General features: G+C 52.0%; 52 protein-coding genes and 1 pseudogene (1 of these 53 running past the window's edge). 28 read left to right on the forward strand and 25 right to left on the reverse strand.

Annotated features, from left to right (window positions below):
- Positions 1-242 precede the first annotated feature (242 nt).
- The 4 genes from AB9F26_RS05285 to AB9F26_RS05300 all read right to left on the reverse strand — a co-directional run bounded on the left by AB9F26_RS05285 (position 243) and on the right by AB9F26_RS05300 (position 5,067).
- Positions 243-2,858: an amino acid adenylation domain-containing protein gene (locus AB9F26_RS05285; RefSeq protein ID WP_369767477.1), complete on the reverse strand. Its 2,616-nt coding sequence runs from the start codon at positions 2,856-2,858 to the stop codon at positions 243-245.
- Positions 2,851-3,789, reverse strand: coding sequence for a cytochrome P450 (locus AB9F26_RS05290; RefSeq protein ID WP_369767478.1), 939 nt, complete (start codon positions 3,787-3,789; stop codon positions 2,851-2,853). The genes AB9F26_RS05285 and AB9F26_RS05290 overlap by 8 nt, the downstream gene beginning before the upstream one ends.
- Positions 3,786-4,124 (reverse strand): hypothetical protein, encoded by a 339-nt coding sequence (locus AB9F26_RS05295; RefSeq protein ID WP_369767479.1) that lies wholly within the window; start codon positions 4,122-4,124, stop codon positions 3,786-3,788. Before AB9F26_RS05295 ends, AB9F26_RS05290 begins: the two co-directional genes overlap by 4 nt.
- A 523-nt stretch (positions 4,125-4,647) precedes the next feature.
- Positions 4,648-5,067: a helix-turn-helix domain-containing protein gene (locus tag AB9F26_RS05300; protein ID WP_369756114.1), complete on the reverse strand. Its 420-nt coding sequence runs from the start codon at positions 5,065-5,067 to the stop codon at positions 4,648-4,650.
- Between the two features lie 74 nt (positions 5,068-5,141).
- On the opposite strand from AB9F26_RS05300, the gene AB9F26_RS05305 reads away from it, so the two are divergent.
- The 7 genes from AB9F26_RS05305 to AB9F26_RS05335 all read left to right on the forward strand — a co-directional run bounded on the left by AB9F26_RS05305 (position 5,142) and on the right by AB9F26_RS05335 (position 9,714).
- Entirely contained in the window at positions 5,142-5,546 is a 405-nt protein-coding gene (locus tag AB9F26_RS05305) for a mercuric transporter MerT family protein (RefSeq protein ID WP_335586631.1), read from the forward strand.
- Between the two features lie 11 nt (positions 5,547-5,557).
- A complete protein-coding gene (locus AB9F26_RS05310) occupies positions 5,558-5,854 on the forward strand; it encodes a heavy-metal-associated domain-containing protein (protein ID WP_369767480.1) in 297 nt (98 codons plus the stop codon).
- A 27-nt stretch (positions 5,855-5,881) separates the two neighbouring features.
- The gene (gene merF, locus AB9F26_RS05315; RefSeq protein WP_369767482.1) at positions 5,882-6,100 is read left to right on the forward strand and encodes a mercury resistance system transport protein MerF; all 219 of its coding nucleotides are present in this window, start codon (positions 5,882-5,884) and stop codon (positions 6,098-6,100) included.
- Entirely contained in the window at positions 6,085-7,518 is a 1,434-nt protein-coding gene (merA, locus tag AB9F26_RS05320) for a mercury(II) reductase (RefSeq protein ID WP_369767483.1), read from the forward strand. Before merF ends, merA begins: the two co-directional genes overlap by 16 nt.
- Before the next feature lie 313 nt (positions 7,519-7,831).
- Positions 7,832-8,197 carry a cupin gene (locus tag AB9F26_RS05325; protein ID WP_335586628.1) on the forward strand — a complete coding sequence of 122 codons (366 nt, stop codon included), beginning with the start codon at positions 7,832-7,834 and terminating at the stop codon, positions 8,195-8,197.
- 262 nt (positions 8,198-8,459) lie between these two features.
- On the forward strand, positions 8,460-8,669 hold the full coding sequence (locus tag AB9F26_RS05330; RefSeq protein ID WP_335586627.1) for a hypothetical protein: 210 nt from the start codon (positions 8,460-8,462) through the stop codon (positions 8,667-8,669).
- Between the two features lie 70 nt (positions 8,670-8,739).
- On the forward strand, positions 8,740-9,714 hold the full coding sequence (locus AB9F26_RS05335) for a helix-turn-helix transcriptional regulator (protein ID WP_369767484.1): 975 nt from the start codon (positions 8,740-8,742) through the stop codon (positions 9,712-9,714).
- Positions 9,715-10,061: 347 nt separating this feature from the next.
- Here AB9F26_RS05335 and AB9F26_RS05340 read toward each other — a convergent pair whose 3' ends face one another.
- Positions 10,062-11,831, reverse strand: coding sequence for a 2Fe-2S iron-sulfur cluster-binding protein (locus AB9F26_RS05340; RefSeq protein ID WP_369767731.1), 1,770 nt, complete (start codon positions 11,829-11,831; stop codon positions 10,062-10,064).
- A 2-nt stretch (positions 11,832-11,833) separates the two neighbouring features.
- Positions 11,834-12,838 (reverse strand): pyridoxal-phosphate dependent enzyme, encoded by a 1,005-nt coding sequence (locus tag AB9F26_RS05345; RefSeq protein WP_369767485.1) that lies wholly within the window; start codon positions 12,836-12,838, stop codon positions 11,834-11,836.
- Positions 12,839-12,929: 91 nt separating this feature from the next.
- Here AB9F26_RS05345 and AB9F26_RS05350 point away from each other — a divergent pair, with 91 nt between their 5' ends.
- On the forward strand, positions 12,930-13,400 hold the full coding sequence (locus AB9F26_RS05350; protein ID WP_335586624.1) for an Lrp/AsnC family transcriptional regulator: 471 nt from the start codon (positions 12,930-12,932) through the stop codon (positions 13,398-13,400).
- 693 nt (positions 13,401-14,093) lie between these two features.
- Here AB9F26_RS05350 and AB9F26_RS05355 read toward each other — a convergent pair.
- On the reverse strand, positions 14,094-15,611 hold the full coding sequence (locus AB9F26_RS05355) for a winged helix-turn-helix domain-containing protein (protein ID WP_369767486.1): 1,518 nt from the start codon (positions 15,609-15,611) through the stop codon (positions 14,094-14,096).
- A gap of 79 nt (positions 15,612-15,690) precedes the next feature.
- Between AB9F26_RS05355 and AB9F26_RS05360 the strand changes: the two genes are divergently transcribed.
- From AB9F26_RS05360 to AB9F26_RS05435, 16 genes are all read left to right on the forward strand, one after another.
- On the forward strand, positions 15,691-16,086 hold the full coding sequence (locus AB9F26_RS05360) for a cupin domain-containing protein (RefSeq protein WP_335586621.1): 396 nt from the start codon (positions 15,691-15,693) through the stop codon (positions 16,084-16,086).
- A gap of 389 nt (positions 16,087-16,475) precedes the next feature.
- Positions 16,476-17,804, forward strand: coding sequence for an SDR family oxidoreductase (locus tag AB9F26_RS05365; protein ID WP_369767487.1), 1,329 nt, complete (start codon positions 16,476-16,478; stop codon positions 17,802-17,804).
- Positions 17,785-18,288 (forward strand): DUF2269 family protein, encoded by a 504-nt coding sequence (locus tag AB9F26_RS05370; protein ID WP_369767488.1) that lies wholly within the window; start codon positions 17,785-17,787, stop codon positions 18,286-18,288. The genes AB9F26_RS05365 and AB9F26_RS05370 overlap by 20 nt, the downstream gene beginning before the upstream one ends.
- An 81-nt stretch (positions 18,289-18,369) precedes the next feature.
- Positions 18,370-19,023: a DUF2461 domain-containing protein gene (locus tag AB9F26_RS05375; RefSeq protein WP_369756127.1), complete on the forward strand. Its 654-nt coding sequence runs from the start codon at positions 18,370-18,372 to the stop codon at positions 19,021-19,023.
- Between the two features lie 448 nt (positions 19,024-19,471).
- Positions 19,472-19,768, forward strand: a complete 297-nt coding sequence (locus tag AB9F26_RS05380) for a hypothetical protein (RefSeq protein ID WP_335586617.1) — start codon at positions 19,472-19,474, stop codon at positions 19,766-19,768.
- Positions 19,732-19,962 (forward strand): hypothetical protein, encoded by a 231-nt coding sequence (locus AB9F26_RS05385; RefSeq protein WP_335586616.1) that lies wholly within the window; start codon positions 19,732-19,734, stop codon positions 19,960-19,962. The genes AB9F26_RS05380 and AB9F26_RS05385 overlap by 37 nt, the downstream gene beginning before the upstream one ends.
- A 93-nt stretch (positions 19,963-20,055) precedes the next feature.
- Positions 20,056-20,697 carry a hypothetical protein gene (locus AB9F26_RS05390; protein WP_369767489.1) on the forward strand — a complete coding sequence of 214 codons (642 nt, stop codon included), beginning with the start codon at positions 20,056-20,058 and terminating at the stop codon, positions 20,695-20,697.
- 10 nt (positions 20,698-20,707) lie between these two features.
- A complete protein-coding gene (locus AB9F26_RS05395) occupies positions 20,708-21,079 on the forward strand; it encodes an Imm8 family immunity protein (RefSeq protein WP_335586614.1) in 372 nt (123 codons plus the stop codon).
- 782 nt (positions 21,080-21,861) lie between these two features.
- On the forward strand, positions 21,862-22,503 hold the full coding sequence (locus tag AB9F26_RS05400; RefSeq protein WP_369767490.1) for an SGNH hydrolase domain-containing protein: 642 nt from the start codon (positions 21,862-21,864) through the stop codon (positions 22,501-22,503).
- 268 nt (positions 22,504-22,771) lie between these two features.
- Positions 22,772-23,242: a GNAT family N-acetyltransferase gene (locus AB9F26_RS05405; RefSeq protein WP_335586515.1), complete on the forward strand. Its 471-nt coding sequence runs from the start codon at positions 22,772-22,774 to the stop codon at positions 23,240-23,242.
- Positions 23,243-23,348: 106 nt separating this feature from the next.
- Positions 23,349-24,080, forward strand: coding sequence for a hypothetical protein (locus AB9F26_RS05410; protein WP_335586516.1), 732 nt, complete (start codon positions 23,349-23,351; stop codon positions 24,078-24,080).
- Positions 24,081-24,246: 166 nt separating this feature from the next.
- A complete protein-coding gene (rfbC, locus tag AB9F26_RS05415) occupies positions 24,247-24,804 on the forward strand; it encodes a dTDP-4-dehydrorhamnose 3,5-epimerase (protein ID WP_369767491.1) in 558 nt (185 codons plus the stop codon).
- Between the two features lie 3 nt (positions 24,805-24,807).
- A complete protein-coding gene (gene rfbB / locus AB9F26_RS05420) occupies positions 24,808-25,848 on the forward strand; it encodes a dTDP-glucose 4,6-dehydratase (RefSeq protein ID WP_335586518.1) in 1,041 nt (346 codons plus the stop codon).
- Positions 25,845-26,684 (forward strand): dTDP-4-dehydrorhamnose reductase, encoded by an 840-nt coding sequence (gene rfbD, locus AB9F26_RS05425; protein ID WP_369767492.1) that lies wholly within the window; start codon positions 25,845-25,847, stop codon positions 26,682-26,684. The genes rfbB and rfbD overlap by 4 nt, the downstream gene beginning before the upstream one ends.
- Positions 26,685-26,686: 2 nt before the next feature.
- Positions 26,687-27,559, forward strand: a complete 873-nt coding sequence (gene rfbA, locus AB9F26_RS05430; protein WP_369767493.1) for a glucose-1-phosphate thymidylyltransferase RfbA — start codon at positions 26,687-26,689, stop codon at positions 27,557-27,559.
- A gap of 658 nt (positions 27,560-28,217) precedes the next feature.
- Positions 28,218-31,910 (forward strand): vitamin B12-dependent ribonucleotide reductase, encoded by a 3,693-nt coding sequence (locus AB9F26_RS05435; RefSeq protein WP_369767494.1) that lies wholly within the window; start codon positions 28,218-28,220, stop codon positions 31,908-31,910.
- A gap of 267 nt (positions 31,911-32,177) precedes the next feature.
- Here the strand turns inward: AB9F26_RS05435 and ilvN are convergent, their stop codons facing one another.
- The 5 genes from ilvN to AB9F26_RS05460 all read right to left on the reverse strand — a co-directional run bounded on the left by ilvN (position 32,178) and on the right by AB9F26_RS05460 (position 37,730).
- The gene (gene ilvN / locus AB9F26_RS05440) at positions 32,178-32,744 is read right to left on the reverse strand and encodes an acetolactate synthase small subunit (protein ID WP_039004343.1); all 567 of its coding nucleotides are present in this window, start codon (positions 32,742-32,744) and stop codon (positions 32,178-32,180) included.
- Positions 32,745-32,757: 13 nt separating this feature from the next.
- The gene (locus AB9F26_RS05445; protein ID WP_369756140.1) at positions 32,758-34,512 is read right to left on the reverse strand and encodes an acetolactate synthase 3 large subunit; all 1,755 of its coding nucleotides are present in this window, start codon (positions 34,510-34,512) and stop codon (positions 32,758-32,760) included.
- Positions 34,513-34,808: 296 nt separating this feature from the next.
- A complete protein-coding gene (locus AB9F26_RS05450; protein ID WP_335586523.1) occupies positions 34,809-35,558 on the reverse strand; it encodes a methyl-accepting chemotaxis protein in 750 nt (249 codons plus the stop codon).
- Between the two features lie 154 nt (positions 35,559-35,712).
- Entirely contained in the window at positions 35,713-36,372 is a 660-nt protein-coding gene (locus AB9F26_RS05455) for a response regulator transcription factor (protein WP_335586524.1), read from the reverse strand.
- 14 nt (positions 36,373-36,386) lie between these two features.
- Positions 36,387-37,730, reverse strand: a complete 1,344-nt coding sequence (locus AB9F26_RS05460) for a cache domain-containing protein (protein ID WP_335586525.1) — start codon at positions 37,728-37,730, stop codon at positions 36,387-36,389.
- 342 nt (positions 37,731-38,072) lie between these two features.
- Between AB9F26_RS05460 and AB9F26_RS05465 the strand changes: the two genes are divergently transcribed.
- From AB9F26_RS05465 to AB9F26_RS05475, 3 genes are all read left to right on the forward strand, one after another.
- Positions 38,073-39,161: a TRAP transporter substrate-binding protein gene (locus AB9F26_RS05465; RefSeq protein WP_335586526.1), complete on the forward strand. Its 1,089-nt coding sequence runs from the start codon at positions 38,073-38,075 to the stop codon at positions 39,159-39,161.
- A 115-nt stretch (positions 39,162-39,276) separates the two neighbouring features.
- The gene (locus AB9F26_RS05470) at positions 39,277-40,167 is read left to right on the forward strand and encodes a TRAP transporter small permease subunit (RefSeq protein WP_052275122.1); all 891 of its coding nucleotides are present in this window, start codon (positions 39,277-39,279) and stop codon (positions 40,165-40,167) included.
- An 18-nt stretch (positions 40,168-40,185) separates the two neighbouring features.
- Positions 40,186-42,564 carry a TRAP transporter large permease subunit gene (locus tag AB9F26_RS05475; RefSeq protein WP_335586527.1) on the forward strand — a complete coding sequence of 793 codons (2,379 nt, stop codon included), beginning with the start codon at positions 40,186-40,188 and terminating at the stop codon, positions 42,562-42,564.
- Between the two features lie 97 nt (positions 42,565-42,661).
- On the opposite strand, the gene AB9F26_RS05480 is transcribed toward AB9F26_RS05475, so the two are convergent.
- From AB9F26_RS05480 to AB9F26_RS05530, 11 genes are all read right to left on the reverse strand, one after another.
- On the reverse strand, positions 42,662-43,516 hold the full coding sequence (locus AB9F26_RS05480; protein ID WP_335586528.1) for an arginyltransferase: 855 nt from the start codon (positions 43,514-43,516) through the stop codon (positions 42,662-42,664).
- Positions 43,517-43,591: 75 nt separating this feature from the next.
- On the reverse strand, positions 43,592-44,110 hold the full coding sequence (locus tag AB9F26_RS05485) for an RDD family protein (protein ID WP_082802324.1): 519 nt from the start codon (positions 44,108-44,110) through the stop codon (positions 43,592-43,594).
- Positions 44,111-44,202: 92 nt separating this feature from the next.
- Positions 44,203-44,619: a DUF2852 domain-containing protein gene (locus tag AB9F26_RS05490; RefSeq protein ID WP_039004335.1), complete on the reverse strand. Its 417-nt coding sequence runs from the start codon at positions 44,617-44,619 to the stop codon at positions 44,203-44,205.
- Positions 44,620-45,038: 419 nt separating this feature from the next.
- Positions 45,039-46,118 (reverse strand): fibronectin type III domain-containing protein, encoded by a 1,080-nt coding sequence (locus tag AB9F26_RS05495; protein ID WP_369767495.1) that lies wholly within the window; start codon positions 46,116-46,118, stop codon positions 45,039-45,041.
- Entirely contained in the window at positions 46,099-46,227 is a 129-nt protein-coding gene (locus AB9F26_RS05500) for a hypothetical protein (protein ID WP_369767496.1), read from the reverse strand. Before AB9F26_RS05500 ends, AB9F26_RS05495 begins: the two co-directional genes overlap by 20 nt.
- A 112-nt stretch (positions 46,228-46,339) precedes the next feature.
- The gene (locus tag AB9F26_RS05505) at positions 46,340-46,732 is read right to left on the reverse strand and encodes a hypothetical protein (RefSeq protein ID WP_369767497.1); all 393 of its coding nucleotides are present in this window, start codon (positions 46,730-46,732) and stop codon (positions 46,340-46,342) included.
- Positions 46,733-46,870: 138 nt separating this feature from the next.
- Positions 46,871-47,032 carry a hypothetical protein gene (locus tag AB9F26_RS05510; protein ID WP_369767498.1) on the reverse strand — a complete coding sequence of 54 codons (162 nt, stop codon included), beginning with the start codon at positions 47,030-47,032 and terminating at the stop codon, positions 46,871-46,873.
- Positions 47,013-47,162, reverse strand: a complete 150-nt coding sequence (locus tag AB9F26_RS05515) for a hypothetical protein (RefSeq protein WP_369757920.1) — start codon at positions 47,160-47,162, stop codon at positions 47,013-47,015. The genes AB9F26_RS05510 and AB9F26_RS05515 overlap by 20 nt, the downstream gene beginning before the upstream one ends.
- A gap of 1,326 nt (positions 47,163-48,488) precedes the next feature.
- Positions 48,489-48,791 carry a hypothetical protein gene (locus tag AB9F26_RS05520; RefSeq protein ID WP_369767499.1) on the reverse strand — a complete coding sequence of 101 codons (303 nt, stop codon included), beginning with the start codon at positions 48,789-48,791 and terminating at the stop codon, positions 48,489-48,491.
- Positions 48,792-48,830: 39 nt separating this feature from the next.
- Positions 48,831-50,465, reverse strand: a complete 1,635-nt coding sequence (locus AB9F26_RS05525) for a glycosyltransferase (RefSeq protein ID WP_369767500.1) — start codon at positions 50,463-50,465, stop codon at positions 48,831-48,833.
- Positions 50,466-51,344 (reverse strand): HlyD family efflux transporter periplasmic adaptor subunit, encoded by an 879-nt coding sequence (locus AB9F26_RS05530; RefSeq protein WP_369767501.1) that lies wholly within the window; start codon positions 51,342-51,344, stop codon positions 50,466-50,468. It lies immediately after the preceding gene.
- A gap of 733 nt (positions 51,345-52,077) precedes the next feature.
- Between AB9F26_RS05530 and AB9F26_RS05535 the strand changes: the two are divergent.
- A pseudogene (locus AB9F26_RS05535) lies at positions 52,078-54,588 on the forward strand (arylsulfatase).
- 1,797 nt (positions 54,589-56,385) lie between these two features.
- Here AB9F26_RS05535 and AB9F26_RS05540 read toward each other — a convergent pair.
- Complete coding sequence (locus AB9F26_RS05540; protein ID WP_369767502.1) at positions 56,386-56,592, reverse strand: hypothetical protein; 207 nt, start codon at positions 56,590-56,592, stop codon at positions 56,386-56,388.
- Positions 56,593-57,333: 741 nt separating this feature from the next.
- Positions 57,334-57,671, reverse strand: the 3' portion of a protein-coding gene (locus tag AB9F26_RS05545; RefSeq protein ID WP_369767503.1) for a YbaK/EbsC family protein. Its footprint extends 43 nt past the window's final position; 338 of the gene's 381 nt are visible here — the last part of the coding sequence; the start codon falls outside the window, past its right edge; it ends in the stop codon at positions 57,334-57,336.

Raw genomic sequence — 57,671 nt, forward strand, 5'->3', positions numbered from 1 at the left:
TGTCGGCGCCAAACGTGATCTCACCCGCTCCGCGCGGCCCTCCACTGCCGACTGGCGATGCTTGCATGGCTGAGAGGGATCCCACATCTCCGACTTCTGCGTATCTGTATAAAACGTTCGTTGCCGATACTTCCTGATTTACACTCCACCTTTCCAAAAAGAGTAAAGTATTGCGTCGACCGATTGAAATCACCTGTCATTGAAGTCGTTGGTTCAAATTAGTATGACACTCGCTTCCCGTGTCAGGTGGACGTTTGCCTTTCCAGCATTTCTCGCAGTTCTGTCTCCCACTTTTCCGAAACGTCGGAATCGAAAATGGCTCCGTGATCAGCACTCAGTGCCATAAAGTTCGCCGTCTTCAGAACCTTCTTCCACGCATCTTCTCCACCCTGCTTTGGTGTGAATACCGCTAAAGTTTGCCCCGTGTATGGCTTCGCAATATACTCTCCAGCCTTCCTTCGTGCCGAATACCAGAAAACAGGCCAGAGTTTCTTTGGCAAAAGGCTTTCTTGAACAAGGTTGGGGTAGCGGCGATGAAGGTGGAATATTTGATACATCAACCAGTTCCCACCGCGGATCATTTGAATCGGTCTATATAAAGATGTGATCAATCCAGCGAGCCCGTGCCGACGAATACGGCCCATGCTGTTTCGGCCGTATTTGGACATTTGAGATGCTGCACTTTCGTGATGGGCGACCATTTCTGTCCCATCGCTAGATGTGCGTGAAAGCTTAAAGGGGTCAAGGATTAAAAGCTGTTCGACATCTCTCCCAAGCGCCTGCAACTGCTGTGCTATCTCAAATGCGACCAAGGCACCAAACGAGTATCCCGCAATCCTGTAGGGCCCCTGTGGTTGCAATTTTAGAATACTCTCTATGTATGTGGCGGCAAGTTGCTCGACGGTCTCCATCTCGACCATTCGCCCGCCAGTCGCCCAATAGGCAACCGCATAAAGCGAGCATGGAAGACGCCAACGGTGGGCCATTTTCAGATCAACGCCAACAAAGAATACCGGAGTGGTTTCTGGCCGTTCGACCAAAGGGAAAATGAAACTGCTGTCGGAGCGCACAAACTGCTTGGCCCGGATTTCATCAACCATGGCAGCAAAATCACGCAGAACCGGAGCCTCGAAAACCAGTTGAGACGGCAAGAACAATTCCAGTTTGTGCTCCAATCGCAAGCTGATGTTCACAGCGGCAAGGCTGTCACCGCCGATGGTAAAAAAATTCGATTCAGGGCCAACGTTAGGGTCGCGCATTGAGCGGCCCCAGATTTCGGCGACAATCGCTTCAGTTGTCGTCATATTGCTTTTGGCTTCCCTCGGCAGAGACGTTACATCTAGCTCGCCTTGAAGAGCACGGATCGCCGCACGGTCAACTTTAGCGTTTTTTGTTATCGGCAACCTATCCAGCACAAGATATTTTGCCGGTATCATCCCTTCTGGGATTTGAGCTTCGAGGTGTTTCCGGACTAAAGACAAATCTGGCTGTTCTTCGCCATCAAGGACGATGGCAGCCACAATAGCGCGCGTGCGGCTCTCGGTTTCAAACCAAGTCGCGGCGGCTTGGGCAATACCAGCTTCGTTCTCAAGCAGAACTTCGATCTCTCGCGGTTCAATGCGGCGGCCCTGTATGCTAATTTGATCGTCAAACCGCCCCTTGTACGACAAAAGTCCCGCAGGACCACGAGCGACCCTATCACCGGTTCTATAAAAACGCGTGTCTCCTCGCAAAACAAACCGCTCTTCTGTCAAATCAGGTCTATTTCGATAACCTCTCGCAACGCAGATATCTCCGAGCAACAACTCACCTTCGACGCCTTGATCCACTAGATTGCCGTTTGTGTCTTCGATGCGCACCGATACGCCATGAAATTCACGCCCAATTGGCGCTGAGATATCAATCAAATTTTCCGCCGCCGTATGCTCCAGTAAATGCCCCGTTGCCCAGACCGTCGCTTCGGTTGGCCCGTACATATTCCACGCTTGATCCGCATATCGCGCTATCGTTCTTGCCATCGACGGGGTGACCGCTTCTCCTGCGCTGACGGCAATCCTCAGTCTCGGAAAATCCGGAACGTGATCGAGGATAACGGACCAAACGGAAGGGCCCGTGTGGATTGCAGTTACACCTTCTTCGCGGACGAGACGCGCGATTTCCCTCGGTTTTAGGAGCGTTGACTTGTCACGCAACAAAATGTCGGCGCCGACGATCAACGGCAAGAAAAACTCGATAACCGAAATATCGAAGGCCAACGTGGTAACGCCCAGAAAGGTATCCTGAGAGGTGAACTCAAACAAATTGCGCGCCTCAACCAAAACATTGGTCAAACTTTGATGTTCGACTTCCACAGCTTTCGGCGCGCCCGTACTGCCTGAGGTGAATATCACGTAGGCCAGATCAGTAGAGGATGGTGGCGGTGGTAGGTTGTGGTTTACGCTCCCAATCGCATCCACATCGTAAAACTTGATCTCAGGGCCCCCGCTGGAACTTAGCTTTTCGAAGGTTTTTCGGTCGCCAATTGAGCGGCGACATCCGGCGATTTTCAACATCGCCGATACCCGTTCAGGCGGTTCTTGAAGGTCGATCGGCAGATAGGCTCCACCAGCGCGCATAATACCGAGCAGTACCGCCGGTAGATCAGCCGTTCGCTGCATGAAGACAGCTACAGGCTCTTCCCGTTCAAGGCCATCTGCGTGTAACGCGGTAGCGACCTTGAACGCAAATTCCTCGACTTGCGCGTAGCTGCGCGTGCCATCGCTTGCTCGGACGGCGAGAGCATTTGGGGTTTGTCTGACCTGAGCGGAAAAGAGATCGAAAACAGTTTTTTCCAGTGCAAACGGGCTGTCATCACGCATGATCGTCTCCGGAAATATGTTGCAGCTCTACGTAGAAATCTACTGGAGGTTCCCAATGGTAAGGCCCGCGAACCGATGGACCGTCATTCATTGGCAATACACGGTAACCTCCAACAAGGCATGTTAGAAAACGCGCCCCCAGAGCGACAGACACAGAGGCAAGCGGGCATTGATGATGGTCCAGTCCAAATGGGGAATAGACGTTGGGCGAGGGCGCGTTATTTATGAAACGAGAGGGTGCAAAATCGAACGGATTTTCAAACTTATCGGGCAGTTTATGGGATTCCCACATGCAAATGCGAACCCGCCAATCTTTGGGGAACTTAAAACCTTCGAAGGTGAAACCTTGCGTGATACGACGAATGAGCCGCTCGCTTTGATCAAGCCTTAGAGTTTCGAGCACAAAGGCACGCGCCAAGCCGCGAGCCGTTTTAACATCGGCCTCATTTCGGATTTGATCACTGTATTCTCCTGACACGCCTGCGTTTTTGCAGATCCACAGAAACAAGCCAGCCATATCGTATCGTCCAATCTCGACCATATAGATCAGGTTGCCGAGCATTGTGCTGTCAAGCTGGCCGTTATTATTTATCGTCGATATCACGCAGTCGTCAGTTTCCCCAACATCTGTCGCAAGCAGGGTGCCCAACTTGGCCACAAGCGCATCAAATGCAAGCTTCTGATTATCGCCCACATTCCATACAACTCCGTGGGGACCAAGTCTTTGGAAGAGCTGGCAAACTTCTGCAAATTCCACTGTTTCAGGGCGCAGGCCAAAGAACAAACGGATTAGAAATCCTGTGGAAATTTCGGAAAGCGTATCGTGGAGCATTGACGCCGCGTCGTCACCTTCAAGTTTGGCTTCCGAGTACTTTTGAAGCGCAGCTAAAGTGAGTGCTCTGTAATCTTCTTGCGTACCTTCCGCGCTCACAGCTCTCTTACGGCCTTGGTCAAGGCCGCTCGATAGTGAATGTGCTCGTTTCCGGTCATGTGGCGCATGAAGCCAGCGGCCACTACAGGCGTAATGTCGATATTCACCGGCTGCAAACTTTCTGCATGCGTTTTCAAGAGCGCACGACCAAGCTCTAGGCCCACAACACAGATCTGGGGTCGGTCTTCTTCTTTTATTTTAAATATAGGTCCATGCACTGCGGAGAGATCAGAAAGTATAAGCCTATTGGTTCGTTCGAGTTTTTCCAGATCTTCAAGTTCACCGGGCGGAATACGGTTTCGAAGGCGGTTTCCAAACCGCGAAAGAATGCTCACTTATTCCTGCCCCCAAGTTGCCAAAGTATGAAGGCGTAATTCTGTCAGAGTGTCGCCGATTCTGCTATTAAGTTGTTGGTCCTATGTCTCAGTGCTTAGCGATTGGGATGAGCCCTAAACACTCTTTTATCCAATCAACCAATTTAGCCGGCAATTCTATAGCCCGCGCGTCCCGCAGACAGAGTGATCAAAGTTAACGCACAATAGAAAACTTGAAAAGATTCAGGAGCATAGCTGAGCCTAAACTTAGGAAATAACGCAATTCAGTGAATTGTATAATTATCAAAACAGAAGGCATTTGTGCGTGGTGCAGCGAATGTCCGGTTCCCGTCCCTTAGGTCGAAATGTGCTCGGTGCGGAAATTGGCCAAATCACTCACCCATCAACGTCGTGAACGGCCTTAACCGGCGACTGGTGATTGGTGCAGCATTTTTGTCGGTTGAAACCTCGGCGTGCGGACAAACCGACGTTTGACCGAGAGTTATCTTATGTCCGCTTAGCCTCATGGTGGAACACCCTAGGGTCACCGTGTTTCGAACAGTGTGTCTAGGATGGGGCAATCAGGCACATCGCCTTGGCTGCACTCTGCGGCCATTCCAACAAGGGCTTTCTCTAATTTCCGCAGCCCTTTGATCTTTTCGCGCACTGACGCCAAGTGCCCAACGGTCAATCCATGCACTTCACCACATGTGAAATCTTGCCGGTCCACCATTTCCAGCAGTTGGCGGATTTCATCAATGCTGAACCCAAGTTCGCGGGACGTTTTGATAAAGGACAGCCGCTTGAGCTGGTCGTGGTTGTATTGGCGATTGCCACCTGCCGTGCGATCCGGCTTCGGCATGATGTCGATGCGTTCATAGTAGCGAATTGTTTCAATATTCACGCCGGTTCGCTTGGACATTTCGCCAATGGGATACCCTCGCGCATTCGTGAAGTCGGACATCGAAAAAACCCCTTGTTTCTGTAGTGGCTACAGACCGCATCTTACATGAAGAAACCTGAATTGCGAGGGCCTGCATGACTGACACCATAGACGCTGACCTAAACCAGAGCGACCCTGACAGCCGAAAGGCGCGTATGGTTGCTGCGGGCGGCATTCTTGGCGCTCTTGCCGCCTCTACGTGCTGCATTGTTCCGTTGATCCTATTCAGTCTTGGTATATCCGGTGCATGGATCGGCAATCTGACGGCCCTTGAACCGTACAAGCCAATCTTCATTGTGATTACGCTGGGGTTTCTCGGCTACGGCTACTGGATGGTTTACCGCACGCCCAAAGCCTGTGCCGAGGGTGACACTTGTGCCCGCCCACTTCCCAACCGGTTGGTTAAATCCGCGCTGTGGGCATCAACATTTCTTATCGTGATCGCGCTGTTCTGGAATTGGATTGCGCCGGTCGTTGCTCCCATTCTTCTTGGTCTTTGAAAGGACATATAATGAAACTCCACACTTCCGTTTTGGCCCTGCTTGGTTTTATGGCCGCCAGCCCTATCTTTGCGGCTGAGCAAACAGTGACATTCTCTGTTCCTAGTATGACCTGCGCAAGCTGCCCCTTTATCGTTGAATCTGCGATGGGCGCCGTACAGGGCGTTAATTCAGTGAGCGCAGATTCTGACACGCGCACAGCATTTGTCGTCTTTGATGATGCCATGACCAGTGCAGATGATATCGCACGCGCCTCTACGTCTGCGGGTTATGAGGCTGAGCTTGTACCCAACGACAGTAATTCGTGAGCGTAAATAAAAGATAGACCCCTTAAAATGGGCATCGTCGGCACGCTTATTGCAGCGCTGTGCTGCTTCACTCCCGTTCTGGTGGTGCTTTTCGGCGTCGTGGGCCTTTCGGCTTTCGTCGGCTACCTCGACTACGTTCTGTTGCCCGCCCTTGCCATATTCGTACTGATCACGATTTACGCGATCCTCCGCCGTGCGCAAAAAAACCTGAACCTGAAAGTCCAAACATCATGCCTGATTTACTGAACCCAAATGGGGTTGATTTCGATACATTTGACCTCGCTGTCATTGGTGCTGGCTCGGCTGGATTTTCCGCGGCGATCACCGCAGCGGAGGATGGAGCGCGGGTTGCTCTTATAGGCTACGGAACTATCGGTGGCACTTGCGTCAACGTCGGATGCGTCCCGTCCAAAGCGATGATACGTGCGGTCGAAACACTGCACTCAGCCAAAGGTGCCGCCCGCTTTGACGGCGTGGAGGCCACGGCAAGAGTGACGGATTGGGCGGCAATGGTGGCCCAAAAACAAGCCTTGGTGGATGATCTGCGCGTCGCAAAATACGTTGATGTTCTGCCAAACTATGAGGGCATTACGTACATCGAAGGTCAGGCAAGCTTCGCGAAAGATGGTTCTTTACAAGTTGGCGGTCGTACCATTTGCGCGCCAAAAGTCATCATCGCAACGGGTTCCTCCCCGCATGTTCCAGATATACTCGGACTGGACGGTATCGATTGGCTGGACAGCACTTCGGCACTTGAACAGGAGCAACTTCCAAAATCGCTGATGGTGATGGGCGGCGGGTATATTGGCGTTGAGCTTGCTCAGATCTTCGCCCGAGTTGGCGTCGCAGTGACTATTGTCACGCGTCGCGGTTTGCTGCCAGAGGCTGAACCCGAAGTCAGCGCGGCCCTGGCGAAAGCCTTCGCCGATGAAGGCATCAAAGTGCTGGACGGATTGTCATATGATAGATTTGAAAAGTCGGACGAAACTGTCATCCTTCACGCCAAACACAATGGCGTAGCCGTCGAGATCAAAGCCGAAAAGCTGATGCTGGCGACTGGCCGCGCCCCAAACACGGGTTCTTTGGCACTTGATGTCGCTGGCATTGATTCAAATGCACGTGGCGGAATTGTGATTGACCCTCAAATGCGCAGCACGCGGGACGGCGTTTATGCCACAGGCGATGTGACGGGGACCGATCAATTCGTCTATATGGCCGCTTATGGCGCAAAGCTCGCGGCCAAAAACGCGATGAACGGAAACACCCTGAGCTATGATAATAGCATCATGCCTGCTGTTGTTTTCTCAGATCCACAGGTGGCCAGTGTCGGCCTTACCGAGGCGCAGGCCAAGACATTGGGTCATGAGGTGGTCACCTCTGTTTTAGGGTTGGAGCATGTACCACGTGCTTTGGCTGCGCGTGACACACGTGGGCTCATAAAGTTGATTGCGGACAAGGAAAGTAAGAAGCTCCTTGGAGCGCACATCATTGCCCCAGAAGGCGCAGATAGCATTCAGACGGCCGCCATGGCCCTCAAAATGGGCATGACCTACGACGATTTGGGCGCGATGATCTTTCCCTACCTCACAACTGTCGAGGGGCTAAAACTGGCCGCGCAGACATTCGAAAAGGATGTCGCAAAGCTATCCTGTTGTGCGGGGTAGCACATTCATCTTCCAAGCATTAAATTGTTTCATCTTCGCGTTAGCAGACATTGGCAGCGACGCGGAAAAGCTAAGCTATGGGCTCACTGCCGCCGTTAGCAGCGTTTGCGCATCGAAAAAACTGGGTCGCAGCCCCGAGCGTCCTCTTTCTTCAGGTTGCCCAATTTAGTTTGCGGACGCAGCGAACAACCGCTCTCCGCCCATATTGTCTTTGTCGTGATCGGCCCAAAGGCTCCGTTCATGTCAGTTACATTAGACATAGCATTCTATTCCAGCAATAATCAATTCTATGCATAGGATGGGGGTTTTCAGTATGCAATTTCAAAAACTAATTGCTGACGAAAATGGCGAGAGTCATTGGATGGATGTCAGCGTCACATTGACAGAACGCAGCTTTGCGCCACCAGCTCAAGCTATAGAAATTTCAGAGCCAGAACGCGTGAAACAGGCTATGTTTTTGAGGCTGCGGTCGGGATGGAATGAACCAATTCATCCAACACCCGTCGCGCAAAAACTAGTGTGTCTCGCGGGCACAGTAAGAGTGACGGCCAGCGATGGCGAATTCCGTGACATTGGCCCGGGTGACGTTTGGCATATGGAAGACAAGCATGGAAAAGGTCACCACACCACGGTGACCAGCAAAGAGGACTTTGAATCCATTATCATTCAATACGAATAACGCTCCCCTAGATCAGTCGAAACGGCGGAAAAGGCCGCCCGAAGACATTGGACGTCAAAATGCTTGAAGGGCCGTTTTTTATGGCCGCGCTGCGCCATCGCGGGTTCAAGCCAAACGCAGGTCAGCGACCTGTATGCATTGCTTTGACTCCAGTCGCGGCGGTCCGCTTAGGCTCCCGAAAGGTCCACGTGTCATGCATTGGGATGACATGTGGCGGCACGAGTATTGACTATGATGAAGTGGCAACAAGGAGAAACTCATCATGGACTTCAATCAAATAATATCCGCTCAACGCCTTCCCAACAATCAGTTCCGCTTCGATCAGGACGCGATGGAACGCTCAATTTTGCGCGCCGAGGAACGCCGTGTGCAACGGCGTGCAGCGTGGCAAAGAATGCGCGTATTGGGTGGCACAGTTGCCCAATACTCGCGTTCGATTGCGATTTTGAGCCTAGGTAAACGTCACAGTTGAGGTAAAGTCATTTTAACCTCCTGCCACATGGGATGAAAGCGTGCAGTTGGCAAACAAGTGGAGCCGATCAATGCCTTTTACAGATGAAGAGGAAGAAATTCTTACCTTCCTGCGGTCGGAACAAGAAAGCTATTACCACGGCGACTTTGATGCCTTCGTCGATCATTGGCATCACGGGCCCGAAGTGCGGCGCATTATATCTGGGCCGCAAGTCGGTACCCGCATTCATTCTGGCTGGGATGAACTGCTCCTTCGTTTTCAAGAGGGCTTTCGCCAATTTCCGCAAAATTTTGAAGCGCGTGATTTACTGCGGTGGGAAAATATTCAGTTTCAAATAACTGCTGATATGGCATGGATTTCCTATGATCAGATTGCAGTTAAACACGTTCCGAAAATGCATGTTTCGCCGATGTCGCATGAAGTTAAAATCATTCAGAAGTTTAAGGGCTCTTGGAAGATAATATGCTTGATAGTCGTTGTTCCCGGAATTCGCCGCGAGGATGTTCCGCTCATAGAACTCGCTGCAGACGGGCGTGTTGCTCGCATCAATAAGTTGGCCAGCGAGCGGCTAGGGGCTCATTCTGGGTTGGTGGTTTCAGGCGGAAGACTTCATGCACGGATTAGGAAATTTGACGCAGATCTTCACAAGGCAATTGAACGCGCAAAAAACCGTCTCGCAACAAATCTGCCGCGCGGCTTTCAGAGTGAACCAGCCAGTATTGTCCCACTTGGCGAAAACGAGGCTGGCCATCCTATTTTTTGCTGGATCGCGACCGAGCAAGAGCGGGTGTTGATATCGTTTGATGATGAGTTTTTGTTACGTGGGCGATTGGAAGCTGCGGTCCCAACGTTCGGACTTTCGCCCGCGCAATTGAAACTCGCTGAGTTACTCGCTTTGGGACAAGATTTGGGAACTGCAGCGTTGGAGCTTGGGGTTTCGATAAATACTTTGCGCACTCAAGTTAGGCGAATGTTTGAAAAGACCGACACCCATAACCAAGCCGCATTGCTGTCACGCTTGTTAAACTCGCAAGGTCCGGACTGAAATTTGTTTGCTGTTCTGGGCGACGGCTCTATTCTGGATAACCGACGTTAGTGCATGAGAAATCGCTGCGATTTTTCACCAATGTCTGCAATGACGGACTGCGCCGCAGCATTTGATATTGTCGCAAACGGCGGCACTGGGCCATTCGCGACATTAACGGGCGAGTGATTTGGCCCAATTTCTGCACCACGCACTTTTCGACTTAAAGAGCGGGAACGAGACGCGCGCCGCATAGCGCACGGAGATATCCATTTTACAAGCAGTGAGGTGGCAACACTAACTGGTTCTGATTTAGTGCACCAGTTTACCACACGACCTTCGTGCATGAATGCCCGCGCTTACCCATTTTAAATATCCAACGTCAGAGTTTCAGTGGGAATTGAGGTGCAAAGCAACGTTCTCACACGATCTTCGCCTTCTTCCCCGACAAGCCGTTCGGTCGCCCCAGCTATCACGTTGCACTGGCAAGTGTTGCAAATGCCTGCGCGACAATGCGAGGGCGTAATGACACCGCGTTTTTCAGCGAATTCAAGTAAGGTGCCGTCTTGCGGTCTCCAATAATCGATGATGTTAGATTTGCTCAGAGTAACTTTGATTGGCGGCGAAGGGGCTATTTCCCGCATATTTACTGTAACACTTGGAGAGCTAAATGAATCGCGGAAAATCCGTTCCCTTGGAATATTCGCCGCTTCTATGTGGTCATCCAAACTTCTAACAAACCCGTTGGGCCCACAAATATGGATATCGGCTTGAGCTATATTGGCCTGTTCAATCACGGCGTGACAATTTGGGCGTCCGTGATGTGCCGTTCTCCGGTCGCCCGTATTTTGCGTAAGATAAAGATGCAATTCGATATTTGGTAATGCCGCCGCAGCCTGTTCAATTTCGTCCCACAGTGCCAATTTCTCCGGATCACGCGCAACGTGATGCACAACTATAGGGCCGGCGTATTTTAGCACTGCGAGCGCGCTTAATTTTGCAATAATCGGCGTGATGCCGATGCCCGCGCTCACAAAATGAATGGCCTTGCAAGGATCGCGCAGAGTTGCCTCACCAAAGGGGCCTGTCAACGTGACCATATCGCCTGCAACGAGGTTGTGCATGGCCTGTGACCCAACACCGATGTCACGCTTGACGGTGACACGGAGTTTGCCTTCTTGTACTGCCGAGACTGTATAACTCCGCCAAATTCTCTCGCCGCCCAGACCATGAATGCGGATATACTGACCTGCTTTGAAATCGCTGAGCGCGCCGATGTCCGAAAGGCTGTCCTCGATCCAAATGGATTTTATATCTTCGGCTTCATGGCGTGTTTCACAGATAGTCGCGGGCCGTGGCCAATGCGGCAAAGACGGGGCGGTGGAAACGGACGCGGCCTTGCGGACCGCAGATTGGCCTGCGCTCGGCGTGATCTGAGCAATAGCAGGGGTGCCTATCCGCCCAGTATTACGAACCGATGCGTAGACGCCGCAAAACATGTGGCCAAAGTGCTGTTGCAGTGCGGCTGGCATATTTACGTCAAGCTCACCCGTGTCGACATTCACTGACGTCGTTTTGCACCGATCAATTGGGCGTATAATGTCAATCCGCGCGTCGCCGATCTCAAGAGACTGCCCCAGCCAGTGAAATTCCGCCCAAGGCTCCGCGCGGACGTAAATGTTTGCCCGAAACTGCAAGGGGGCAATAGGCCTCTTGAGAGTTTTCGCAATTTCCTCGATGGTCGCAATATTGATGATCGAGAGTGCAGCGTCGGGATGGTCCCAATATCCGCCGCCTTCTTTCCTGCGATGCACCGGCGTCTTCTCACCAAAATTTGTTGCTAAATTGACCAAACATTTGCTGTCTTCATCAATGTGCTCAACCAGCCCCTGTGGGGACGTCAATCTAAGCGTTTCATCCAGCACATCGAGTTGGTAGCGCGTTAGATCTGGGCGAATGCTCATGCGTTGAAATGCTTGGCAGGGCGTCCATGCCCCCGCAGGTTCAACATGTTGCGAGTTGAACCCAAGTGCAAGCGCGCGATCACCAGCGATCCCTTGGCCCACGTTGAGATCAACGACTTCCAGACGCTGCGCGGGAAATCCCTTGAGCGGGTAACGATAGAGGTCCGTGATCATAATCACGATAACACACCCTCGGTGATGAGAACCAATGCGCGCGCATTTTTCCCAAGTTTGGCTTGCTCAACGGCGGCAAACCCCGCAGCACCCGAGGGCGTCGAGTATAAATTATAGGCGCAAAGATCATTGACCGCTGATTGCGCCTGCGCATCTGTGATCGTTGTGAAATGATCTGCTTTCTCTCGCAAAATTTCAAATCCCAACATTGAAGCGGTTTTGCAATCCAGGCGCCCCATGTTCGAAACAGGCCCGGACACCTCGACAAGTCGGCCAGCTTCCACACTATCCCGCAGGCAAGGCGCGCGATTTGGTTCGACCACAGTGATGTGGGGCTGAACGGACCAATTTTTGCGGATCATATATGTGATCGCACCCGCCATGCCGCCAACACCCGCTTGCAAAAAGACATGGCTCGGCCAGTCGCCCTTTTCCTCAAACTCAATCCGCATTTCCTCGGCAATGATCGTATAGCCTTCCATCACCAAACGAGGGGGCTCAGTATATCCTTCCCACGATCCGTCGGCCAAATGGATGCCGTCTCCTCGCGCGGCCTCTTCAATGGCGGATTGCACGCTCTGCTCATAGGTTTCGCCAGAGATAACCACCTGCGCTCCCAGAGATTTAAGCCGCACAGCGAAGGCCTCGGGCACGAGTGTTGAAAGATGAATTCGCGCCTTTGCACCAAACAACTGCGCACCGGCGGCAACTGAAATCCCATGATTTCCGGCGCTCGCACAAATGAATGTCATGCCCTTGGCCTTTGCGTGAAAATTCGCCAGAGGGCGGTCCCAATACTCTTCGTCCCCCATGATCAACCGCGCAACCGCATATGCGCCGCCAAGAGCCTTGAACGAGCCAAGGCCCATACGGCTTGTTTCATCTTTGAGCAGGAGAGGTTTCTGGGACAGGTGCGCTCGCACCAAGGGAGATGGCGCATAGGCTGGCCAATGCTTCAGAAGATGGGACGGAGAAGCAGGGCAAAGTGCTAAAGTTGAATGTTTCATAGAGGTAATATATCAAAGACGCGTGATGGCTAATGATCATAATTCAAATATTTATGGGAAAACTTTTCAATTTTAGATAAGGGACCGCACGATGAAGATCGATAAGGCCGATGTCGTTATTTTAAATACTCTTCAAGAAAACGCACGTACGAGTTTAGATAAACTTGCCCATCTTGCAGGTCTATCGACGGCTTCCGTGCAACGGCGGTTAAGAGCTTTGCGCGACTCTGGTGTCATCGTGCGGGATGTGTCGATTCTGGACCCGAGTAAGCTTGACCAACACATGAGTTTTATCGTGATGGTCGAACTAGAGCGTGAGCGTCGCGACCAAATTGACCTTTTTGTCCGCCAAACCCTGAATGAAATCTTGGTCCAGCAGTGCTATTACGTAACAGGGGAGGCCGATTTCTGTCTTATTTGTACTGCGAAAGATATGCATGAATTCGAAGAATTGACGCACCGATTGTTTTTCGAAAATTCGAACGTACGACGCTTTCGAACCTCCGTCGTTATGGGGCGCAAAAAAATTGGTTTAGAAGTGTCTTTGGAAAACTTTGGATAAACGATATTTTGTTTTGACCGATTTCGAAAGTTGCAAAGCGGTCTTCCAACAACAGGAATCCGAAGGTCGGCTAAGGGCCAAGGCTTTGTGAAAACTATTGAGGGTTTGGAAAAAACGCCGGAAACTGCCCGATTTTGGTGCTCTCTGGACGAGCGGAGCCACGCGAACGTCAATCCAGCGACATCGGTGTCGAGCAAGGCGTTACAATTGCTAAAAATTTGTAAAAAGACGGATGTAGATGAAGGGCATTGGAGATCTTCGCGTAAATTTCCGCCCATTTTCAGGTCAACATCGGTGGCCTTTGATATGAAGGGGGAGTGAACTTTGAGCAGATAAATTTCACCAAAAGGAGAAAATCGATGTCTTGGTATATTACGTTGGCTGCCGTCTATACCGCCCTGTTATCTGCACCTGCTGCATTGGCTGAAGAATACGTGGTTCTGTTTGATGCGCCCTTCGATTAAGCGCAAGCGAGCCTCCTTGAGAGCTTGAAGATCAACCAAATCGACGCTTTCTCGCATGACGTTGCGCATTAAATGGTCATCGAAGCCCGTGATGAAGGCTCTGTGGCGGCCAACTTCTACGCAATCAACAGAACTCCGATAGCGCTTCACACACTCGGAGCTGATTGGACAAGGGCAGGGGCCTATCGAGCGTGGCACTGGAGCAACGTTCCTTTCTTGGCCCCTGCGCTCATGTTAGGTTAGTCTGCTCCGCCCCAAGGCCTACTGCACGAAGCCTGGATTCTAGCATTTCAACGTCCTTCACGTCTGCGAACGGCAACGATCTGAAATGCGTAAAAGGCAGGTCTATTCCATATATCATTTTTTTGAACTCTTCGGTCTTGGTGATAGAAGAATTAACAGAGGCTGCGGCAGCATAGACCATTGCGTGCCATGAGGAATCCGGCAAGCGTTCATAGGCGTCGCTTGCAAATTGAATTGCGGCAACATCGTCGCCCGCCAAGATCCACGCCAATCCGATCAACGACTGAAAGTATGCATATTGACGATCGATCTTTGTCAGGGAAACGAAAGATCTTATGCGGTCAATTCCAGCGATATGCGCCCCTGTTAATATTTCACTGGTTGCGAGCGTCAGATGAGTCAAATAAAAGTTCGGGTTAATCGCCAGCGCCCGGACGCAATCGGTGCGGCACCCCTTATGATCCCCCAACAACCAAAGTCTCAGGTTGGCACGGGTGCGGAATGCAAAAGCTGATGTTGCGCCGAGTGCGACGGCCCTATCCGCCAGTGACAACGCCCAAATTGTCTCCGCTTCATTGTCCTCAATGCGAATGTATGGGCGCATCTGCGTGGTTGAATGTGCCAACATCGCAAGTGCTTTCGGGTCGTCAGGCGATCTTTCGACGGCGACCTGCAATGTTGTTCGAGCGATCGCGGTCGCAGGGACTGTAATGCGACCGTAAAAGTAGTGCGCCTTGGCCATCAGTTGTTGGAAATCAAGTTGTCCGTCTGGCTTATTACCATATTTCTCGCCATCATGATTAAAGACGCTAATACGCAAAACACTTGAAATCTTTCGCGCGACATCTTCTGCCAGCTGATCTATTTCCGATACGTCTCTCTCGAAAGATTCGGCATAGAAATGGCCGTGCAACGTCACCTCGGAAAGAGACAAAAAAAGCTTGACGCAGTCGCCGCTGACATTCGCTCGGCCCTGCACGATGTAGTCTGTCGCCGTTTGGTTTCCGGTGCTGGTGAAGACCCTCACTTCGGTGCGCGGCGCCATGACCAAAACGAGTTTGTCCCGAAGATTCGTAGCAAAAACCTTGGATATTTTTCGATTTCCGGAGGACTGAATGTTTTCGATAAAGATACTGGGTTTCTGGTTCGTAGTGAATGAGGGGACCGGTTGGTAAGTATCCAGACGATAGCCTATCCTGGCGACCGTTCGCACAAGTTTACGATCATTGTCGCACAGCGCTTTTCGGATGTCCTTGATACACTGCACAAGACTGTCGTCGCTTACAAATGTCCCGCCCCAAACGGCACTTACGAGCCTATCCTTCGACACAGTTTTGCTTGGTGACTTTGCAAGTTCGCATAAAACTAATGCCGACTGATGGCGTAAAGACACTGGCTGCCATTCAATATCGAAAAGGGTCAAGCTTCTGACATCAAATCGAAAGTCCCCAATGATCGCAATTTCAGAATATTTCGGTTCTTTTTCGTTTGGATTTCCTGACATCTCTTTGTCTCCGCGAAATACTCTTCCTTACTAACACAGTTCAAGAGTGCCCTGAGGCACATTTTTCAAGGAGCGAACCATGAAACGACCTATCATCACGGCTTTCACCGCATTCGCGATCCACTTGGCCCTAACTCTGGCGCCAGTATCGGCGGAGACGGTAATCACACCGGTGCTGACAACCCCCATCGAGGGCATGCCAGATACAGAGGCAAAAGTTCTACTGTTCGACGTCGATCCGGGTTGGAAAACCGACCATCATATCCATCCAGGACAATTATTCGTCTACATACTTGAAGGTGGATTGCGTCTGGAGGTTGATGGCGCAGAACCTGTTGACTATGCGGCCGGTGAAGCGTTTTACGAACTGCCCGACCTCGGAATGACCGGTGCGAATCTGAGCGCTACCGAGCGCGCCAAATTTGTTGTTTTCCAATTTGGCGAGGCTGGAAGTCCACTTATGGTGGCGCAATAGAGTGTGATAGTGGTCCGCAAACATGATCATCGTTTTCAGCCCATAAGTCAGGATGCGGATCGCAAGTCATGATTATATCATAAAACATGCTTAATCCAATTTTTGCATAGGGACTAAGATTTGCATTCAATATCGGCACATAGCCGCTGTTCGCTATGCTTGCCCCCATTGGTAATCGTGGCATTGACGCGAGCGGCCCTTTGCTGAACTTCGTGAAAGTTGCAGCTAACTGCGGCTTTGAGCCTATCCTGCAAGTGTTCCACACCACAGCGAAAGGCGGATACTTGCAACGGATCAATTTCACCATGCCGTAAAATTGTGTATTTAGATCAAGACCGCGCACTCGCATCCCTATAGCCATTCCCCCATTCACCCACTAGAGAAACTGCATGAATAGTCATGATCAGGAAAGCCGAACTGTGGTGAATGTCCTTGTTGTCGGAGCTTATGGCCTCATTGGTTGTGGGATAGCGCAGCGTTTGGAACGAGATGGCCACAAGATCATTGGGCTTGGCAGGGATATTGCCGCCGGAGAACGTGTTCTTCCGACGATCCGTTGGCTTTCAGGCGATCTACGTTCTTTGACCGAGGCGCATGCTTGGCAACCCTTCCTGAGAGACATTGATGTTGTCGTGAATTGTTCGGGTGCCCTACAGGACGGGCCAAAGGATGATCTTGAGGCGGTTCATCATCACGCCGTGTCAGCTTTGGCCAAAGCCTGCGTTTCGGCGGACATTAAAATCGTCCAAATTTCTGCGATTGGGGCTCGTTTGGATGCGACGACGCTGTTTCTTACATCCAAGGCAAGGGGCGATGCGGCAATTCAGAAAGCGGGCGTTCGACACACTATTTTTCGCCCCGGACTTGTCTTGGCGAAACATAGTTATGGGGGCACGACCATGCTGCGCATGCTTTCGGCCTTTCCGCTAGTCCAACCCTTGGCGGTTCCTGACGCGAGCGTTCAAACCGTTGCACTGGATGATCTTGCCGCGGTCGTGAGCGCCGCGGTCAGGGGCGATATTCCCGACGGCTTTGTCGGCGACCTCGTTGAAAACGAAACGCATTCGTTGCGGGAAGTTGTAGCCTCTATGCGCGGCTGGCTGGGCTTTGCACCCGCGAGACGCGAGATCACCATTTCAAGCTTTTTGACCCGCTCAATTGCCAAGGTCGCGGATGGTTTGGCAATGCTGGGGTGGCGTTCTCCGTTGCGCACGACCGCACTTAGAGTATTAGCCGATGGTGTTACCGGTGTGCCCTCAGACCTTTCGTCGTTTGGCATACCTGCGGTCAAATCGCTCTCGCAAACTTTGGCGCATATGCCCGCACGGGTCGAGGATCGCCTGTTTGCGCGGATGTCTTTACTCACCCCTTTCATTATTGCCACGCTCGTCACATTTTGGTTCCTGTCCGGTGCCATCGGTATCATACGCGCAAACGAAGCGGCGCTTGTTCTCGAAGACGTTGGTTGGCCCCATGTATTGGCTCTCGGAAGTGTCCTTTTCTGGGCCGTTGTTGACATTGGGATCGCTGCGGCCTTTGCCTATCGCCCCTCTGCAAAATTGGCCTGTTGGCTCGCGGTTCTTGTCAGCCTTTTCTATTTAGTAGCATCGACGCTTTTTGTGCCGCACCTTTGGTTTGATCCTCTTGGCCCCTTGGTAAAAGTCATACCCGGCATCGCTCTTGCAATGATCGCACGCATTGCGTTGGAGACCCGATGATCGACTGGATCGAAATTGTCCGCCTGCTGCATGTTCTGGGCGCCTGCGTTTTGATCGGAACGGGGTCGGGTATCGCCTTTTCATGGTCATGGCCCATCGCACCAAAGACCCCGCCAGCATCGCCCATACCGCCGCCATCGTGGTCATTGCCGATATGTTGTTCACAGCAACGGCTGCGATTGCACAGCCCCTCACTGGAATCACTCTAGCGCTAAATCTTGGATGGCCGTTGTCGGAAGGTTGGATTGCTCTCTCGCTTGCGCTCTATGTCTTTATTGGGCTTTTCTGGCTACCGGTTATAGTCATCCAAGCAAAGATGCGAGATGAGGCCCGCGCATCCGCACAAACCGGCGCACCACTCACGCCACGATACATGCGCCTTTATCGCATATGGTTCGCGTGCGGCATCCCGGCCTTCTTGGCAATTGTGATTTTGTTGTGGCTTATGACCGCTAGACCCGAGATCATGATTTGGGCTGGATAGCCTTTCTGATACCTTTAGAAATCACTTTGTTGATGCATTTTGTACGCGCATCGCAGAAACTGCGGAATTGGAGGTACACCCATGGTTGAGCCAGAAACATTTACGTTCCTAACGGATCTCGGACAGAACAACCGCAAAGTCTGGCTGGATGCCCACCGCGACGCGCGCGATGACGCCCTGCGCAATTTCGCAGGCATTGCCATGACACTGCACGACTACGCGCATCGCTTTGATCCCTTCGTCGCTGAGGCGATTTGCAAACCCAAACAAAGCTACACCAAATTATTCCAAGAGCCGCGCGACCGCATTGGGCGTGATCTGTACCGCTCCGGTGTGGATGTTTTTGCCAACGCAGGTCATCCCTCGGAAGACTTCGGATACTATCTCCACATTGAGCCAGGAAACTGCCACGCAGGTGCCGCGCTTTTTCAACCCTCTAAGCCAGCGCTCGCACGGATGCGATCCCGTTTGGTCGATGATCCGGAAGGCCTGACTGACGTCTTGGCCGACGCTGCGTTCAAGAAGACTTTCCCAGAGGGAGTGATCACACGAAAGACGTTGGGCGCTGTGCCGGACGGCTTTGAGAGTAGCGGTCCCGCTGAACCCTATTTGAAAATGGTCGGCCTTGGATGCCGCAAAGACCTGTCGGACGCGCTCCTACTCGACGACGAAGTAATAGATTTGCTGATCGAGATATTTCGCGCCAGCACCCCGTTGGTACGCTACTTCGATTGAAGGCGCGCAAGAGAGATATCCGAAGCGGAGTCGCCGCCCTTCATGGGGCTGCGCATTAGTATGGTCTAGCTGTATAAGCGAACCTCGCGTTTCTCTCACCAGATTTTTCCATTAATAGAATGAGGCGAGCTTTCCATAAGGGCCAGCCTCCGGAAGAAAGAGCCGAAGTCTGGTGCTGAAATTGGGCCAAATCATTCCCCCATCAATGTCGCTAACGGCCCGTAGCCGACCTTGCTGAACTTGGCGGCGACGGTCTGCTTTGAGCTGTGATTGTGATATTAAAAGCAGTTTTTCCGCAGCCACGATTGAAGCGGATCACTTGATTTACCGCCAGAGTTTTAACTATTCCCCGATGAATGCCCGCGCTTCTCTGTGTGGCACTTAGCAGTCGCATAACGCACCTCATAAAGTTGACCTTGAGACCTTCACCAATGATGCGAATGGCAACATGAAGCAGGGTCTGCATGGCAAAACCATGACCTGCGATGGCGAGAACCGGCCCAAATCGGTCACCATGGATGGCGTCACAACGGCCTATAAATATGCAGCCGACGGCACGCGCTTATCCAAAATGGTGGGCGGCGAAGTGACCTTCTATTTTGGCGGCGTGGAGCTGCGCAAGTCGGGGACAACGGAAACCATCCTCGCCCCCTCAGTGGCGTCCGCCTCTCCTATAAAACGGGCCAAACCGGCGCCAAGGTCAGCTATATGCACGGCAATCAACTCGCCTCCGTGCGCCTTGTGACGGATAGCACGGGCAGCATTGCCAAACGATCGATCTATGCACCCATTGGTGAAGCCGACGATATTGTCGCTTCCCTCGATCCCGCGGAAACCAAAGGCTTCATCTGCGAACGCTTTGATGCCGACGCCGGCCTGCAATATCTCAACGCCAGATACTACGCCCCCGAACTTGCCATGTTCATCCAGCCAGACTGATTTGATCCTACGCTGCCAGGTGTGGGGACCAATCGGTATTCGTATAGCTTTAACGATCCGACTAATAAAATCGATCCAAATGGGAATGAAATTGTGTGGTTCGACCAAGCCGTCAACATAGGTGCAGGAATTGGTGAATTTGTTTTCAACGGAGATTTAGATGGGTTGTCAGGTACGGCAGAAAGAGCAAACACAATTGCAAATAAGACTGCAGATGTTGCGAAAGTTGTGGTTCCAAGGATGCAACGCTCCGCGGACATGACAAGGGCAAATGAGGACGGCCGCTACGTCGGCAGTGTGGCGGGTTTTGGTTTCGCGGTAGTAGAAGTGGGTCTGGGCTTCATCACTAAAACACTGCAAGCAATCATGAGCGTGACAAAAACGATTGGAAACTCTGCAATTAAAAAAGCTGCAAATAGGGCACTGACTTCTACCCAAAAACAAGGGGTATTGCGTGAAGCTTCCCAACTAGGGCAAGGTAACCTTACATTGGCCGGTAGTGCCACAAGAGCAGAAGCGGCTGAAAATGGGCAGGCGTGGGTTGGGCCAGGTTATCGCGTTGCAAGTGACATTAGAACACTCGTGAGTGCGGACAAAATGAGGACTTTCTGCTCCCCAATCCCAAAGGATAGTCCGTTTACTAACACTGGCCTTCAAGTAAATTTTGAGACAAGGGTACTTATTAAGGGGAAATGGATCGTAAGATCAAATGCGCACCTCGACGTATCCGAATAGGAATATAAATGTGAAAGCCGAACTCAAATCACTTGCATCGATAGATATCGATGAACGCACATATTGGCCAGATATCGAAGATACGTTCGGTTTCAACATTGAAGCTTCGATTGGGCCAGAGAAAGGCAGCTCTTTTGATAATTTCACCTTTTTCGTTTGTACACCACAATGGATAGCTTCCAAGTCAATCAACCAAGATTTTGGGGATTTTGGGGTATTCGGTAGACACATGCTTGTGGTTGCAGAATACTATTGGGAAAAGATTAGGTCTATGATCGAAAAACTATGCGCGGAAACGACAGGCAAAGGCTGGGACGAAGTTGCACATAGACTAGCGCGGTTTGGAATGTGGGAATACGAAGACCACCAAGAAATTTCTTAAGCAGTTTAACGGATGGTCTTAAGATTAGCAGTTCTTACCATGATCGGCTTCGGGCAACAGGCCGAAGACCTGCACCGTTCTTGCAAGATAGATCTGTGTTGGACAGTAATCCGAAAATCACACTAAATCCGCCCCGCGCACCAGGTTACTTAAGATTTTAGGACGTAGAGTTTTCCGATGAAATGAAGAAGATGTACCAAGATTAGTCTACAATACGACCAGATTGACCAGTATGCAAAACACCCAAGCTCCTCCCTCCACGACTTACCACAAAATTCACTCGATTAGGTTTCGCATGAAACTGCGGCGCCACAAGCTCGGCAAGCTCCTCCAATGTTCCGCGTCTCCCCGTCAAAACCACCAAAACCGCAATCGGCACAAACTGAACCGCCACGCCGCGGGGGCAAAGCTAACCGGCATGGAATAGATCGATGACCGGCGGATCATCTCGCGGCGTTCTAACGGGCACATTGCTTTAGACCCTGTGACAAAAATCGTTCTCTACCCGTTGGCCGGCAGGGGGGGGGCACCCCGAGAAGCGCCAGCTGACCAATCTTTGCGTGAAGGTTTTTGATCTCACCATCCTTGTTCTCAGCCTTCCTAACCTTATTTGAGAAGACGCCTGCCATGCCCTCAATCGCCTGCCGTTTCCACGTACTCACCTGTGTAGGATGCAGCTAGCGCTTGGCTGTCTTGTCCCCGCGCAACGCTTCAAGCGCCACAGCAGCCTTAAACTTGTCTGAAAAATCGCGTCGCTTCGTCATTCGTGTATCCATTCACTCGTGTGGGATACACCTGAGCACGCTGTCCAGTTGTGCCGGACCCCTTCAGTTTATACTGCTAGTCATCCAAATTGCGCACCGTTGGTTGGCTTCCAGCACTATAAAATGCCATTAAATTTTCGCTGTTTAGAAGTTGTAGAAAAAGCCCTTGAGGATAGCATTCATTCGTTTTGGCGATGGGATAGTGCGGATAGCAGAAAGAGAGTTCATTCACTTATCGAACTTCGGATACATGAACTGTCTGCGCAACTCAATGTCGTGCTCGGGGCGCCAATTCCAGAGGCGGGCTGGAACGTACCTCTGACTTTAGTAAAGCAACGGATGTTAGAAACGGTGCCTGAGGGTGAGTTGACGACATCGTATGAGCGATACTTGGAGCGGAGTTCTCCCATCGTGAATTTGTTTGAAAAACGTGCTCGTGGAAACGACAGGATACGGGTTGTTTCTGTCGCAGACGCGCTCTGTGATGCTAATACAAGAAGGTGTTTCATCACTTTGAAAGGTGTAAACCTTTACCCTGATGATGACTATTTATCGGTAAAAGGTGCCCGATTGATTGCACCCCTAACAGCCGAAGTCGTGCGTTTTGATCGTGATCCGGCGCGTGAAAGCTCTCTTCTCAGCAACATTGAATCCAAATAGGGGGGACAAATGCGGCCTATCACATTCCTGATTTATTTCCGTTGTGCCCTGATAATTTTAAACGCTAAGTGGTTGAATGTAATTATATATCATTACATTTCGGTTCTGGCGCATTTTGGGAGGGAATGAAATCGCTTCCCCCAAAATTTAGATGTTGAAGCGTCGCTGTAAAAGTTATTTCGCGAGCCTTCCCCGTTTCTGAATGTCTTAAACGACGGGACAATTCACTAAAGCGTGCACCAAAAGGTGCGAGAACGAGAGAAATAGAATGCTAATTGCGATAGACGATAACGATTTTCACCAAATAATTGGAGGCGGTTCGCCGCGCGGTTTAGGCCTCCCTGATAGTCAGGTGGCTCCTGTGGCCGTTCTTGAAATGTTGCGCTCACTCGCTTCTTCCATCGCTCTCGACTTTGTCCCAGCGGCCTGGATGTTCGTCGAAGATGGTGAAGTCGTGGGCATTTGCTCCGTTGTGAAGCCACACGCAGATGGACGTCTCGAGATCGGATTTGGCATTGCCCCCACACGTCAAAGGAAAGGCGCAGTCAGTCGTGGATTGGCTGAGCTTTTGACATGGGCGAGGGACGACGACCGGGTTCGAGAAGTGACAGCGGAATGCAGTATCGACAACACCGCTTCCCAGATCGTCCTTGCTCGAAACGGTTTAGTGGAAACAGGGCAAAGGCTGGATGAGGAAGATGGAAATGTCATATGTTGGACCGCGACAACAGTCAGATGATTGCTTCCTCACACAGCTCACATTAGACTTTCGCTTCATCCGCACAGCTGAAGCTGAAACCTAACGCAGCTTACGGGTATTGGATGAAAATTTGTTGGAGGATGCTATGTTTAGGATAGGTGGATTTTGGGCTAGGCTCTCCCTGACAGTTCTTGCCGTGGCTGTGCTGAATGCCTGTGTGCCAAACAGTACCGGAACTCCTGATCTCAAGGTCGTTGCGCCCTCTGAAGTCTCAGACCTATATCCTGGGACCGAAGGCTTGAGGTCAGAATTGGAACAAAGGCTGCCCTACTTTCCATTTGGCATTCAAAAGACCTGTGGAAACACGTATCCGCGCTTGAGACTGGCGGATGTTCCGGGCAATCCTCCGCAAGGAAACATCGCTCTTTGGGACACAACTTCTAAAACGGCAGGCAAAGTACGTTATGTGCTTTGGAACGAAGTACGTGAATGTGGCTTTCTTGTTGAAACTCTGGCGCCAGACGGTGAAGGCCCGCTGATTGATGAGGCTTATATAGCACTGACTAACAAAACTGGGAGTATTACTGTTCCGCTATCAAACACAATCGTTGATGGGATGGAATTTGATCGCACGACTTACAGTGACGCCGTGCCTCGCGATAAAACGATAATGTCAGGCATATATCGGGAGAAATTTCTTGAGTGCCATGCGCAGACTAAACGTTCGAAGGATGCGTGCCGAGATTCGGTCCAAGAATGGGTGAATGATAACACCGTTGTCCTACTCATTGCCGTTGGGGATCGTAGAGAAATCGCTAGAGCCAGCCTATTCATGATCGATGAGCGCCTGTGGTGGGCGGGCCGCGAAATAAAATAGGGCGGGAGAAACGGCTTTACCCTCATTTGAACTTTACGGCGGTTGAGTTTGTCCTGCCATTTGGCGCTTGAGGCTGGCCGCTTCTATATGGATTTGATAAAGCTGGGCAATCGCGTGTTTTCGCGGTATTGACGCGAAAACCATCACTTAGACCTAAGAGGCCCCCGTGGATATTGCTCAAACCGAATTATCAGGTGTACTCGTGATCACGCCAGATCGTTTTGGCGACCATCGCGGCTTTTTTAGCGAAAGCTATTCTAAACGTGCATTCGAGGCGGCGGGGTTGGCGTATGATTTCGTCCAAGACAATCATTCGCTTTCATCGCAAACAGGCACTGTGCGCGGGCTGCATTTTCAAGCGCCACCCCATGCGCAAGACAAGTTGGTCCGCTGTGGCAAAGGTAGCTTGTTTGACGTGTCCGTTGATATTCGCAAAGGCTCGCCGACCTATGGCCAGTGGGCATGCGAAATATTGAGCTTTGAAAACGGCAAACAGCTTCTTGTACCGGCGGGTTTTTTGCATGGGTTCATGACCTTGGAGCCGGATACGGAAATTGTCTATAAATGTACTGATTATTACGCGCCCGAATGTGACGGCGCGGTGCGGTGGGACAGTTGTAGCGTGACGTGGCCCCTTGATGTGGCGGCTCCGGTTCTTTCGGAAAAAGACTTGGCTGCACAGGTGTTTAGCACCTTCGACAGCCCATTTGAATATAAAGGTTAGAGCATGAAAATTTTGGTTACGGGCGGCGCAGGTTTTATTGGCTCCGCAGTTGTGCGCTTGGCGGTTTCGCGCGGCCATGAAGTTGTGAATGTCGATGCGTTGACCTACGCGGCCTGTTTGGAAAACGTCGCAAGCGTATCCGAAAACCCTCTCTATGCCTTCGAGCACGCCGATATTTGCGACCGCGCCGCGATGGATCGCATTCTGGTTGCGCATAAGCCCGACGCTGTGATGCATCTTGCCGCCGAGAGCCATGTTGACCGCTCGATCGACGGACCTGGGGCGTTTATCCAGACCAATATTACTGGAACGTATATCCTTCTTGAGGCCGCGCGGGCCTATTGGGAAGGGGCGGGCAAGCCCGAGGGCTTTCGTTTTCACCATATCTCAACCGATGAGGTTTTTGGCTCGTTGGGGGCCGACGGGCAGTTCACCGAAGACACGCCCTATGCGCCAAACTCGCCGTATTCAGCGTCTAAGGCCGCGAGTGACCACCTTGTGCGCGCATGGGCCGAAACCTATGGTTTGCCCGTTGTGATGACCAATTGCTCCAATAATTACGGCCCGTACCACTTTCCCGAAAAGCTGGTTCCCGTGGTGATCCTGAAGGCGCTCGCGGGCGAGGCGATCCCTGTGTACGGCACGGGCGAAAACGTCCGCGACTGGCTCTATGTTGAAGACCACGCCGACGCGCTTTTGTGTGTGTTGGAAAAGGGCGTGCTAAACCGAAGCTATAATGTCGGCGGCGAAAACGAAGCCACGAATTTGGATCTCGTCAAAATGATTTGCGGGGTGCTCGATCAACGCCGCCCCTCAAACGCGCCCCATGCCGATTTGATCAGCTTTGTTGCCGATCGCCCCGGACATGATTTGCGTTATGCGATTGATCCAACGCGCATCCGCACCGAACTCAACTGGCGCCCTTCGGTGACCGTTGAAGAAGGTATCGCCAAAACCGTTGATTGGTATTTGGATAATCAAGACTGGTGGTCGGCGTTGCAAAACCGCGACGGGGTTGGCGCGCGCCTTGGGACAAAATCATGATTTTGGTTTTTGGCAAAACGGGTCAAGTCGGGCGCGAATTGTCGAAACTTGCGGGGGTGGTTTGCCTTGGGCGGGACGAGGCCGATCTCAGTGATCCAGAAGGCTGTGCGCGAATTATTCGGGACCGTGCACCGCTTGGGGTGATCAACGCTGCGGCCTATACGAATGTGGACAAGGCTGAGGATGAGCCCGAAATCGCACAGGCGATCAACGGGACAGCGGCAGGGGCGATGGCCGTTGCCTGTCGTGATTTGAATATTCCTTTCGTTCAAATTTCGACGGATTATGTTTTTGATGGCGCGGGCGACAGTCCTAGATCGCCAGAGGACACCACCGGTCCGCTAAATATCTATGGGGCAACAAAACTTGCGGGCGAAGAGGCCGTGCGGGCGGCAAATCCGATCCACGCAATCCTGCGAACAAGTTGGGTTTTCTCCGGGCATGGCAGCAACTTTGTGAAGTCCATGTTGCGCCTTGGACGGGAACGCGACAGCTTAAACATCGTGGCCGATCAGGTCGGCGGCCCCACCGCCGCACAGGATATCGCGGCGGCCTGTTTTGACATCGTTCAACAACTAGCGCAGGACCCAAGAAAATCTGGGACCTATCATTTCGCGGGGGCCCCCGACGTAAGTTGGGCGGATTTTGCGCGGGAAATTTTCCACCAAACTGGCATCACCTGCGCGGTTCAGGATATTCCCTCAACGGCCTATCCGACCCCCGCAAAAAGGCCGAAAAACTCGCGGATGAATTGTTATGATTTGTCCGCTTTCTCCCTTGAGCGCCCAGATTGGCGCGCCTCATTGACTAAAACACTAAATAAATTGGACCAGTAATTATGACAAAACGTAAGGGCATTATTCTCGCGGGCGGTTCCGGCACGCGCCTTTACCCCATTACTGTTGGAGTCTCGAAACAACTTCTACCGATTTATGATAAGCCGATGATTTACTATCCGATGTCGGTTTTGATGCTCGCGGGCATACGCGAAATTGCGATCATCACAACGCCGCACGACCAAGACCAATTTATCCGCACGCTTGGCGACGGCAGCCAGTGGGGCCTATCGCTGACCTATATCGTGCAAGAAAATCCAGACGGGTTGGCGCAGGCCTATATCCTAGCTGAGGACTTTCTTGCGGGGGCGCCATCGGCTTTGGTGCTTGGTGACAACATCTTTTTTGGCCACGGGCTTCCGGAAATTCTGGAGCGCGCCGATGAGAAAAACACAGGCGGAACTGTGTTTGGTTACCACGTCGCCGATCCTGAACGCTATGGTGTTGTTGGGTTTGACGCGGATGGAAACGCTAATGAAATCATCGAGAAGCCAAAGAACCCACCGTCGAACTACGCGGTGACGGGCCTGTATTTCCTCGATGGTGATGCGCCAAAGCGTGCGCATCAAGTACAACCCTCCGCGCGGGGTGAATTGGAAATCACCAGCCTCCTTGAGACCTACCTTGAGGACGGCTCGCTGACGGTTGAAACCATGGGGCGCGGGTTTGCGTGGCTCGATACAGGCACCCATGGCAGCCTGTTGGACGCCGGAAATTTCGTGCGGACCCTACAATTGCGCCAAGGGATGCAGGTGGGATGTCCCGAAGAGATTGCATTTGAGAACAAGTGGATTGATGCTGGGATGATGGCCGTTCACGCCAAGACCTATGGCAAAAATGCCTATGGCACCTATTTGGCCAGTTTGATCCATTAACGTTTCACCGGCGAGAATCACAACGGGGGTCCCATAAGGTGCCCCCGTCTTGCGTCGTGTGAGTTCAAAACCCAAAGTGATACTAAATTAGAACAGATTTTAGAGAGAACTACCCTAGTTGGTAATCATTTTTTAGGAATCAATCGCGAGAGGGGCGCTTCGGCCATCTTTCGAATTTGGGCTTCTGTTAATACTCTCTGCTGTGGATAACTTCACCCAGTTTCTCAGTCCAATTCCCTAACTCAGCCGATCTATTGAACAATTCCAAAACCGGCTCAATAAGCGGGCAAAAAATAAATTAACCATTAGAATCAAAATGAGGCCACCCGTCCCGAAAATCCGCTCAGGTCAACGAAAAAAACCAGTGGATAAGTCAAATATTTGCGTTGACCGAATGGCTTCAAATACGCCACCTTGTGGGTGCCGGTCGGGGATGCCACAAGATTTAGTGGCAGAGCGGCAAAAGGGACAGAGACAAGTTTAAGAGCGAAATTAAATTTTCAAATCGCGCTTACGCCGTTGATTGCATGATCATTGGCGGGTTTTCACTCCTTTTTCTTCACCGACCAGCACGAATTTGGGATCAAGCTTCATCACGGTGTGTGGGTTTGGTTTGCACTTTAAAACGAGACCGCAGGGTCAGCGACGGGGCAACGACATGAAAATCGAACACAAATTTACCAAATCCGGAAAAGACGCTTATGCGGATATAGAATTCACCGAAACACTGTCGGAAATTCGCAATCCAGATGGTACAATTGTGTTCCAACTCAAAGACATTGAAGTGCCCGCTAAGTGGAGCCAAGTCGCTAGCGACGTCATTGCCCAGAAATACTTTCGCAAGGCGGGTGTGCCGGTTGCTCTGAAAAAAGTGAAAGAAAAGGGGGTCCCTGAGTTTCTTTGGCGCTCGGTTCCTGATGAAAAAGCGCTCGAAAAACTCCCTAAATCCGAACGCACAACCAGCGAACTCAGCGCCAAGCAGGTTTTTAACCGTCTGGCCGGGGCTTGGGCCTATTGGGGTTGGAAGGGTGGCTATTTCTCAGCTGAATCCGATGCGCGCGCCTATTACGACGAAATGCGCCATATGCTCGCCAGCCAGCGCGCCGCCCCCAACTCTCCACAATGGTTTAACACGGGCCTGCACTGGGCCTACGGTATCGACGGACCGGGCCAAGGCCACCATTATGTCGACTATAAATCGGGCGAATTAACCCTCTCAACCTCCGCCTATGAGCATCCGCAACCGCATGCGTGCTTTATCCAATCCGTGGCCGACGATCTGGTGGGCGAGGGCGGTATCATGGACCTTTGGGTCCGCGAAGCACGTCTGTTTAAATACGGCTCTGGCACTGGCACCAACTTCTCGTCCCTCCGGTCGGCGGGCGAAAAACTCTCGGGCGGCGGCAGTTCGTCTGGCCTCATGGGTTTCCTAAAAATCGGCGACCGCGCCGCAGGGGCGATCAAATCCGGCGGCACAACCCGTCGCGCGGCCAAAATGGTGATCGTCGATGCGGACCACCCAGATATCGAAGAATTCATCAACTGGAAGGTCCTTGAAGAGCAAAAAGTTGCCTCCATAGTCGCTGGCTCCAAAATGCACGAAGAGAAGCTGAACGCCATCTTCGCGGCAATTAAACTTTGGGATGGCGCCGTCCAAGATGCCTATGAACCCAAAAAGAACGACGCGCTAAAAGACGCCGTGCGGGCCGCGAAAAAAGTTGCGATCCCAGAGACTTATGTGAAGCGCGTTCTGGATTATGCCCGCCAAGGCTATGATAGCATTGAATTCCCAACCTACGACACAGACTGGGATTCCGAAGCCTATAGCTCCGTTTCTGGCCAAAATTCAAACAACTCGATCCGCGTCACGGACGCCTTCTTGAAAGCGGTCGAAGTAGACACGGATTGGGACCTGATCAACCGCACCGACGGCGCTGTCACCAAGACCATAAAAGCCCGCGACCTTTGGGAACAAGTTGGCCATGCCGCATGGGCCTGTGCCGATCCGGGCATCCAATACCACGACACCGTTAATGCTTGGCACACCTGCCCCGAAGACGGTGCGATCCGCGGCTCAAACCCTTGTTCCGAATATATGTTTCTCGATGACACGGCCTGTAACCTTGCGTCGATGAACTTGCTCACCTTCCTTAAGGACGACGAATTCCAAGCCGAAGACTATATGCACGCCACGCGTCTTTGGACCATCACGTTGGAAATTTCCGTCACCATGGCGCAATTCCCCTCCAAAGAAATCGCGCAACGCTCCTATGATTTCCGGACGTTGGGCCTTGGTTATGCCAACATCGGCGGTTTGCTGATGAACATGGGCTTTGGCTATGACAGCGACGAAGGCCGCGCGCTTTGCGGCGCTTTGACGGCGATCATGACGGCGGTTGCCTATGCGACCTCCGCCGAAATGGCGGGCGAACTGGGCGCGTTTTCGAAATACGAGAAAAACTCCAAGCATATGCTGCGCGTCATCCGTAATCACCGCACCGCAGCCTATGGCAAGGTAAACGGCTACGAAGGGCTTGATATCAAACCCCTCGCGCTCGATCACAAAAACTGTCCCGACATGCGCCTAATCGACTTGGCCACTTCCGCTTGGGATGAAGCTCTGCGCCTTGGCGAGAAGCACGGCTATCGCAACGCGCAGGTCTCGGTTATTGCGCCGACGGGCACCATCGGCCTCGTTATGGATTGCGACACCACGGGGATTGAACCTGATTTCGCGCTGGTGAAATTCAAGAAACTCGCGGGTGGTGGCTACTTCAAAATCATCAACCAATCTGTTCCCGCGGCCCTCGAAAAACAAGGCTATGGCACGGCGCACATTGAAGAAATTATCAGCTATGCGGTTGGCCACGCCAGCATCGGCAACGCCCCAAGCATCAATCACACCTCCCTCATTGGGCACGGTTTTGGTCAGGCCGAATTGAATAAAATCGAAGCAGCGCTGCCAAGCGCCTTTGACATCCGGTTCGTGTTTAACCAATGGACTTTGGGCGAAGAATTCTGCACCAAGACGCTCGGAATTCCAGTCGCAAAGCTCAATGACTCAAGCTTCGATCTGCTGCGCCACCTTGGCTTCACGCGGGCGGAAATCGACGCAGCGAACGACCATGTTTGCGGAACAATGACCCTTGAAGGCGCGCCGCACCTCAAAGAAGAACACTACGAAATCTTCGATTGCGCCAATCCTTGCGGAAAAATTGGTAAGCGTTTCCTAAGTGTTAACAGCCACATCTATATGATGGCGGCGGCACAAAGCTTTATCTCGGGTGCTATTTCCAAAACCATCAACATGGCGAATGATGCTACGATTGAGGACTGTCAAAAAGCTTATGAATTGAGCTGGTCCCTCGGAATCAAGGCAAACGCGCTATACCGTGATGGATCCAAACTGTCGCAACCTTTGGCCTCTGCTTTGGTTGAGGACGACGAGGAGGCACAAGACATTCTTGAAAGCGGTTCCCAACGGGAAAAAGCTGCGGTTTTGGCGCAGAAAGTTGTCGAAAAGATCATCATCAAAGAGATCATCAAAAGCCACCGCGAAAAGATGCCTCAGCGGCGCAAAGGCTATACCCAAAAGGCCAATGTCGGCGGCCACAAAGTGTATCTGCGGACTGGCGAATATGAAGACGGCAATCTTGGTGAAATCTTTATCGATATGCACAAAGAGGGCGCCGGCTTTCGCGCAATGATGAATAATTTCGCCATCGCGGTCTCGGTTGGCCTGCAATATGGTGTGCCTCTCGAAGAATTCGTCGATGCCTTTACGTTTACGAAATTCGAACCCGCTGGCATGGTTCAAGGCAACGACAGCGTTAAAAGCGCGACCTCGATCCTAGACTACATCTTCCGTGAATTAGCTATTTCCTACTTGGATCGCACCGACCTCGCGCATGTCAAACCAGAGGGCGCAAGCTTTGACGACATTGGTCGCGGCGATCAGGAAGGCGTCTCAAACGTACAAACTGTGAGTGAAGCTGCAGCATCCAAGTCCTTGGAAGTTTTGAAACAAATCAGCTCTACAGGCTATTTGCGCAAGCGGTTTCCCCAAGAGTTAATTGTCCTTCAGGGCGGCGCGGGGGCAACTGCATTGAGCGATTTCGCCGATCCAATCGCCACGTTGAGGTCACTTGTTCCAGAGGTTTCCACGGCGACAACGACGTCGATTTCGTCCGGAACTGTTTCAACCGGCTTGGGCCAAATGGACCTGCGTTCGAAAGCAAAAATGCAAGGCTACGAGGGCGATCCCTGTGGTGATTGCGGAAACTACACACTGGTGCGCAATGGCACCTGTATGAAATGCAACACCTGTGGCGGAACATCTGGGTGTAGCTAGAAAACCTCCTCGACCTTCGGGTCGGGGGAATTCCGGGGCGGGTGCGCTCGCCCTTGACGCGGATCAGGCCGCAGGCAGAATACCGGGCGGTACGAATGATGAGCCTGATAAGCGAAACTCGGGGAGCCTTTGGGCTCCCCTTTTTCCTTTCCACGAGTGTGAATTCGAGGAAAATGCAAAAAGCCGAGGATAAAACCTCGGCTTTCTAATGTTTAAAATCTTTAAAAACGCGGCTGTTTTTTGTTTAAAGAGTTTAAAAAAGCCAGCTTATTTTTCCCCGCCACGTGCAAGGGCGGCAACACCCGTACGCGCAGTTTCAACCAACCCAAGCGGGCGCATTAGCTCTGCAAAAGCGTCAATTTTTTCACTTGTGCCGGTCATCTCAAAAATGAAACTGTCGAGCGTGCTGTCAACGACATTGGCACGAAAAATATCGGCCAAACGTAAGGCTTCAACACGTTTTTCGCCATTTCCAGCCACTTTGAAAAGCGCCAATTCGCGCTCAACACTCGGGCCTTCGACTGTCAAATCATTGACACGGTAAACGGGTACGATACGGCCAAGTTGCGCTTTGATTTGCTCGATGACCTGCGGGGTTCCCGAGGTGACAATCGTGATCCGCGAGCGGTGAAACTCGTGGTTAACTTCGGCCACTGTGAGGCTGTCGATGTTATATCCACGCCCCGAAAACAAGCCGATGACCCGCGCCAAAACACCCGCCTCGTTTTCAACAACACAAGCTAGAGTATGCGTTTCTATGACATCAGCATTCGGGTCTTTTAAGTCATAAGCCGAGTGCTTGGATGCGCCTTTTTTAATCTTTAGAACAGACATTTATCGACCTTTCTTAAACGAGAACCGCGCCAGTGTTTCCAATAGCATTTTGCGTGTCAGCATCACCCATCAACATTTCATTGTGCGCGGCACCAGACGGAATCATAGGGAAACAGTTTTCGTGCTTCTCGACCATACAATCGAAAATAACGGGCCCGTCATAGGCCAACATTTCCATGATCGCTTCGTCCAAATCCGCAGGATCGGAGCAGCGAATACCCTTGCCCCCGAAGGCTTCGGCCAGCTTCACAAAGTCCGGCAAGCTTTCACTCCATGAGTGACTATACCGTTCGCCATGCAGCAATTCCTGCCACTGGCGAACCATGCCCAAACGCTCATTGTTGAGGATGAACTGTTTGACGGGCAGGCGATATTGAATTGCGGTTCCCATCTCTTGCATATTCATCAACCAACTCGCTTCGCCCGCGACGTTAATCACCAGACTATCGGGATGCGCTACCTGCACGCCAACTGACGCTGGTAAACCATAGCCCATCGTGCCCAATCCGCCGGAGGTCATCCAACGGTTTGGATCCTCGAATCCAAGGAATTGTGCGGCCCACATTTGGTGCTGACCAACTTCGGTGGTGATATAGCGGTCATATTTTTTTGTAAGCGCTTCAAGGCGTTGCAGCGCATATTGCGGCTTGATGATGGTTTCAGAATTTTTGTACGTCAGACAACTGCGCGCACGCCATTTGTCGATCTGTGCCCACCAAGTCGCCAATGCCCCGACATTTGTTTTACTGCCGCGCGCTTTCCAAATTTTCAAAGCATCCTCGAGCACATGGCCGATATCGCCTAAAATGGGAACGTCGACACGGATCACTTTGTTAATCGAACTCGGGTCAATATCGATGTGAACCTTGGTACTTTTTGGGCTAAACGATTGGAGACGGCCGGTGATCCTGTCATCAAACCGCGCACCAATGTTGATCATCACGTCGCAATCATGCATCGCCATGTTGGCTTCATACAACCCGTGCATGCCCAACATGCCGAGCCAATTTTTGCCTGACGCCGGATAGGCACCCAGCCCCATGAGGGTGGACGTTACAGGAATGTTTGCGGCCGCAACCCATTCGCGCAGCAGCTGACTGGCGGCGGGGCCTGAGTTGATAACGCCGCCACCCGTGTAGAAGATCGGGCGTTTGGCGGTTTCGAGCAGTTCAACCATTGCCGTAATGGCCTCTTTGTCGCCTTTTAGGTTGGGTTGGTAGTGATCAACCTTCGCCTTCTGCGGCGGCGTATAAGTGCCAGTCGCAAATTGAACGTCCTTGGGAATGTCTACAAGCGTCGGTCCTGGGCGACCGCTGGTCGCGACATGGAAGGCTTGGTGCAACGTTTCTGCGAGTTTGTCGGTGTCTTTTACCAACCAGTTGTGTTTGGTGCAGGGGCGGGTGATGCCAACGGTATCGGCCTCTTGAAACGCGTCGGTTCCGATCATGAATGTCGGCACTTGGCCGGTCAGAACCACAAGTGGGATGGAATCCAGCAAAGCGTCCGTCAAACCGGTTACTGCATTTGTGGCCCCAGGGCCGGACGTTACCAAAACGACACCCGGTTTTCCGGTGCTGCGCGCATATCCTTCGGCGGCGTGAACCGCGCCCTGTTCATGGCGCACCAGAATATGTTGAATGTCGTTTTGTTGAAAAATGGCATCGTAGATTGGTAGGACGGCGCCGCCGGGATAGCCAAAGACGGTATCTACGCCTTGATCCCTAAGGGCTTGAACAATCATTTCTGCGCCGGTCATCTGCCGTGTCATGTTTCTCTCCGATGTTCACGCGATCTGCGTGTATGGTGTTGCAACAAAAAAGCCCCCGGAAATTTCCGAGGGCGCATGGGTTCCATAATGGTGTACCGTTACCGGCCCATGCGCATCTTTCTGACTAGAATGACAATAGAAAACATTGCCTAAGCTCCTTTGCGTGTAGAGAGACATTAATCACGGGAAAAGGGGGCGTCAACACCGAAAACGCGATTAAAGTGTCGCGGCAATGTTAAATAGTTGCGTAAAGTTGCAAAATGCGATGGTAAATTGGAATTTTAAGTAAGGCGAGGTTAGTTGATTAGGGTGCTAATCACGCTTTGCGCGTTGTCTGTGGCCGCTTGGATACCTTCTGCGTGGGTTTTTACTTCACTGGCAATGACCGAAAATCCCCGCCCTGCATCTCCAGCCCGTGCTGCTTCTACGGACGCGTTAATGGCTGTCAGGCGAATGGAGGTGGAAATTTTGCGAATATCGTTAAACGCGGAGGTGAGCGTCTGACGTGCCCCGTCGATGTCGCCTTTTTTCAACTCTAGATCGCCCCAAAGAGCCTCTGTAATCACGTTCATACTTTCATATGTAGCTGGAAAAATGGCTTCATAGAACTGGGAGGCTTCGCGATAGGTTGGAATGTTCCCTTCCGCAAGACGCGTTCCCAACGACTTGATCCGTTCTCCGCACGACAAAACACGTTGGCGCAACTCGCCATCCTGTGAGGCGATTTGTCTAATCCAGTCGAGTTTATCTTGGGGAAGGTCAAGGATATTTTCTTTGCCAAACAGAAGCCCCAGCGTCTTAAGATACTTTTCTTGGTAGGCGTTGAATTCCTCGATACTCACGTCGCGATCTTTACTTGATGGCGCGGCAACGATGGCCATCACGCGCAGACTCATTTGCAGAGCCACCGAGCGTGTCAGGGTAATTTGATCCAAGATTTCGCGATCCTTTTGAAAGGAATCGGCGTTCTTCTTGGACCGAGACCCATCAGAATAGGACGTTATTTTCGAGGCGTTTGGGGGCGAAAATTTTTGCGAGATCGACATAAGGGTGGCATCCTAACTGCATACGTTTTCCACAATCTATGTCGTTATAATGAAGGCTCCATTAACGAAACTCGCGACCTCAAAAAGTTATGGTGCACACATGGTATTTTTTAGCCCGCAACGGAATGACAGCCGTTTTAAGCGTTGAAAAAGCTTAGAACGGCACGCCTGTCCCTTGCAGGACGCCTTGCTCCATGGCGTAGCGCGTCAGGCCAGCGGTCGAACTAATCCCCAGTTTTCGTTTGATATTCTTGCGATGCGTTTCAACAGTGCGCACGGAAATATCCAAGCTGATCGCGACCTCTTTGTTACTGCGCCCTTGGGCCAATTCCAACAGGATCGTTTGCTCGCGACTGGTGAGGGGGACGCGGCCATCGGTGGTTTTAGGCTCAATTGACGATGTTGCACCGGGGCAAAGATACTGGTTACCTGCCATCACCGTATCTATGGCGACTTTGATTTCTTCGGTCGGGACATCCTTGAGAATATAGCCTTTTGCCCCCGCAGAGAGCGCGGTCGAAATATACTCGGGCGTGTCGTGCATCGACAGGATCAAAATGCGGGTGTTCGGGTGCGTTTCCAAAAGGATTTCGGTGGCGGATAGCCCGTTTACCTCGGGCATATTAAGATCAAGCAGGATGACGTCTGGCGAGAATTCATCAATTTTCTCAATAACTTCTCGCCCATTGCTCAGGCAGCCTACAACCGTAATATCGTCATAGGTCTCAAGAATAGACTGAATGCCCTCCGCGACCATCGGGTGATCGTCGACAATCAAAACGCGCGTGGGTGTAACTTGGGGCGTGTCGCTCATTTGGACTCCTAGGATTATCGGTCTGGGGGCAATAGGTGGCTAAAGGGCACCTGCACTTCGATCGTTGTGCCATCGCTGGTTGAATTCATCATAAAGGTGCCATCAAGTTGATCCACACGTTCTTGCATATTACGCAGGCCGATACCGTTTTCAACTCGGTCCTTGCGCGCTTCTGGGATCCCTTGGCCATTATCGGAGATCACGAGAGAAGCACCGTTTTTATGGCCACCTACGCGTAGGCTAACATGCGTAGCCCCCGCATGTCGCTCAATATTTGTCAGGGCTTCCTGGGCGATACGGTAAAGCGCGATTTTGCTTTCTTGGTCGAGGCGGTTGCGAAAAACAGCGGTTTCGATCTGGGTTTTGATACCGGTGCGCAGACTGAAGTCTTTAATCAAAGATTGCAGCGCGGGACCTAGGCCAAGATCATCTAGCATACCGGGGCGCAGATCACGACTAATTCGGCGGACTTCTTGGATCGCGCCGTTAAGGTGCGACACGCCCTTATCGAGGCTGTCGGCGGCATCGGGATCACCGTTATTCATGCGGCGACGGGTCAGTTCCAGCGCATAGCGCACACCAACAAGGATTTGACTAATGGAGTCATGCAATTCGCGCGCCACACGGCCGCGCTCTTCTTCTTGGGTGTCAAACACCCGTTGGGTGAGCTTTTTAAGCTTCACATCGGCCAAACGGCGTTCGCGAATATTGAGGGTCAATCCTGATAAAAACACCAAAAGGAGGGCGCCAAGGGTGATCGCCCCGATATAGAGAAAGGTCTGGCGAATTCGGTCGCCGACCTGTGCGCGGGCTTCTTCGGTTGTTTTGACCACATCGTCAATGAAAACGCCTGTGCCCACGGCCCACCGCCAGTTTTGCAGCCCAATCACATAGGTGATCATCTGGCTGGTTTCGCCAGTGGAGGGTTTTTCCCACGTATAGGTGTGATACCCCGCGCCCGTGCGCGCCAGTGAGATCAACGCGTCGACAATGGGGGTGCCTTCGGGGTCTGTCAGTCCCGCCCAATTGCGCCCGATTAGATAGGTTTGGCGTGGTGAGACGAGGTTATTTCCGTCGTAGTCGAACACAAAATAGCTGCCATCGTCGCCATAAGTCATCGCCGAAAGGATTTGGGTGACCCGCAGTTTTGCCTGATAATCGTCGGGCGCGGCGCGACCATAGATAAAGAAGAATGCGGAGCGGGCGAGGTTTACATAATTTTTCAATTCGGACTTCTTGGCTTCAATCAGTTCGCGTTCCAACTGTGCTATCTCGTATTCCGCCAGTTCACGGGACTGGTTGGTTACCACAACTGCAATCGCCGCCGTCGCGAGAATAAGGGGCAGGGTGGCCAACATAAACAGCTTTTGCCCATAGCCAAATGAGAGGCCATATACGAAAGCTGACAGTTTTTGGAAATGCGGGGGTCGCAACGGGGGCAGTTATCCTAATTAAGCGGCGAGTCACCTCGCACGTGAGATAGAGAATGAGGCCAAGTCGCGTGATGGTCAAACACCCTTTCAAGGGAATGCGCGGGAATCAATGTTGATTAAAAGGTCAAAATATTGGTTTTGGTCATTTTTTCTGACCGTCTGCGTAGGACTGGGTATTGTGGCGTGGCCTTAACTAAGTAGTCTGCACCTACTATTAACGAATGTCCCGACCAAAGAGTCGGACATTATAAAGGGGAGGAGACCTTTATGGATCGCCGTTCATTCCTACGGACATCTGCACTTGGTGGCTCTGCTGCTGCCGCTGCATCACTCGCAACACCCGCGCTCGCTCAGGGCACACGCGTTTTGACAATGGTAACATCTTGGCCACGTGGCTTTGCTGTTCTTGACGACGCTGCGAGCTACTTTGAGAACGCTGTTAACACCCTTTCGGGTGGCGACCTCATCATCGAGAAAAAAGCACCGGGCGAGCTTGTTGGCGCGTTGGAAGTGTTTGACGCTGTGTCTTCGGGCCAAGCTGATCTTTATCACTCGGCTGACTATTATTTCTTGGGCCAACACCCAGGTTATGCTTACTTCACTGCGGTTCCATTTGGCGCCACAGCACAAGAACTGACCAACTGGTACCTTCACGGTGGCGGCCAGGACCTTCACAATGAACTGGGTGAAATCTTCAACCTGCGTTCCTTCCTTGCTGGGAACTCCGGTTCGCAATCTGGTGGTTGGTTCCGTTCCGAAATTAACTCCGCAGAAGATCTCAACGGCCTTAAGTTCCGTATGCCGGGTCTTGGTGGTAAAGTTCTGGGTAAATTGGGCGCGTCTGTTCAAAATATCCCCGGTGGTGAATTGTACCAAGCTCTGTCGTCTGGCGCTTTGGACGGTCTTGAGTGGGTTGGTCCGTTTGCGGACGAACGTGCTGGCTTCCAAGAAGTTGCCAAAGTGTACTACACAGCGGGCTTCCACGAGCCGGGTTCCGGCCTTGCGGTTGGTATGAACCTTGACGTGTATAACTCCCTGTCGCCAACACATCAGGCGATCATTGATTATGCAACACAAGCCACAACACACTATAACTTGAGCGAAACGCTCGCAAACAACGGTGCCGCTTTGGCCCGTCTTCAGGCGCAGGGTGTTAAAACCCTTCAGTTCTCTGATGATGTTTGGGATGCATTTGGGACGGCTTCCAAAGAAGTTATGGACGAAAACATGGATGACGCATTGTTCCAAAAAATCCGTGCGAGCTTTGAAACATCCTTGGCGTCTTCGTCTTCTTGGATCCAAAAATCGGATGGTTTCTACGTAGACCAACGGACCCGTGTTCTGGGCAACGGCTAATTTGCCCCACTAACACTATCGGAAGGGCCTTTTGCGATCTCGTGGAAGGCCCAACCCGAATCTGACCCGCAACCAGCGGCGTTATCATAGACATTAAATTAACAGGGGGACTTCGATGCTTAATGGCATTGTCTGGTTCTTTCAGAACATCCTAATGGCGTTCTACAATTTCGGGTTTGCGGTAACGCATCCGCAAATGTGGCTCGATTGGTCGGACCAAGCATCGCTTATGCGGTTCATCTACTATGGTGGCTCGATTGAGTTTTTCTTTGTGGTCTTCACCGGCTTTCTCGTGCTCACAGCCTTCGGGATGTGGAAAAATCAATTCATGTGGGGCTGTGTGCGGGTGCTCGAAGGCATCTCTAACGGTGTCGGTCGGTTCTTTGCTTGGGCCGGCCTTTTGATGGTTCTGCAACAGATTATCATCGTGTTCGTGCAACGGATTTTCACTCAAGCCCAAATCACGTTTGGCTTTGGTCCCGCACTGGCCCTCGACATCAGTTGGTGGGCCGAAGAGTTGAAGTTTTACAATGCTTTGGTCGTGGCTCTTTGTGCGTCTTACACCTTTGTTCAGGGCGGCCACGTGCGTGTGGACCTTGTCTATTCGGCCGTGAGTTTCCGCGCTAAACGCGCAATTGATATGTTCGGGTCGATCTTCTTTATGATGCCCGTCGCGGTTCTGGTTTGGATGTACGCATGGTTCTTCTTGTGGCGTCACCTCGTGACCCCGAAAGTCTCGGCGACCGACACCATCGAATTGCTCTCGAGGAAAGCCAAAATCCTCAAGTGGAACGTCGAAACCATCGGGTTCTCGCCCAACGGGTTCAACGGCTATTTCTTGTTCAAAATCCTTATCGTCGCCTTTACCGGTATGGTTTTCCTCCAAGCAATCGCGTTTTTCTATCGCTCCTATCTTGAGCGCAAAGAAGGACCCGAAAGTGATGGGAAATACCTCGACCGTGACTCGCTTGGCGCGGGTGAAGAAGCCTACGAAGGCACGCATTAATTTTAAGGGGCACTACCTATGTTATTTGGACTCGATGGCGTCGAAGTCGGCCTAATCATCGTCTTCCTCAGCCTCTTTGCGGGCATTCTCTCGGGCTTTCCGGTGGCGTTTGCCATCGGTGGGGCGGGGGTGATATCCTTCGGGATTATCGCAGCATTAGACAGCGCAGGCATCTTGATGCACGCCTCGGTGGACACCAGTTCGGTCGCCTATCGGGCCTTGATCGACTCAGGGTTACACCAAGACGTGATCTCTTTGTTCCGATATCCGGATTTGCCCGTTATTGAGGTTCCGCTGTTCCCAAGCCAATTAGACCCCTCTGTGGGCGGTGGCTGGGAAATCGCGATGAACCGCAACTTGTCGTTCATCGTAAACCGTATGAACGAACGGGTGTTCGCGGGGCAATCCATTGAAACCCTGCTCGCGGTTTTGATGTTCGTCCTGATGGGGATCACACTTGAACGCTCCAAAATCGCGAACGATCTTCTGACAACTATGGCGCGGGTCTTTGGCCCTTTGCCTGGCGGTTTGGCGGTTTCGGTTGTGGTTGTGGGCGCGTTTCTTGCCGCGTCAACGGGGATCGTGGGGGCAACAGTTGTCACCATGGGCCTCCTGTCACTTCCCACCATGTTGCGCCACGGCTACTCGCCGGAGCTTGCAACGGGGGTGATCGCAGCCTCTGGGACGTTGGGGCAAATCATCCCGCCGTCCATTGTTATCGTACTTTTGGGCACGTTGGCGGGGGATCTCTATTCCGCCGCTCAAGAAGCCCGCGCAATGGAAGCTGGCTGTACGGATGCGCTGACTTATCTTGGCGAAGCGGCCGTGGTTTCGGTTGGGACCCTGTTCCAAGCGGCGATCCTTCCGGGGGTCATGCTGGCGGTTCTTTATGGTGGCTATGCGTTTATCTATGCGCTGTTTAACCCGTTAAAAGCACCTGCGGTTGTCTTTGAGGGCGTTGCCAATACGGAAGGCAGTGGTCGCAACAGCCTCACATGGTTCGTAGCGATGCCTGTGATTGCCATCGGTGGTTTGATCCTTTTGAGCCAAGCGAATATCGTGGGAAGCCAAAATACCAACGTCGACAGCTATTCCGATGCGTCCAAAGCAGCTAGCTTGCGCACAAATGTCGGGGACAGCTGTCAGGCGGCGATGATTAACTTGCACGGCCAAGAAGCTTGGGATCTTGCGATTGATCAACAAGAGGCGATTAAAGAGTCCGGCGGGGCTGTTAAAAGCCGCGAGCTGACACCAGAAGAGTATGAAGCAGCAACCGTTGCGAAAATCTCTAGCATCGCACCAATTGGCACAGGCATTGCAATCTTCTTTGTGTTGATGGGGCTTGCGCTCACTACGGCGCGCGGTGTGGCACCATATGCCAATACACGTCCCTTGGTTATTGGCGGCGCAGGGGTGCTTCTCGCCTTCATTATCGACGCATTTTTGATCGCGCCGACAACATCCCCCGGGGGGGCAACAATCCTGTTGGCCGTTCCCGGGTTGATGCTGGCCTACGGTGTTCGCTATGCCTCTGGCTTGTTGGCGCGCAATGAACTTCTGCGGGTGGTGTTCCCACCTTTGGTTCTGATCATTGCGGTTTTGGGATCGATCCTTGGCGGGATCACCAACCCAACACCGGCTGCGGCGCTTGGCGCGGGTGGTGCTTTGTTGCTGGCGGCCTATCGTCGCCTGCAAGAGCAGGGCGGTTCGGGTAAAATCATCTTGGTTTCGGCCTTCGCCGTAGTTGTGATGATCCTCGTTGGGGTGAACTTCGATCTTCGGATTACACGTTCCAGCGTTCCGTTTGAAGATTGGGTTGCCTACTTTGTGGCGCTTGCAGCTTACTTGATGGCCATGTTTGGCATCCTGTTCGCCTGTTATGTTTTGTTCCGCAACAGGGTGCTTACCCCGATTGTGCGCGAAACGGCCAAGGTCACGAGCATGGTGTTTACCATCCTTATCGGCAGCCAAATGCTCAACCTTGTGGTGATCTCCTTTGGTGGTGAGCACTATATCCAACAATTCCTGCGCAGCTTTGATGACGAGTTCAAAGTGTTCTTGCTGGTGATGGTGGTGTTGTTCATTCTTGGCTTCGTGCTCGACTTCCTCGAGATCATTTATATCGTGATCCCGATTGTTGGACCGGTTATTTATGGCGGCACGATGGACCCAAAATGGGTAACGATCATGATCGCGGTGAACCTGCAAACAAGCTTCCTAACGCCGCCCTTCGGTTTCGCGCTGTTCTACTTGCGAGGGGTCGCCCCCAAGGAAGTCACGACGCGACACATCTATCGCGGGGTCGTACCGTTTGTCCTGATCCAAGTCGGGGCGCTTGCGGTTCTCTACTTCATACCGTCGATTGTGACGATCGTTCCAAACCTTATCGGAAAATGATCAGGTTCAACGGACACTAAAACAGGAAAGGGCGTCTCGATTGAGACGCCCTTTTTCGTTTAAATCCACAGATACCGTGAGGAACCGAGGCTAGACGTCACTCTGTATTTGGGTGGCGTGCCGCGGCGTTGCGGCTGTTTGGTAGGGTGATCTGGGCCACTTGGTCGGCCAATTGATCGCCAAATTCTGGGCCGTCATCTTGGCTGAAATCTTCGGGGTCAACGACTTTGACCCACGCCCCGTTTTTGTAAACTTCCAAGGCTGAGAAACGTCCCTTATAGCCCATTTTCGGGCTGTTAGGGACCCAATACCCCAAATAGACATAGGGCAGGCCAGCCTCGCGGGCGATCTCAATATGGTCTAAAATAATGTGCGTTCCCAAACTGTTGCGCGCCAAATCTGGGTTGTAAAAGGAATAGACCATCGACACGCCGTCATCAAAAACATCGGTCAAACACACGGCTGTTAGGCCGGTGTCCACATCGGGGGTGTCTTCGGGCGTTACATATTCCACAACGCGGCTGCGAATGGGGGTTTCCTCAATCATGGCCGCGAATTCAAAGACGTCCATTTCCGCCATGCCGCCATCGGAATGGCGCGTTTCAAGATAGTGTTGAAACAGGTTGAACTGTTCTTCGGTGGCCCAAGGGGAGCGCGCCTGGCGTTTCAAATAAGCATTTTTGCGTGTGACGCGCTTCTGGCTCTTGTTGGGTTTGAAATCTGCCACACGGATGCGCGCCGACATACAGGCCGAACAATCCGCACAGGATGGGCGGTACAAAACATTTTGACTGCGCCGAAATCCTTGTTTGGAAAGGCTGTCATTGAGTTCCTGTGCGAACTCCCCCTGAAGCGAAGTAAATAACTTACGCTCGCGGCGCCCCTCAAGATAAGGGCAGGGCTGGGGGGCCGTCACATAAAATTGTGGGGCTACTGGAAGGCTATGACGCATATACTCTCGCTCGTTTTCCTACCTATAAGGATAGCAAGCCAAACCGTCTGCGCCAAGCCCATGCTGAACAAAGGGTTAATATCGCGACATCGAGTTAATCATCGCGGTCCCTAGAACCATATCCGTAAGGCCTTTTCCGCGGTTGCTGGTCAACATAATACCAACCGACAGAAGCTGAACGAGGAAGATTGTAAAGGATAGCGAATAGCCCAAAGTGTGCAAAACCGCCATTGAGCCGTCCAACTGGTTGCCATCGCTGTTACGCAATTCAATGCCCATCATCCGCATTCCAGGGGTCGCGGAATGGTTGGCAATGGAAACAGAGCGATAAAGGAAACCGATGGCGAGGAAAATAAAGGGCGCAATAAATACTGTCAAAAAGGCTGTAAAAATAAGCACAAGCCCCGTCAGAAGACCGATGGCAATGGTATCAATAATCCACGCGCCAAAACGTTTTTTAGCGACATCCGCGTAAAATCCGGCATGGAGCTCAGGATCAGGGAGACCCGTCGCCTGTTCGCGGTTTTGGCGGCGGTTGGACGTATCTGCACCCGGTTCAAAACCATAATCGCGGGGATCAAAATCACTTGCCATTTGAGAACTACCTATTGTTAAGACGTTAAGTTGCGGACTTGCCAGTATTTGGGAGGTGGCAAGTCCGCGAGGAGACAGGGATGCGGCGTTAATTACAACTCGATGGGGGCATCTTTGTCGGTGTTTTTAGGCGACTGTGCCTTTTTGGCGCGTTCATCCATAAACGTGTCGAATTCGGATTTGTCTTTCGCTTCACGAAGACGCTCTAGGAAGGATTCAAAATTGACTTGCTCTTCTTCGAGGCGCGACAGCGTATCGGCTTTGTAAGCGTCAAAGGCTGAGTTGCCTGTGCTGCTGAAGCCATGCGAATGACGGTGTGAATGTGCGCGGCAACCGCCACGTGATTTTGATTTGAACATACGTTTACTCCAGATCATATAGGCAAGTAGGGCGAGGCCGACGGGCCAAAAAAAGATAAATCCAAGAACCATAGCGGCAATCCAGGCGCCTTTGCCTTTTTCGTCAAGCCATGTTTCTGCTTGTGAGGGCCATGCGGTGGCGGATGTCATATCTGTCTCCATTTGTTGGGGTCGATGTTAATGTGTTTCACATCAATAGAAATGGGGAGTTTTGCGAAAAACGCAAGACCTAATGTAAATCTTTTTTACATTAACTTGATTTACTGAATTAAATCAGCATGTTGCGCGTAGGTAATTTCTTGTGATTTTGCCGAGAAAACATGGTGCGGTGTACCTGCGACAGCCCAATTTGTTGTAGCTCGATGTAGCTCGATGTAGCGTGACAGGGATTCTTGCAGTGATTGACAGAGATATCTGCAGCAAAACGTTTTTCTGATTAATAGAACCGTTTAAGTGGCCCGTCGACCCGCAAAGTTTAAACGGGCGTTAAACAGGTGGCTGCGGATCGATCTACAGTTCGGCATCTGTTGGCCTCTTTGAGCGCAGGGGGATGCCCTGCGCCCCGCAGATTAAACCACGATTGTTGTGGGCGATCCGGTGCCCTTGCGAGTAATCGCCGACACGCGATAAGTGCCAGAGGCCGGAGCGACCCAAGAGCGGATATATTGCTTTGTATATCCAGCAGCCGAGCCTTGCGGTGTTTGCGCAACCCAGCTCCCCGTGTTGCGCTCGATTTTATAGCCAAGGATTGGGCTGCCCCCGTCATTGGCTGGCGCGGCCCATGTGATTGTCGTCCCTGCCGTCGCAAGGGTTTGCACAACGGTTGGCACAGTGATGGTTCCTTCGAGCCAGCCGAAATCAACCAAGGCCCCGTAAGCCGCTTTGGCATAGATCTCGCGCCCGGCTTCGGTCGGGTGCGTCCCGTCGCCGGTCAAGCTGCTCGGCCAAAGGCCAGTCGCGATTTGCGCAAGATCGCCCGCGCTGCCGTCATTGCCGCAAAACATTGCCTCAAGCGTATAGACAAAACGGGTTCCAATGACATCGCGCACCCAGCCCATTGCGTCCGACCATTCAACGTTCCGACTGTCGCCCACAGGGTTCAACGGGTTGCTTTCGAGCAAAATATATTGCTTTGGCGCGCCGTTATATTTGAGTTTTTCCAAGACACTCATAATCGATGTTTTAATCACCAATTCGCCGCGCCCATCGGTTTCGTAAAAGGCAAGGCCGCCGATCCCGTCGAAAGACGTCATAACGTCACCAAGGCCGTTTTCAGCGAGCAAATCATGCAGAACATCGGGAAACTCTTGCACCACAAAACTATCGCCTAAAATATGCACCGCGCTGGCATCCCCCATCCGCAAAGCCTCGTAAAGCTTTTCGTCATCCAGCGCGCCTGCATGGAGCGCCACGCGGTGCGTTGTCCACCCTTCTACATCGGTGTCAATCGTTAGGCTGTGAGGCAGTAAAGTAGGGAAACAGAAATGGTCCGAGGCGTTTGTAACATCGTCACCACTTGCATAAACCTTGATCGGTTTTCCCACCTCAACAACGATAGCAACACGGCACCGATCAAAGTTATTTGTTAGAGTTGTGACTAAACCGAGAATGTATTGCTGGAAAAAACTATCAGCACCAAAATAATTCAACCGCAAACCGTCCTGCACAGAAATCAATCGCCCCCAGATCAACCGCCTGTTGAATTGCACCTTGCACAACGCCCATCTCGAAGGTTTCCAGCGGGCGTAGAACTTGCACCCTCGCCATTGTCCTCGGACCAATGGCGGACAATGGCTCGATCCCGCTTTCCGGGCTTGACCATTCTGGCTTCAAGTAATCGGTGCAGGGTGGCAAACACATCCGGAAAATTCTAACCCTGCAAAGGGGTAGCCTGATCCAAGGCCCCAACCTTTTGCTCAATCAAGGGCATGAAGTGCAGCGGATCAAAGATCATATCCGCTTTGGCATAGGACCGCTGATGCCGCGCAATCACCTCAAAATCGCAGCCAATAATGGCCTCATGCACAAAGCCGCGCACGTGGACGTCGTGATGGGCATAGGCCACCGGCACAGAGTAATCATTGCTACGGTAGCGCACCATTGAGATTGATGTGGCCCGCGTGCTGACATGGTCGCAGGCCTCATACTCTGCGACAGGCAATCCCATCAGGGCATCAATATCGGATACCAAACGCTGGCCAATAGTTTGGCTGTGGCCGCGCCATGAAGTTGCGGCGGGTATATCCGACCATGCCTTCGACATTGCCGCTCGTCCATGTCTCTCGGACCAATGGCGGACAATTCCTCGCTCGTTCCCTCGCGTAGGCCTGCCGAACTTGTCATCAAACAGGCAATGCGATTGCAACTCGGTAAAACTCGGTGTCCGCACACGGGGTCGGACTCAAAGGATACGCGCAACAGCGATCTTGGTATTGTCATAAAGAATGGACTGCGGGATGCCATCAAAGAACGCAAAGGCAGACACATGGCCATCACAGAACGGATCGGTTGTCTCCGCAGGGTATCCCTTCACAAACACTGCGTTAGAATGCGGCAGGCTCATCCCGCAGGCGCTCAAAGATGCGCTTGGCTGTGTTGCGCTGTTTTTTGATTTGGGCTTTGTCTATGCGCAGCATCTTCGCTATCGTCTTACGGTCCTTGTTGAAATAACGCGCGGCTTCTCGAGCAGACATACCGTCCTTCAAACAAGCACGGCTTACACGACTATAAGTATACGCAGAGTACATCCCCCGCTTTCCGAATAAACGAAGGACATAAACTGGCGAATTTTACTCCGCTACAACTGCGCCTTGCAGCCGCTTCGGTGGCCCAGTTTTGCTCTGCGTCTTACAGGCAAATGAACTTGGCCTTTCCAAATCGTACGTGTCCGAACTGGAAAATGGGTCCATCCATGGATGTGATCCAGACGTACTCGGAGAGGTTTGGGATACCATCTTCCTAGATATTGTTCTTTGCAGAGAACTTAGAAAATCCGGGGAAGGCCGCAAAGACACGGACTGCAATCGCAGGAAATATCTTACAGTTCATTCAATTTTTTTTGGCGAAAACTGATCATGCCAAAACCTAAGTATGACCAGAAATTCAACCCTTTCTTTCGATTGCGCACGAAGGCAAAACGGGCAGATTTATTGCACGTATCGCTAGCAAAGCTGAAGAAACTGACAAAGCTAGAGGGCGGTTACTTCGCCTTTCAGAAACCTAAAAAAGACGGAACTTTGGGGGATATATGCGTCCGATCTTTTCGGTTGCTCGACATCGAAGATTTTTTCCAAGCTGCACCTTTAATAAGGTGCTGTGGTTTTTTCGTTCGCAGATGCAGTGCGCGCCAGTTGTTGCATTGATCTAGGCAAAGATTGCGACTGAAAATGACGTGTTGCCACAGGGAAGCCCATGTAGCCCTATTTTAGCATTCTTTGCTTATATCGACATGTAGACCGAGATCGAGATCGATGAACGGGTAGCTGCCGACGGTTGCAAGCAAAGCGTTGATGCTGGTGACCTTACAAGGTCGAGCGATACAGTCCACGAAAGTGCTGTTTGGGACATAAGTAATTCTTAATCGACTTGGCCATCTTTCCAAGCTGCGGGATGATATTAATAAATCCAAAGCATCATCCCCGATGAAAATTAAACTTGAAGCTCAGTCGCGTGGACGACTAGCTCAGATCAATCAAATTGACGCTGGCAACGCGCGAATAGGTTAAACGGCAAAGTAGCGTAGAGGCTGCACGTGGTCCACAAACGCTCCTTTCACGCACTATCGCCAACAAACCCGATTGACGTCACTAAACACTATTCAGAATCCGAATAGTTGTTGAAGGTTTTTGCCCCTGCTGCGTTGCGGAACCCTTGCAGTTTGAGCTCTAAGCCGACCTTCGCTGCGTTTGCATCCATTGGCAACCGTGGGGTCAAATTAATTGATGCTGCATGCTTCACCAACAAATGCTAACCGCCACCTCCTGAACTATTTGAGAACGTTGATGCCTACCTAACGACCTTCAGGGATTGAACGATAGTCTGCGGGCGAGGTCTTTTACCAGTGCGACTATGTTAGCGCGCGCCACGCCGGGGGACCCTCCGTCGACGTAGAACCGCAACAGCAGTGCTTCTTTTTGGGCAGGTTTCGTTTGCAGACGCAACCTTGCGCCGTGGTTGGTCTTGGCGATTACGGTCACGCGCACGTCGCCCACGCCCTTAAGATTGATTGTGCCGACTGTGCCCAGAGGGTGCCCCAGCCCTTCATAGCGCAACGTGTCTTGCGTCAGCGACTTGATGAGAACGGGTAAGGGCGTTCCAGCCACAATCAGAGAGGTTTTCTCCGGAGCGTCGGCGATATGCTTTTACTCACGCGGTAATTCGACAAATGCTATCAACGTCATCGACAAGACGAGGACATTGTAGAGCGTCCAGAACAACACCACAGATTTTCCCTGTCCCGCGTCATTGAATGAAAACCCGTCGAAGAATATGCCGATCAGCAGGCCCCCGATGGTCAGCAGCAGCAGGATTAAATAAGGCCTCAGCAGATCCCACTGAATGATGATACGGCTGCGATCGCCGCCTTTCGCCGTCACTTTAAAGGGGTGGCCATTGGGTTGGATCAGGCCGACGATGGCCGAGCGGGCGATGGGGATGGCCCCGAGGATCTGGCTGACGTCGTTGAGAATAGGGATGACCATGCCCCGCGCGACCACATTCATCGCCAACAGAACCCACATGTAATAAACCCCGAAATAACCGATCACATCGGCAACTTCGGCATTCACGACTGTGATGTTGAAATACCAATACAGCAGCGGATAGGTCAGCGCCGCCAGTCGGAACGGGAACGTACTGAGCCAGTAGAGGACGGCGTCGATCACGCTCCACCTATCGCGCAAACGCAGGTTGTTGCGGGCAAACGGCCCGACGCGGCTACGCGCGATTTGCATCATACCCAGACACCAGCGGGACCGTTGCGTGACGTATTCTTTGAGGCCCTCGGGGGCGAGCCCCTCCGTCAGCGGTTCGTCCAGATAGGCGGTGTCCCAGCCGCCATCGCGCAAGACCAGCGTCATCATGAAATCTTCGGTGATGCTTTCGGTGGGAAAGCCGCCAACGTCCTGTACCGCCTGCCAGCGCATGACAGACGATGTGCCACAACAAAACGCAATGCCCCAAGCATCGCGTGCGGGCTGTAAATGATCAAAAAAGAACCGCTGTTCGTCGGGATAAGACCGGCTTAGCCCAAGATTATGCTGGATCGGATCGGCGTTAAAAAAGTGCTGTGGGGTTTGCACCAAACCAATTTTCGGGTCATGGAACAGTGCAAGTGAGCGGCTGAGAAAACCGCGGTGCGGCACAAAATCGGCGTCGAGCACGGCAATGTAATCGGGCGGCACCGCGTCCTGCGCCAACACCCGTAGCGCATTGTTCATATTGCCTGCTTTGGACCCGACATTGTCGTCGCGCGTAACATATCGGACACCCTGCGTGCCGCAATAATCGCGCAACCAGTCGCGGCGGCCATCGTCGAGAACCAGCACCTCTTTGTTGGGATGATTCAGTGCTTTGGCCCCGATGATCGTGCGTTCAAGGATTTCAAGCTCTTCGTTGTAGGAGGCAATCAAAATGGCGACACGTGGGGGGGACGCGGCGTCCCACCAGTTAATCTGCGCTGTCGCTTCGTCCCCGCGATGGCGGATGCGTGACATAATCACGAATGAGCTAAGCGAGCTGATAATCGACAGGGCCTCAAGCCCCAGCAGCGACCAACTGGCCAAACAGTCCCAAGTTAATCCCGCCGGAGCGATAGTTTCGGTCGCGCGCCACCACAGATACCGAAGCGCCAACACTCCAGCAACCGCGAACATCGTGCTGCGATGCCAGTGGTTCTTTTCGTCAAACCACAGCGGCAAAATAATGGCGATCCCCAACACCAGCATGACACGGATGAGGCTGCTTTCGATGTCACTCAGATATAGGAACTCGTGCATTTACTTCAGCAAGTCCCGAACCCAGTCCAAGGGGCGCGTCTCAAAGAACACTCGACCTGTTTGGCCGACCGTGCAGCGCAATTCCGTATTCTTGCGCAACTCCGGCACCAGCAAGGCAATGTCATAGCGTTCAAGGTGTTTGATCGACGGTGCGACCGCCAAGTTACGGTAGATCGTTTCAGCACCTGCGCCGGCGATGCGCGTGATCGTCCCGTCATACAGCGTTTCGACACCTTCCAGCCGGAACTTGGCGGGTTGGCCGACGCGCAGGCGGTTATAGACGTTGTCGGGCACCGAAAGAGTGACCAAGGCTGAATCGCAGACCATCAGTTTCAAGATATCCTGCCCGCGTTGCACGACCTCATTGTCATCGGCGAGAACTTCCCACAAAAGACCGTCGGTCGGGGCGGTAAGGTTGGCACTCGAAAGACGGGTAAGCCGCGTATTTTCCTCAAAAAGGCGCGCGTCAATGGCAGCAAGTCGGCTGCGGGCCTCGCTTAAATAGACGTTGAGGTCCGAATGCCCAATGCGCGTATCTGTCCGCGGGCTGCGGTTTGCCAAAACCTCCGGATCGGCGGAGCTGTCGCTGGTGTTGGCTTCGACCTGATCTGCACCGAAAGCCACGAGGCGCTCAACTTCCGCCGCAGCAAAGGCAAGCTCCATGCGCAGGTCGTCACGCCGAACACTATCGACCAGCGGATCGTTCAGCGTCGCCAATGCCTCACCTTCTTGAATAACCGTCCCGAAAGGACGCATCGGCATATCCAGCGTTCCCGCAATCGGCGCGCGTACCGTCGACAATCGTGCGTTCACGACCGCGTCTGAACTGACGCCCGTGATTTGTTCACCAACAATAACCCAGAGGGCAAACAGGATCACTATCAACCCCACCAAAAGCCTACCAAATCGCATCTCGCAACCCATTCATTTTGTGGAAAACTGCCCCATGCAGCAGACGAATCAACTCTTCGTAAAGACGAGTTTCTACGTCATCCTTAGTCTAGAATTATGGCAGAGTGAGAGAATTTTTCATTACGTATTGTCCAGCGCCATAAAAATTTCGGGCTGAAGATACACAGGTGGCAAAGCAGCCGTTCTCACGAAGTTTAGACAAAGAATGGTCTCCGGCAGAAATGATCCATGGATCAAAACCGCATGCCGCTAATCGCTCTGTGGCCACTAATATTCATTTCGTCTGCATAGCAGACCCTGGTGCATTCCGTAGCGAACGGATCCTTTCCGCCCTTAGTGTTTAATGACACGAACGGCCGATAACTGCCCTTCATATAGGTAGCGACTAAAGGCAGCTTCCAACTCAAAGCGGCACTAGCACCAAAATTCTGGTGCGCTGACGTTGCGATAGCCGCCCGCACGATCTATCTCTGTATTGACTGTAATAACGTGTTCAGTCTGGAGAAAATTCGAGGAAATGAATGCATGATACCTCTCTTTGTCTATCCTCTGCGAGGAGATTGACAAAGAGGGCGACTCGTTCGTTGTTGCTTTCCCGCTTCCTTCAAAAAGTAGTTCCCAAAATTGCAAATGGGGCTACAATTAGAATCTAATAGCGAAGTATTTTTTTAAACTTTTTGATTAATAAGGGGGGGTAGCAATGAACCTGAATTCAGCAAAGTTCAAGTTTACATTGGCCGTTGCAATTGCGGCGGCGTCACATTTTTCGGTCACAGCATCCGCGCAAACAATCACAGGTACTCCGGGAACGCCGTCGGCAACGACGACCATTAATGGTTTACAGATTCCGGTGCCACCTCCAGAATTCAAAGGCAAGATCGAGCGCAATGCGACGGCATCAGAGCCTTACTGGGCACCGCAAATTGCTCCGGCCAAAGGGTCGCCAAACGTCCTTTTGATTATGACCGACGATACGGGCTATGGCACTCCGTCGACGTTCGGGGGTGTGATCCCGACTCCTGCTCTGGATCGGGTCGCCGCGATTGGCGTCAGTTTCACAAACTTCAATTCGACGGCTCTGTGCTCGCCGACGCGGGCGGCGCTTATCACGGGGCGCAATCACCACTCCGCCGGATTTGGCGTCATCGCCGAACAAGCCACCGGATACCCTGGTTACAACAGCATCATTGCCGATGACAAAGCGACCGTCGGCACCATCCTAAAAGACAACGGATACCGCACATCGTGGTTCGGCAAGAACCACAATACACCCGCCTTCCAAGTCAGTTAGAATGGCCTCTTTGATCAGTGGCCTATCGGCATGGGTTTTGAGTATTTCTATGGGTTTATGGGCGGCGACACCAGCCAGTGGACACCAGGGCCGTTGATGCGCAACACAACTCCGATTTATCCTTATGTAGGCGACCCGGACTACAACTTGATCACGGCCATGGCGGATGAAGCCATCGATTATATGAACCGGATTAATACGCTGGCACCTGAGCAGCCTTTCTTTGTGTATTATGTTCCGGGCGGCGTGCATGCGCCACATCACCCAACCAAAGAATGGATCGACAAGATCAGCGATATGCACCTGTTTGACAAAGGGTGGAATGAACTGCGCGCGACCATCTTTGCCAATCAGAAAAAGCTGGGCGTTATTCCCCAACAGGCGGAGTTAACTCCTTGGCCAAAAGATTTGCTGAAACCTTGGGATACTCTCACGGACGACGAAAAGAAGATGTTCATTCGTCAAGTTGACGTGTTTGCGGCTTATGTTGCCTATACCGACCACGAAATCGGCCGCGTCATTCAAGCCGTCGATGATATAGGCAAACTTGATAACACGATTATCATGTACATCAGCGGCGACAACGGCGGCAGCGCCGAAGGCACTTTGATCGGCACCCCGAACGAGGTCGCGGCGTTCAATGGCGTGAATGTTCCAATCAAAGATCAGCTGTCTGAATTCTACGACGAATGGGGCAGCAACGAAACCAACCCCCACATGACAGTTGCATGGTCTTGGGCCTTTGACACGCCGTTCTCATGGACCAAACAGGTAGCGTCACACTTTGGTGGCATTCGTCAAGGGATGGCCATCGCTTGGCCAGATGTGATCAAAGACAAGGGCGGTATTCGCCACCAGTTCCACCACGTTATCGACATTGTTCCGACAATCCTTGAGGCGACGGGCATTACCCCACCTGCCGTGGTCAATGGCGTTCCACAAAGTCCCATCGAGGGGGTCAGCATGGCGTATCTGTTTGATGCGGCCAACACCGACGCGCCCTCAACACACCACACCCAGTATTTCGAAATGATGGGCGATCACGCCATCTATCATGACGGCTGGATTGGCAGCACGAAAGTTGTGCGTCCACCGTGGGAAATCACCGGTCCTGTGAACCAAGACCCCGCAGGCACACCGTGGGAACTCTATGACCTGAATAAAGACTGGACACAGGCGCACGACGTGGCGGCGGAAAACCCAGAAAAGCTCAAAGAAATGCAGGCGCTTTTCTGGAAAGAGGCCGAGAAATATCAAGTCCTTCCCTTGGATGCGTCCGTGGCGACCCGCTTGGTCACACCACGGCCAAGTTTGACGGCTGGACGCGATGAATTCGTCTGGAAAGGAACCTTTACCGGAACTTCGAACGGCGATGCTCCTTCGGTTCTGAATACCTCCTACACGATCACGGCAGAAGTGGATGTACCCGAAGGTGGCGGCGATGGCATGATCCTCACACAAGGTGGCCGTTTCGGCGGATACGGCTTCTATCTTCTCAAAGGCAAACCCGTGGTGACTTGGAACCTGCTGGACCTTGAGCGGATTCGCTGGGAAGGCGCTGATGCCCTTAGCGCTGGCAAACATACCGTAGAGTTCGACTTTAAATATGACGGACTTGGTATGGGCACTCTGGCTTACAATAGCATGAGTGGCATTGGTCGATCTGGGACTGGTGAGTTGAAGGTCGACGGTAAGGTTGTCGCCACGCAAAAAATGGAAAAAACCATTCCATTGATTTTGCAGTGGGATGAAAATCTGGATGTCGGGGCCGACACTGGCACCGGCGTCGACGATAAGGATTACCAAACCCCGTTTGCGTTCACTGGTACGCTGGAAAAAGTGACCCTAAAGGTGGCTCCTCCGGTTCTAACAGAAGCTGACAAAACCAAGCTGAAGGAAGCTATGGTTACCAAAGACTAAACGGCAACAACAGTTTCCACACCCCGCAGTCTATCGCTTCGGGGTGTGGAAATACTGAAACGTCCTCAACGATTGGTTGGGGAAATTGCTATAAAAACTCCCTAAATATGGCCAAAGTAGCTCGTATTTTTGCTATAAAACCCCCTCACCAGAAACGAGCCCTCCCAAAATCGACTGACGGCGCTCAAGGACGCCAGTTGGTTCTGTCGCAAAGTTTTCCCATGGCAAAGCAATGCGGGTGGCTTGCCTTGAAGGAATTTGTTTTTTTGCGAACCCTAAGCGCAGTTTTAAACCCCGCTAACGTTGCCGCTGCTCAATAAAACGTCTTTAGGCCGAGCATTGGCCCCGCTCTTGTTGGTTGCACTCTGGTCTGGCATTCCGCCGTCGTCAAAGTCGAACGTTTTTAGTCTAAATCTCGTTTCAAATTGCCAAAAGCCATCCAACTAAACGTCGAAAACGAGCAAATATCGAGTGTTCAAAATTGATCGATGAACGAGTGTTTCATTGAGTTTGTTCCACCTCCAAATAAATTACTCGTGGTCGAACTAACGAGTGACAATGTAAAAGGTTTGGTCTGATGAAAACAGTTGGCAATCGAATATGTATATCAAAAGCAACAGGCCAATATATGGTATTTGGGTCACTTCCTTGTCTGCAAAGCAGACATTAGCGCTTGAAAGAGCGAAGGTCTGCATCCCGCCCTAAGTCGATATGTGCATGGTGCAGGATTCGGGACATTTCCCTTTCCCATCACGGTCGCGAACTGCCCAAAGCTGCCGTTTGCAGTCTGTGCTGATGCCGCATTGCAGCTTCACACAAGCGGACATTGAGGCATGCAAGTTCTTGCGCTCGCGAACCGGTATGCTCAGTTGGACCTGTCGAGTTACATGAGCGTTTTTGTGATTATTTGCATAATGGCGTCGAACCAATAGGGGTATTGGGTTGTGACGGTTTCGTAGAACTTGACGATCAACAGTTTGTTGTCAGCGATCCAACTAATGACGTCGGCACTGATCACCGCATTAACGGCGACTACAACCTTCGACGATTAAATCGCCCAGACCTTCCGAGCAATCGCACTAATGATATTTTGATACGGTTCTGTAAGGACACCTCGGCGATCTGTGCAGAGGGTCCTTCACCCTTTGCAGCGTCCTGATCGAGTAGTGATAACGGAACTGCAGCTTCGGCTATTAGCACTGTTGTCGCGCTTGTTCGTGTATCGGCAATCCTATCATCTACTTTTTGCGCTTCTGGGTCGCGTGGCCCATTTAGGTATTCACGCATTTTCCGCTCAACCTCTGAGGCTCCTAGATGGCTTAAAAAGAATATTCCATGGGGTTCAAGCAGTCTTTCAGACCAGCAGCAGTGATGGTCGGGAGTTCGTCATTTAGTCGACCTTTGTTAACAGCGCTGCCATGCGCTTCATGCCGTGACCTAAGGGTGTTTACTGCGGACCAAAGGGAACTAACGAGGATATCTATTTTTGGTCGATCAAATTGCGAAATTTTGAGGCAGTTTCGACAAGGGAGGCTCGTTCGTTATCGCCGTCGCGGACCGATGCCATGAGAGCGCGGACTTTTTGGCGACATTTTTCCTGCAGAGATCGCGGTTCTCGGTCGTTCGGGCCAAGAGGTTTGCGGTTTGCGCCGATGGGGCCGTCATCGGGCAATAAATAGGTCGGGGCGTTTGGTCGTTCATCTGGAATAGTCTTAGATTGCGGCCATTCAGTGAGTGAATTCAGGTAGTCGAGGGTTTATTTGTACGCTCGCACGTAGCGACAATTTCAGAAAAAGCTTAGAGTTTGTGGTCGAGGTTTTCTACTGCGCAATTTGCGAAAAGTAGGCCATTATCAAATAAGCTGTCTCCCTGTATTCTCAAATCTTTGATCGGGCGCAGGTCGCTGATACGCGAGCCGCGAAGATCCAGCGTGGTCAAGCTTAAGAGGGAAAAAAGAGGATCTGCGGAAGCGATTTCTGTGGCGTTGAGATCAAGCTCAGTCAAGTTTGTGAGGGTATTGATTTCCGGTGGGATAGCTTCAAGATCTTTGTCCCAAAACTAAAGTTGCTCGCGTCGAAGTTACTGGCGATCAGAATTTGGACCCTTTTAAAGGCGTCTTGGGCTTTGGACATGCATCAGCTCCCTTTGTGGGTAAACTAGGAGCAGTGCTATGGGATAGAAAGGGCGTGGGTCTTCTGGAACTTTTCAGCCTTTCCAGCGGGTTGCTCCCAGTTGGGACCGTCCTTACCTGTTCACCATACTGGGGAGTTCGGAAGGGCGCTTCTGGCCGGTATTCGTCGGAATTGCAGCAAAGGCCCGCAATCCATCCGTCGTGGCGGTTTCAACTTAGCTCTGTATGGTCGAGCGGCGAAGTTCTCTTTTGGCGCTCTGTCGATCAAAATTCTCTAATCGCAGCGAAAGTCCGGTTCCCGCCGACAGAGTTGATCCCCTTGATTCGTGCCACAATAAGTCCAAAATTTCTTTCCAGTTCAGAAGGTTTTATCAACTTAAATTGCCGGTCAAACGGGCGCCTGAAGCCCCGTGAACCCCATAATTAGCGCCCTTTGAGCGTAACTGTGGGGTTTGCAGCTATTCTTTGATTTCGCCAATACGGGCTTAAACCGCCATTTTGACACTCGAATGATAGGCTCTATGGAATGCCAATTTTGGTTGCACAACTTTTCGCCGGGCCCTTTAAATAAGGCCTGTCACGGCATCATCCCACTTGTTCCCGCTTACTGCAGGTTACGGTGTCAAACTACATTCTAGGAGACGGGGATCAAAAAACGCACGTGGTTGGGAAAGGTGCCCAATCGGAGAGACGCCGCCAATCGCGAACCCTGTTTGGGCGCGAATGAGTTTTGCGTCCGCTTTTCCCAACGTTCCCCCGACGAGGGCGCTCGCCGTAATCGCACAGATTTTCTTGCCGCCCGCCGTGATGAAAAGCACTGCTGAGCCGTCTTCCTCATTTCGGGAAATGATAGATTTGGCGATTTGATCCACCTCACAACTCGCTGCATTTGCTGCGGCTTGAGCGGTGCGCGTGCCTTTGCTCACTTCAAGAATTTTGACTTTCAGGCCAG

The organism is Falsihalocynthiibacter sp. BN13B15 (assembly GCF_041205415.1).
Taxonomy (GTDB): Bacteria; Pseudomonadota; Alphaproteobacteria; order Rhodobacterales; family Rhodobacteraceae; genus Falsihalocynthiibacter; species Falsihalocynthiibacter arcticus.

What these genes read in the sequence shown, in the direction of transcription:
- AB9F26_RS05285 (WP_369767477.1), bottom strand. Translation starts at nt 2,858, where the DNA reads ATGCGTGATGACAGCCCGTTTGCACTGGAAAAAACTGTTTTCGATCTC.
- AB9F26_RS05300 (WP_369756114.1), bottom strand. Translation starts at nt 5,067, where the DNA reads ATGTCCGACTTCACGAATGCGCGAGGGTATCCCATTGGCGAAATGTCC.
- AB9F26_RS05305 (WP_335586631.1), top strand. Translation starts at nt 5,142, where the DNA reads ATGACTGACACCATAGACGCTGACCTAAACCAGAGCGACCCTGACAGC.
- AB9F26_RS05310 (WP_369767480.1), top strand. Translation starts at nt 5,558, where the DNA reads ATGAAACTCCACACTTCCGTTTTGGCCCTGCTTGGTTTTATGGCCGCC.
- merF (WP_369767482.1), top strand. Translation starts at nt 5,882, where the DNA reads ATGGGCATCGTCGGCACGCTTATTGCAGCGCTGTGCTGCTTCACTCCC.
- merA (WP_369767483.1), top strand. Translation starts at nt 6,085, where the DNA reads ATGCCTGATTTACTGAACCCAAATGGGGTTGATTTCGATACATTTGAC.
- AB9F26_RS05325 (WP_335586628.1), top strand. Translation starts at nt 7,832, where the DNA reads ATGCAATTTCAAAAACTAATTGCTGACGAAAATGGCGAGAGTCATTGG.
- AB9F26_RS05330 (WP_335586627.1), top strand. Translation starts at nt 8,460, where the DNA reads ATGGACTTCAATCAAATAATATCCGCTCAACGCCTTCCCAACAATCAG.
- AB9F26_RS05335 (WP_369767484.1), top strand. Translation starts at nt 8,740, where the DNA reads ATGCCTTTTACAGATGAAGAGGAAGAAATTCTTACCTTCCTGCGGTCG.
- AB9F26_RS05340 (WP_369767731.1), bottom strand. Translation starts at nt 11,831, where the DNA reads ATGATCACGGACCTCTATCGTTACCCGCTCAAGGGATTTCCCGCGCAG.
- AB9F26_RS05345 (WP_369767485.1), bottom strand. Translation starts at nt 12,838, where the DNA reads ATGAAACATTCAACTTTAGCACTTTGCCCTGCTTCTCCGTCCCATCTT.
- AB9F26_RS05350 (WP_335586624.1), top strand. Translation starts at nt 12,930, where the DNA reads ATGAAGATCGATAAGGCCGATGTCGTTATTTTAAATACTCTTCAAGAA.
- AB9F26_RS05355 (WP_369767486.1), bottom strand. Translation starts at nt 15,611, where the DNA reads ATGTCAGGAAATCCAAACGAAAAAGAACCGAAATATTCTGAAATTGCG.
- AB9F26_RS05360 (WP_335586621.1), top strand. Translation starts at nt 15,691, where the DNA reads ATGAAACGACCTATCATCACGGCTTTCACCGCATTCGCGATCCACTTG.
- AB9F26_RS05365 (WP_369767487.1), top strand. Translation starts at nt 16,476, where the DNA reads ATGAATAGTCATGATCAGGAAAGCCGAACTGTGGTGAATGTCCTTGTT.
- AB9F26_RS05375 (WP_369756127.1), top strand. Translation starts at nt 18,370, where the DNA reads ATGGTTGAGCCAGAAACATTTACGTTCCTAACGGATCTCGGACAGAAC.
- AB9F26_RS05380 (WP_335586617.1), top strand. Translation starts at nt 19,472, where the DNA reads ATGAAGCAGGGTCTGCATGGCAAAACCATGACCTGCGATGGCGAGAAC.
- AB9F26_RS05385 (WP_335586616.1), top strand. Translation starts at nt 19,732, where the DNA reads ATGCACGGCAATCAACTCGCCTCCGTGCGCCTTGTGACGGATAGCACG.
- AB9F26_RS05405 (WP_335586515.1), top strand. Translation starts at nt 22,772, where the DNA reads ATGCTAATTGCGATAGACGATAACGATTTTCACCAAATAATTGGAGGC.
- AB9F26_RS05410 (WP_335586516.1), top strand. Translation starts at nt 23,349, where the DNA reads ATGTTTAGGATAGGTGGATTTTGGGCTAGGCTCTCCCTGACAGTTCTT.
- rfbB (WP_335586518.1), top strand. Translation starts at nt 24,808, where the DNA reads ATGAAAATTTTGGTTACGGGCGGCGCAGGTTTTATTGGCTCCGCAGTT.
- rfbD (WP_369767492.1), top strand. Translation starts at nt 25,845, where the DNA reads ATGATTTTGGTTTTTGGCAAAACGGGTCAAGTCGGGCGCGAATTGTCG.
- rfbA (WP_369767493.1), top strand. Translation starts at nt 26,687, where the DNA reads ATGACAAAACGTAAGGGCATTATTCTCGCGGGCGGTTCCGGCACGCGC.
- AB9F26_RS05435 (WP_369767494.1), top strand. Translation starts at nt 28,218, where the DNA reads ATGAAAATCGAACACAAATTTACCAAATCCGGAAAAGACGCTTATGCG.
- ilvN (WP_039004343.1), bottom strand. Translation starts at nt 32,744, where the DNA reads ATGTCTGTTCTAAAGATTAAAAAAGGCGCATCCAAGCACTCGGCTTAT.
- AB9F26_RS05445 (WP_369756140.1), bottom strand. Translation starts at nt 34,512, where the DNA reads ATGACACGGCAGATGACCGGCGCAGAAATGATTGTTCAAGCCCTTAGG.
- AB9F26_RS05450 (WP_335586523.1), bottom strand. Translation starts at nt 35,558, where the DNA reads ATGTCGATCTCGCAAAAATTTTCGCCCCCAAACGCCTCGAAAATAACG.
- AB9F26_RS05455 (WP_335586524.1), bottom strand. Translation starts at nt 36,372, where the DNA reads ATGAGCGACACGCCCCAAGTTACACCCACGCGCGTTTTGATTGTCGAC.
- AB9F26_RS05460 (WP_335586525.1), bottom strand. Translation starts at nt 37,730, where the DNA reads ATGTTGGCCACCCTGCCCCTTATTCTCGCGACGGCGGCGATTGCAGTT.
- AB9F26_RS05465 (WP_335586526.1), top strand. Translation starts at nt 38,073, where the DNA reads ATGGATCGCCGTTCATTCCTACGGACATCTGCACTTGGTGGCTCTGCT.
- AB9F26_RS05470 (WP_052275122.1), top strand. Translation starts at nt 39,277, where the DNA reads ATGCTTAATGGCATTGTCTGGTTCTTTCAGAACATCCTAATGGCGTTC.
- AB9F26_RS05475 (WP_335586527.1), top strand. Translation starts at nt 40,186, where the DNA reads ATGTTATTTGGACTCGATGGCGTCGAAGTCGGCCTAATCATCGTCTTC.
- AB9F26_RS05480 (WP_335586528.1), bottom strand. Translation starts at nt 43,516, where the DNA reads ATGCGTCATAGCCTTCCAGTAGCCCCACAATTTTATGTGACGGCCCCC.
- AB9F26_RS05485 (WP_082802324.1), bottom strand. Translation starts at nt 44,110, where the DNA reads ATGGCAAGTGATTTTGATCCCCGCGATTATGGTTTTGAACCGGGTGCA.
- AB9F26_RS05490 (WP_039004335.1), bottom strand. Translation starts at nt 44,619, where the DNA reads ATGACATCCGCCACCGCATGGCCCTCACAAGCAGAAACATGGCTTGAC.
- AB9F26_RS05505 (WP_369767497.1), bottom strand. Translation starts at nt 46,732, where the DNA reads ATGTCGAAGGCATGGTCGGATATACCCGCCGCAACTTCATGGCGCGGC.
- AB9F26_RS05510 (WP_369767498.1), bottom strand. Translation starts at nt 47,032, where the DNA reads ATGAGCCTGCCGCATTCTAACGCAGTGTTTGTGAAGGGATACCCTGCG.
- AB9F26_RS05515 (WP_369757920.1), bottom strand. Translation starts at nt 47,162, where the DNA reads ATGTCTGCTCGAGAAGCCGCGCGTTATTTCAACAAGGACCGTAAGACG.
- AB9F26_RS05525 (WP_369767500.1), bottom strand. Translation starts at nt 50,465, where the DNA reads ATGCACGAGTTCCTATATCTGAGTGACATCGAAAGCAGCCTCATCCGT.